The organism is Rossellomorea sp. ABR4_012 (assembly GCF_056159545.1).
Window position 1 is genome coordinate 230,687 of sequence record NZ_JBSWVK010000005.1, and the last position, 56,196, is coordinate 286,882.

The following is a 56,196-nucleotide window of genomic DNA, read 5'->3' on the forward strand; positions in this document are numbered from 1 at the left end:
GTGAAGGAGTCTCTCTAATGAAGATAAAGTTTGATCTGCATCAATGATAAAAGGAATCACATGCTTTTCCAGAGCATCGCATCCAAAATAACCGTCGCTGGCGTATAGAATATCTTCAATAAGCAATCCAGTCTGAGCATATGAATGTCCTGGCAAATCAAGTGCATGAATCTCAAACGGTCCTATCGTATTTTCCCCATTCTGTAGGTGGTAATCGATCTTGACTGAAGGTCCTTCGAGAAATTTATTTCTTAATTCCTCTATCGGATTTGCTCCATTAAAAAGATAAATAGGTTCCAGGATTGGGTTTGCCATAATGGATGATTCAAGGGCAGGTGCATACAGTTGAATATCCATGACACTCTTTAAATAGGCTGCACCGCCAAAATGATCTGCATGTGCATGAGTAATGATACAGTAATCCAAAGGCAGTGAATGTTGATTTACTATTTTTAGTACTTTTTTTATTGACGAATCATCCAGCCCTGTATCAATGAGCAGTCCCCTGCCATCTTTCTTACAATAGCCGATGTTTACTGCACCGGTAAACGCATAGCAATGCTCGGTAAACTGTTGAAGCTTCAAGTTCTTCATTCCTTTCAGGAAGGCTTGCCCCAAGTTAACCCGGCCTGATCCAATCGCCTTGCCTCTGCTTTTGTATACGAAGCTCTTATGGCCTGGATCTTTGAGGTATCGTTATACATATTCGTTAAAATAGGTGCCTTTTCCTGTTACTTTTGCTATTATTTCTGTTGGAATGGGACTTCTATGGAGTTTTCTTGTGTGGGTCTTCATTTCTTTTTCCTGGTTATTTTGCGGGTGGGCGTTCATTTCTTCGGGGTCGGTTTGTTTTGATTTATTTTTCAAGGCTTTAATAGGCTGTACCGGGATGAATCGAAAAGGATGTTTGTCGACTTTCATTCCCCTTTCCTGGTACTGTTTATATTGATGGTGAGGAATAGGAGCAATGTATCCCATTTAGATGACCTCCTTATGATGGTTTTACCCATTTTCTAAATTTTTTTAAACCTTATTGAAAAACAAAAGAGAATTAACATAAAATACGTGTCTTCACGCACTTTTATGTCCATTCTCTTTTAAAAAAATTATTTTTTCCCTTTATTAAGCATATTCGATATGGTTCCAAAATCCAGTTGCTTTCCATCGTTCACGATTGACTTTACAATTTTGTCTTCCATTTCTTTATTAACAGGCTTGTTGGCAATTTTAGAAACACGCTTAATTACATTTCTGACAGTTGCTTCATCTTTGAAATTAGCATTTTGTAACGAGTTGGCAAGCTCAAACACTTCGTTCATGTTGACGCCTGTCTTCTGCTCAAGATTCTTAAAAAAGTTGTTATTCATGAGTAAACCGCCTCCTTTTTAACTATAAGCATCATATGTAAAAAAACGGAGAGCGTGATTATTTCCATTTCTTTTAGTTAAAGCCAGTTTAAATCAGTGTCAGCGGCTTCTGTTCTTATTGTGCTGCAGCTACCTTCTTATCTCAATTAAAAAGTCCGTGAACTAAAAAAAGACAGGATCTCTCTATACGAGGATTCTGCCTTTTAATTTTGCTTCTTGATTAGCAGAAGCTAGCTCCAACAATAATTAACAAGATGAATAAGACGACGATTAACACAAAAGTAGATCCATAACCCCCGCCATATCCGCAGCCATAGCCATATCCATATCCGTAAGGCATTCAGCATCACCTCACTTTACCTTTAGTCATTTATAACATATGTAAGTGAGGGGTATTCCGTATGGGCTTTTTTTAATTTTGTTATGTGTTTGTCCAATTGTATAGGTCGAATGTCAAATTACCCTCACTGTCCAATTGTGCCAAAAAGATGGATTCTGTAGTCAGCTGCCTTCTAGAGAGTTCTCTTAATAACCACTGTCTAGTATATCCCACTTCCTTTAAGGCTTCTTCATCGATATTTCCGTCTTCAATTACGGCCTGAGGAGGAGTCGAACGCTGTAAATCAGCCTTCAGATCTTCACGTAACAGCGGCTGCTTCTCTTTTTTCAGCAGCACACTCAAATCTCCGTTTGTATCTAAAGTAGCGAATTCAACATCCGCGGCCCGGAATACATCTTTCTTTCTTAATTGCTCAAGAAGTTCATCAATTGAATACTGTTCTTTCCTCAGCGCATTTTCATCAATTTGTCCATCTTTTATAAAGACAGATGGCTTTCCTTCCGTAAATCTTCTGAATCTGCTGCTTTTCAAAGAAAGATAAGAAAACAACAGAGGAAATAAAAACCACAGAAAGATGCTCATAAGACCTTCACTCAACGGCAGGCCAAGGTCCATTGAAAGCGTACCTGCTATGCTGCCTACTGTGATTCCTGTAATATATTCAAAAAAGGATAACTTTGACAGCTGTTTTTTTCCAAGTAATTTTGTTATAAAAAACAAAGAAAGAAGAATGAATAAGCTTCTAATCGCTACTTGCAAGTATTCAGGCATATTTATTTCCTCCTATTACCCCTTTGGTTTAAAAAGGAGTGCCCCTATGAATCCAAAAACGATCGCTGCGGATATACCGGAACTTGTTACTTCGAACATACCTGTCAACACACCTACTAGTCCGTGCTCCTGGGATTCCTGCATCGCACCGTTTACAAGCGCATTCCCAAAGCTCGTAATCGGTATGGTCGCTCCCGCACCTGCAAAATCGATCAATGGTTCATATAATCCAAAGCCTGAAAGTATAGCGCCTGCCACCACTAATAGACTTAAGGTATGGGCCGGTGTCAATTTCGCTACATCAAACATCAATTGTCCAATGACACAGATGATTCCTCCTATGACAAATGACCAAAAGAACATCGCTACCATTTTACGTTTCCTCCTTTACTTACAAAAATTCAATGGACACAGCATGGGCAATACAAGGAATCGTTTCACCTTGTTGAAAGGTAAGGGGCGATAACAACGCACCGGTTGCCACCACTAATATCCGTTTGTAAGTCCCTTTTTTCATTTCATTCAATAAGTGTCCATAAAGTACCGTTGCCGAGCAGCCTGGACCGCTTGCCCCCGACTGAACAGGCTGATCTTTCCCATAAATAAGTAAACCGCAGTCCTGATATTGCCGGTCAGTCAGGGTATATCCTTTTTCTTTCAGCATTTCCATGGCTGTCTGTCTGCCGATTGCAGCAAGATCTCCCGTTACGATTAAATCGTAATAAGAGGGATCCCTGCCCAAATCCTGAAAATGCGAGGCAATCGTATCAACCGCTGCCGGTGCCATTGCGCCCCCCATATTAAATGGATCTGTTAAGCCCATATCGATCACTTTTCCGATCGTCGCAGATGTAACCCTCGGACAAGGAGTTGAAAGTCCGGCACCATTTCCCACTACTGCATAACCTGCTCCTGTAACGGTCCATTGAGCGGTAGGCGGCTTTTGCCCGCCATACTCAGTCGGGTAACGAAACTGTTTTTCCGTGGCGGCATTATGACTGGAAGCGCCTGTGATCACTTTTTCAGCACCTTGATAATTGACCAAAAACCCTGCAAGTGCAAGACCTTCCATAGATGTAGAACATGCACCGAACAATCCGAAATAAGGAATGGCATATGACCGTGCTGCAAAGCTTGAAGGAGTAATCTGATTAATAAGGTCACCAGTCAAAAAGAATTGAATATCATCCTTTTTAAGGGATTGCTTTTCAAGCGCTATCCCGACCGCGTCTTCAATGAGTACCCGATTTGCTTTTTCATACGTATCCTGGCCCATCCATAAATCGTCGTAAAACCGATCAAATTCAGCTGCCAGTTTTCCCTTTTTTTCAAAAGGTCCCCCGACTACTCCCGTAGAGATAATCGCAGGCTGAGCCGGGAAGACCCATGATCTCGAACCCTTAAGCATTAAATCACTCCCCATCGTATTAATAACGTTTTAATAAGCGCAACCACAAATGCCGAAAATACACCGAACACAATCACGGAACCGGCCAATTTAAAGATGTTGCCTCCTACACCAAGGACATAGCCTTCTGTTTTATGTTCGATTGCTGCAGATATAACTGCATTTCCGAAGCCCGTGACGGGAACTGCACTCCCCGCTCCTCCAAACTGTCCTAAATGGTCATAGATGCCGAAACCGGTGAGGATCATCGCAAAAAACACCATGGTGGCCACTGTTGGGTTCCCAGCTGTCTGCTCTGTGAAATTAAAAAAGTAAATATAGAAGTAACTTACTGCCTGGCCTATAAGACAAATCGCTCCTCCAACAAAAAACGCTTTAGTGATATTCTTTAAAAGTGGCCTTTTCGTTTCATATTGTTTTTCAAGTTTTTCATACTTCTGCTGTTCGGGTGTTTTAGGTGTTTTTCCCACAAGGTATTCCTCCTATGTCTTTTCCTTTTGAAGCTCGATAATATCCTTGAACTCCTTTTCAGCCTCTTTTTGGGTTATCGATTTGTGCTGGATTTTTTCTTTCAACCGAACGGTTTCAAGAAATATTTTGTAATCACTCGATAAGATAAAATCTTCGTCGGGATATTCATCCTCGAGGTATTTTTCCATGTTCTTTTCGATTTTCTTCATTTTGAAGCGTTGCAAATGCTTCACTTTATAAACCACCAATGTTTCGTCTTTACTTTGAATTACAGCAACATCATACAGTTCCCGTTTTTTTGCCAGCTTCTTTTTTATAGCATGTCCAAAGCTATCCGTTTCAGGATTATCGACCAGTTCAATCGGAGGCGGATCGGTTGTCTTTAATAGCGCAATTTTACTGTCATGTCCATCTTCCTTGTTGGAACAGCCGGCAACTAGCATAAAAGTTATAAACCCTGCAAATAAACATTTCTTCATACAATATCCCTCATTTTTTTATATACTCATCCCTTATTTTTTTCTTAAAGTCTAAATTTATGAAAAAAAAAAGATCGCTCTAAATGAGCAATCTATTTTTTCTTCGTTTTCGATCCACATCCGCAGTCATTTTTCTTTTTATAATCTGATGTCGTTTTTGTTGGTTTAATCACTTTATTCCCAGTGTATTTTATCAATTTCATGCCTCCTTCACATGTGGTTATTTCATTATATGTGAAAAGGAGTGTGCTTGTTTCCACTAATTACCTACTATTTCGGTCCATTCCAGTTCTGTACTGCCGCTTCGATGACAGCTGCTACACCTGCAACAGCGAGTAACGTAATAAAGGGACCAAAAATAAAAGGAATCCAAAAATAGCCACCGTACAAAAACATACTTACCCATATCCCTGTACACCAGTAACAGGATAATAACTGACCTGCGAATCCTTTGAAACCTTCTGTCTTTGGAATCAGGTAAACCTCTTCCACCCCGTTCTCTTCCTCCACTACTTCATTAAAGAAAGGCGACCTTAGAAATTCCGTTATCTTATCAAAAACAATCAAATGAGTCAGTCGAAAAATGGCAAAACCTAGAGTTACGAACTGTACGAAAGTGAACTCCATTTAGATCATCCTTTCTCCAATAATAAATATATACAAGCCCAAATTTTTAAAAGAGGGCAGATGTCCGTTACCTAATCGCCTACACCACAATATGTTAGTAATGTAAATGAAATTTATTTTAAGGAGGAACTTTATATGGGTTGCGGAAGAGATAGAGATTTTGGAAAAAGAGATCTCGGCTGTGTATGTCAAGCAGTTCGCGCTATTAAAGATATTCAAGACGCTGGTGACGAGTGCAACGAATGCCGTAATGACTGTTTCCTTGAGCCGCTGGGAACAATGGTTAGCCCCGCTAACCGTGTAAACACCCGTGTCTTCAAGTTATACCTGAAAAACGGTGATACGTTCAAAGCACATGTCAAAGGAAGCAAATGGAAATCACCATTTTTCCGTGTAAAAGAAGTATTTGACAACTGCTGTGCTACTTTACAAGTACTAAAGCCAGATAAGGTCGACGGCACGGAAGATACGATGGTTGAGTGGGAACTAACAGGCGATTGCGTGACGGTTGACCTGGATTGCTTCTGTGCGATTCAATGTATCAAAGATGTATTTGTTGACTTATGTGAAGATTAATAAGTCAGGTATAAATGACTCAAGCCTGTAAGAAAAAGCCAGCCGGGAAACCCCGCCTGGCTTCTTTTAGTGTAAGCCTATCATCTTAATTGATTTCAAAGAATCTTTTGGAATCAACACTTCATCTCCGCGGAATGTTTTAATTTTAATGCCTGAGTCGTCCATAGAGATAAGCACGCCTTTATAAGCATCGGTATCGGTTCTGAATTCACAAGGGAACGGAACTTTACCGTTGATACTGGCAGTAATATACTCCAGCTTTTCTTCCAGATTCAATTCTTTGAATGGTTTCAGCCTTCTGAATGATTGGATTGCAGACTTGGGTTCTTCTCCGGCAAGCTGGGGGTGAGGATGAATTTCCTCATTAATCTCGCTAACAGGCTTTTTGGACTTTGACGATTCCGCTTCCTCATGATGTTTCTCTATTTTGTTTTCAATTGGTTTGGTTGAAAGCTTTTCTTTTTTCTCCTTTGATTTTGTGGAACGATATGTTACCTGCATATTCCCTTTGACTTCCTGCAGCTTTGGCTGCTGAATATATAACAAGGGTTCCTTGCTTGATGCTTTATCTTTTTTCATGAAGCACACCTCCAATTCATCTCCACTTTTATATGTATGCAAATGGTGCACGTCAGTTTCATTTTTTCAGGAATTTTCATTCACATGTTCGGTTATTAACAGACATAAAAAATCCCGCCAGCCAATTTCGCCAGCGGGATTCCACTTATATTTTAGTTCATTTCATTAACCAAGAATATGATAGCCGGAATCAACATGCAGGTTTTCTCCAGTGATTCCTCTTGAGAGGTCGCTGAATAAGAACACGGCAGTGTCTCCAACTTCTTCTTGAGTTGTATTACGGCGCAGCGGCGCACGCTCTTCGATTTCTTTAAGGATGGAGTTAAAGTCCCCTACACCTTTAGCGGAAAGTGTTCGGATCGGACCTGCAGAAATGGCATTCACACGGATCCCGTGCTTTCCTAAGTCACTTGCAAGGTATTTAACACTAGCTTCAAGCGACGCCTTTGCCACACCCATTACATTATAATTCTGCATCACTCTTTCGCCGCCTAAATAGGTCATGGACACAATACTTCCACCTTCAGTCATTAAATCCTTGGCAGCCTTTGCAACTGCTGTCAACGAATAAGAACTAATATTGTGTGCAAGAAGGAATCCGTCTCTTGTCGTATTCATATAATCTCCGACAAGCTCTTCTTTATTTGCGAAAGCGATACAGTGCGCAAGCCCGTGAATCACTCCCACTTCCTCTTTAATTGTAGAGAAGCATTTCTCTATGTCTGCATCACTTGTTACGTCACACGGAAGTACCAGCGAGTCTTCTCCGCCTTCCAGTGTCTCTGCAAGATCTCTTACACCTTTTTCAAAACGTTCTCCTGCGTATGTAAAGATTAAACGTGCCCCTGATTGATGAAGGGAACGGGCAATCCCCCAAGCAATACTTCGTTTATTGGCAACACCCATGACGACAAATGTTTTGCCTTCTAATGAAAGAGTCATTATTATCCTCCTATTGTTACAAGTTATTAGTACCTGATACTAATTCTACATGAAACAACAAAAAAAGAAAAGGTTCAATTCTATGATAACTTCTTTTTCGTCTCTTCAATTTGATCAATATGTCTCTCTTCATGCCTGCCAAGGAGCTCGAGAACCTGCCAGACCGGCATGTTTCCAAATCGATGATGATCCATTGTTTTACGGGCCAGCTGGTGTTCAGAGTATTTTTCAATGAATTCCTCTGTCAGACTTCTTGACGTTTGCAAGACAATCATTAATTGTTCACTTGTGTGAAGTTCTTCAGGAGGGTCAATGGGTGCTTTAAGCTTCTTGCTTTTATCATCAAACACACTCAAGTCCACTGCTTCTCCCCATGAATCCGATTGCTCATTTGCAGCTTTTAATGCCAGCTTCAGAAAGCGGGTCTCTGCCCCAGCAAGATGCAGGACTATTTGAGCTATGCTCCACTCATCCGGTGAAGGTTTTTCATTTAATTTTTCAAAAGACATCCCTTCCAGACTTTTCTTCAGTCTTTCCCTAATGTCGATTACTTTTTTTTCCCACATTTTTCTCCATCTCCTCTCTCTTATATAACTAATTAGGTATCGGCCCGTAAAAATCCTCTATGGCGGCATAAGAAAACTCCCCGGGAGACCGGGGAGTTTCGTTAACAATATTCACAGAATTCAAGTTCTCGTTTCAGTTCATCAACATATTCTTTAGATCCGGTCACGATCAACCGGTCATTCATATGAAGTTCAGTGTCACCATGTGGCACGATGGAGTCTTTTCCCCTGAAAATACGGACAAAGATCACATCTCCTGTAAACGGGAATTTCCTCAAGGTCATCCCTTCGAACTGGCTGTTCATCATTTTAATTTCATACAGTGACATTTCCTGGTTCGTGAGGATATTCATCACTGACGGTGATTCAATCATGGCTCTTAACAATGCTTTGGTTGAAAGGAACACTGAATATACTTCAATCCCCTGCTCTCTTAGTGTTTCATGCATATCAGGGCTCTCAACTCTTGCGATGACCCTTTCTACGCCTCTATCTTTAGCAGCAATAGAAAGGGTTGCATTCGCCTCTTCATCCCCGGTCGAAATCACAAGGATATCTGCCTCAAACACGTTAAACTCTTCTAATGTATCAAGCGCATAATTCTCGATTTCATTGATTTTAAACAATGAGTTTGCAATGTTTTTGTCCGATTTATCTTGAATCGTGTGATAAAGGACAGATTCATACAGCGAGGATTGCAGTTCCCTGGATGCCGGCATGGTCATCTGGTTTGCCCCCAGGAACACTACTTTCAATTTCTTTTCATTTGCGCTTTCACGCGGAAACAGCTTTTTAAAGACGATCGGTGTAATGATACATGCGATGACTGCCACCAGAATCAAGGTTCCGCTCATCTGAGGAGTAATGATCTCCATTCTTTCAGCGATTTTTGCAGCAGCAATTACCAGGGAAAGAGTGGACGTAAGCAAGAAAGCGGAAGCTAATGTGGTTTTTGTATCATACCAGATCTTCAACAAGTAAACCGGCAGAATTTTTGAAATCAGGAATGCAAGCAGCAATAATGGAATCAAGAGGAGCATTTTCTTGTCGCTCAGCAAAGTCTGAAGATCAAGTTCCACTCCCACCATTACGAAGAAAATCGGAATCAGAAACCCGTATCCGAATGAATCGAGTTTCTGTACCATCTCCTGATTAGGTGCCAGTAAAGAAACCAATACCCCAGCCAAAAAAGCTCCAAGGATATTTTCGGCTCCGACCGTTTCAGATACAGCCACCAGTAAAATGATGAGTGTGAACACAGCGCGTGTCCCTATTTGTACAGTACCTGTCGATAAACTTTTTATGAAATTATTATTTTTCATGCGCTTGCCTAAAAGATAAAGGATGACACCCACTCCGAACAGAATGAGAAGCAGCCACATATTCCCGTGTCCTTCTCCGTAAAGGGAGACGAATACAGCAAGCAGAATCATGGTCACAAGATCTGCGATTACAGCAACAAGCAAAATAATCTGACCAATCGCGGTTTTTGAAATATGAGCCTCTTTCAATGTCGGGACGACTACCCCCAATGAAATGGTCGAAATAATCAGGGTCATCAAAAAGGCGTTTTCTATCAAACCAAAAAATACAAATAAGTAAGAAAGCCCGAGAGAAACAAAGAATATCCCAATAAAAATAACGGTTGCCACTTTCAGTCGGTTCGGCTCTTCCTTACCGCTCGGAAGAATTTCTTTTTTATTCTTGCTGTTAGAGAATGCTTTGAAATCGATTTCCAGACCACTCAGGAACATTAAGAAGATGAACCCGAAGGTCGATAAAGTTTCAAGCCACATATCTTGATGAACAAGGTTTAATCCGCTCTTACCGATTACAAGGCCCATGATGATCTCAGCGATGACCACAGGAATAAAATTCAACTTAAAACGATGCAGCAATATAGGCGTCAAAAAAGCGACAATGATGACGATCACCAGTGATGTTACAGAGGCATGCTGTTCCATGATGCTCTCCCCCTTTTCTTTCTATATAAGGTAATTCATGAACAATGTAGCTAATCCAAAATATATTAAGATACTTATAATATCATTAATTGTTGTAATGAAGGGTCCTGAAGCCACGGCAGGATCGACTTTCAATTTATGCATCAAAAGAGGGACAAGAGTGCCTGCCAATGTAGCTACAAATAATGAAATCATAACTGAAATTCCAACCAGGATCCCTAGAAAAAAAGTTCCCTTCCACACATACACAATCATGCTGACCACAACACCGCATGTCGTGCCGGTAATGAGTCCTGTTCCTGCCTCACGTATGATGAGAGCAAGTTTATTTTCCTTTTCCAAATCACCAGTCGCAATCCCTCTAACGGCCACAGCAAGTGCCTGAGTACCTGTATTTCCCGCCATTCCGGCAATAAGCGGGATGAAAACAGCAAGAATGGCTACTTTATCCAGGGTTGCTTCAAATCGCCCGATCAGACTTGCGGTGAACATTCCAAGGAATAATAACGCGATCAACCATGGCAGGCGTTTTTTTGCTGCATTGAAAGGGTTTCTGTCAATCGAGTCCAGATCAGCAATACCCGCAAGCTTGGAGTAGTCATCCGATGCCTCTTCCTCCATGACATCCATTATGTCATCAACCGTAATGATCCCAAGCAGATGTTGTTGAAAATCAACAACCGGCAAAGCAAGGAAATCGTAGTCCTTCATTTGTCTGGCAACGGCTTCCTGATCCTCACTCACTCCAACTGACATGACCCTTTCACTCATGATTTCAGATATCATGACGTCATCATGACTGATGATGAGATCCCTTAATGAAATAACTCCGACAAGCTTTTTATCATCGTCGACCACATAAATATAATAGATCGTTTCTGCATTAGGCGCTTCATTCTTAAGGATATACATGGCAGACCGGACTGTCTGATTTTGTGAGATGGCCACATACTCGGTTGTCATGATACTACCGGCGGTGTACTCTTCATAATGAAGGAGCTCTTTTATTTCTTTAGCTGAGTCGTCATCCATAATGGTTAAATAGCTGACTACTTGATCTTTATCAAGTTCATTCAGTACATCAACCGCATCATCTGCATACATATTCGAAAGCATTTCAGCTGCATATGTTGGGTTCATTTCTGCGAGTATTTCCTGATAGTCTTCTTCATCTTTATCAAGACTTTCAAACAATTCGGCCATTTCTTCCGGAGATAGGTAATGATAAAGGCGGATTCTCAGTTCATCCTCGATCCTGGAAAAGAATTTAGCCTGATCATAAGAGTGTAACTGGGTGAATTCCGACCTGAACAAATCCAAATCTTCCTGTAGAAGGGCTCTAATGAGAAGCTCTTCATCATACATTTCTTTGTCTTGTTTTTCATTATTGTGTTCTTTGACTGCTTCACTCATTATGGCACACCCTCCTTTTATGTTAATCCCATATAGTCGTAATAATACTAGCAAATCTTTTAGAAAATGTCGCCCGTTAACTTAGCACATCTGCCTTCCTTTTGTTTATGTAAAGATTTCGAATTAAAATGGTGAATAAATAATCCTTTTTTTTCAAACACTGAACCATTAATATGTCATAAAAAGAATAAAATGAAAAGAAAAAAGTTTCTCCTAAATAGGAAAGAAGGTGCAAAATGAAGATTGATGTAATTGGAGATATACACGGTTGTTTCCAAGAATTCAGAAAGCTTACTGAAAAACTCGGTTATAATTGGAGCTCTGGACTCCCCCGCCACCCTGAAGGAAGAAAACTTGCATTTGTCGGTGACCTTACTGACCGTGGCCCGCACTCATTAAAAACGATTGCAGTTGTCGCTTCCCTTCAGAAGGAAAGGGAAGCTTACTATGTCCCCGGGAATCATTGTAATAAGCTTTATCGTTATTTCTTAGGAAACAACGTGAAAATCCTTCATGGTCTTGAAACGACGACGGCAGAATTAAGTGCTCTTACAGAGAAAGAGAGAAACGAGTATAAGAACTTATTTATCAACTTATACGAAGATTCACCTCTTTATCAGATCCTGGATGAGGGGAAATTGATCATCGCACATGCAGGGATCAAGGAAGATTACATAGGAAAAAACAATAAGCGTGTTAAAACATTCGTTCTTTATGGTGACATAACCGGGGAAGTGAATGAAGACGGTACACCTGTCAGAAGAGATTGGGCGAAGGAATACAAAGGTGATGCCTGGATCATTTATGGGCATACTCCCGTAAAGGAACCCAGAATGATGAACAACTCGGTCAATATCGATACGGGCGCTGTATTCGGAGGGAAGTTGACCGCTTTTCGTTATCCTGAAATGGAATTAATAAGCGTGCCTTCAAGCATGCCGTTCACAGAAGAAAAATTCCGTAGCTTTCCATGAGAAAACCTGACTTTCTTATGCTTTGTAGAGAACCGTTGAGCAATTCTCAGCCATGAATGAAGCTGAACCATCCAAAAAGAGATTCCCCGCACAAATCAACACGAGGAATCTCTTTTTTCTTTCTGCCCTAAAAAGCTCAAAACGCTTTTCATATCACTTGCCAACGGACTCTCAAAAACCATCCATCCCTTTTTCATAGGATGATAAAAAGAAAGGGTTTTACAATGAAGTGCCTGCCGCTTAATAAGCTTGTTTTTACCTCCGTACAAATCATCGCCCATTAGAGGGTGACCGATCGATGCCATATGCACGCGTATTTGATGCGTTCTTCCTGTAAGGGGACGCAAGGATAAATGAACAGCTTCGTCAAATTGGCATAGGACATCGAACACGGTCTTTGCATATTGCCCATCACTCCGGACTTCTCTTTCGATAATACTTGTATCTTTGCGGCCGATCGGTCGTTCAATGACTCCTTGATTACTGTTCATGACGCCTTCAGCCAAAGCTTCATATGTCCTGGAAATTTCTCTTTCCTGCTGTTGAAGACTGAACAAATGATGCACGTGGCGATGCTTGGCCACCAATACTAATCCGGATGTGTCCCGGTCAAGCCTGGTGACGATATGAACAGCGGATGCCAATCTGCATTCTTTGTAATAACCCGCAATCCCATTCGCCAGAGTGCCTGTACAGTGTTCTTTTGACGGGATTGAATACATGCCCCATGGCTTCTCAACAACCAGGACATCACGGTCTTCATACATAATCTTCAAAGGCAGACTATCAGGCATTAATTTTTCACTGCCTGTCTCAGGAGGAAAAACCAGTTTGACAATATCGCCTTCCTTTAAGACATGACGAACGTTCACTTCTGTGTCATTGACGGAAATCGCCCCTCCATCGAACTTGACCGAGGTCAGCGTACGTTTAGAAATCTTCTGGTCAATTAGAAATTCCCGCAGCAGCCTTCCATTAAACTCAGAGGGGATGAACCATTGAAGCGAATAACCTTTATTCATCCGCCACGAATGAGTCATGTACCCTCTTCCAAAAAGGAAAGGGACGGAAGCGGGCAAAGCGGATTTTCTCATCTGCAACACGGTACTGAATGGACTTCACATCTTTATGAAGAAGGGAAAGATGGTCGATCGTCACCAGAAAATCCGGACCATTGACAGGCTTTAACATACATGTATGATGAGCCGGTAAAATTAGCGGGGAACCGATTGTACGAAAAACCCTATTATTGATGGATGCCATTTCAGCAAATTGAATAGCCGGCAAAGACGGATGTATGATTGCGCCACCCAGTGCTTTATTGTACGCCGTACTCCCTGAAGGAGTAGATAGACATAATCCATCTCCCCTGAAACGTTCGAAATGCTGTCCCCTGATTTCCACATCCATGACGAGGGTTCCTTCAACACTCTTCACTGTAGACTCATTTAGAGCTAAATAACGTGTTTCTTTTCCCCCGTGCTGATACCGGATGATCGTTTCCAATAACGGATATTCGATAATTTGATAAGGAGTTTTTGCAATCGCGATAACAAGCTTTTCGATTTCTTCCGGCACCCAGTCTGCATAAAAGCCGAGATGACCCGTATGTACTCCCACAAAGGCAGTCTTATCAAGCCTGGATCGATAGCGGTGAAAGGCATAAAGCAGCGTCCCATCTCCGCCTACCGATATGACGATGTCAGGCTGGTCTTCATCATATGTCAAATTGAAATCCTGTAAGTAGGTTCTCATTTTGTGCATCAGTGTATTGGACTTTGAATCACCCTTTGACGTAATAGCAAACTTCATTCGTATTGACCCCCTTCTTCTCACTGTTTGTGAATTCTTTTATCGGTCGTGCCGCTTCCCCTCTTATCCTTCTCCATCTTGTTTGTGAAAATAGCCTGTGCTTCCTGGATTTCTTCACGGATCAGGCTCATTTCTTCATCCAGACGAAAAGCTGCTTCTGCAGCACCTTGCAGCCTCATTCGAATTCTTTCAGGAAATTGGCCGCTGTACTTATAATTCAAAGAGTGCTCAATTGTTGCCCAAAAATTCATCGACAGCGTTCTTATTTGAATTTCTACAAGGATATTTTTCTCTCCCTGGATTGTCTGCACTGGATAATCAACAACGACATGATAGGATCTGTAGCCGCTCGGCTTTTTATGGGTGACATAGTCCCTTTCTTCAATCACGGTGAAATCCTTGCGGGCACGGAGATGCTCCACGACCACATGTATATCTTCCACGAATTGACACATCATCCTGAGACCTGCTATATCCTGCATCTCACTCTCAATATCTGAAAGCGCAATTCCTTTTTGATTCGCTTTATCGAGGATGCTGGCAATCGGTTTTACTCGACCGGTTACAAATTCAATCGGTGAATGAGTATGTTGAAATTCGTATTCCCCGCGCATTCCTTTCAGTTTCACTTTTAGCTCATCCACGGCTTGATTATAGGGAGCCAGAAATTGATCCCAATGATTCATTCCCTCACCTCATTTGAAACATCACTCTGTTTCTTTCTTACAGGTTATATATATAGCTGGTTATTTTGAAAGTTAATATATGAACTCCTGCCTGATTAAGAGAATTATTCAATAAAAGCGGATTCAACCTTCTTAACCATTTCGTCGCCGTAATTCCCGTTTCCTTCTATATTGCTGATAAGATAATTCAGCTCATCTTGAAATTGATCTAACTCCAATGATTCATCGGAACTTTTCACGATTACAGGAGCATTTTCTTCAAGTGCTTTTTTCAACTCTCCCCATATTCCTTCTTCTAAGTACAGGTATACATATTCCTCTTCGTTTTCTGCTAAATAAACGAAGGCGAATCGGTCGGAATCTGCAATCATTTGACAAGCGGGCTTGATCCCTTTTAACAAGTCTGTTTGTTCCGTATGTAAGTGTAAAACACCATTTTTAAATTTTGCTTCATTGAATTGAACGATTTTTCTCATGGCTATCTTCATCCTTCCTTAAAACAATCAGTCTTATTTTATCATAAGACACGATTTACATCTAAACATTGAAGTTCCTTTCCAGAAAAGAGATAATACAAGTATTAAGCAATGAAAGGATGCTTTTCTTTGTCACAAGAGATTGAAATTGAATTTAAGAACTTGTTAAAAGAAGAAGAATTCATGAGATTAACCAAGCATTTTATGATAAAAGATACAGATTTCATAAGCCAGGACAACCATTATTTCGATACCCCTGACTTTCAGCTGAAGGAGATGCAGTCTGCTTTAAGAATCCGACAAAAGAACACGTTCTTCACGCTTACGTTAAAAACACCTGTCGAAGAAGGGCTGCTGGAAACGAATCAACCCCTTTCTGAACAAGAAGCCTACGACCTTTTGAATCAAGGTGTTTTTCCGGATGGAGAAGTAGGAGAGTTTCTTCAAAGACTTGGAGTTTCAAACCCTCTCATTCAACATTTTGGGACTTTAACCACAAAGAGAGCTGAAGTCGATTTTGAAGGTGGTTTGCTCGTTTTTGATGAAAGTTCCTATTTAGATAAAGTAGACTTTGAACTGGAATATGAAGTGAAGGATTATAAGCAGGGAGAAAAAATCTTCTTTAATTTATTAAAGGAACACAGGATACCCAAAAGGGAAACGGAAAATAAAATAAAACGTTTTTATCGGGAAAAAGTAAGAAATCCGTAGTAAAACACATATCAGATCTTCCGATATATAAGATGAAACACCCATTTAACAGACAGGAGTCATTAGTATGAATGTCCAACAATTAAAAACGATGATGGAACTCCAGGCACTCAATAAACTGGGTTCCGTTTCCTCTATAAACGCTGACGGCCAAAGCAATGACTTATTCCAACAGCTATTTACTCAGGCTTTGAATAATGGCGGTGGCCTTTCAACAAATGCCGATACCCTTGGCGCCGTAAAGAACATTCTTGAAACACATCCTGCCTTTACAGTTTCCCAGCCACCCAGGTCTTTGTCAGCAATAAATAAAGCCGAGTTCGCGGCTCCAAAATCCGTAGATGATATTATTTCCAGAGCTGCAGACAAGTATCACCTTCCCAAAAAGCTGATACATGCTGTAATCCAGCATGAATCAGGATTCAAACCTGATGCTGTCAGTCCTGCCGGTGCATCAGGTTTGATGCAGCTGATGCCTTCCACTGCAAGGGGCCTTGGGGTGACCAATATATTTGACCCTGAAGAAAATGTCTTTGCTGGTACGAAATATTTAAAACAGATGCTTGATAAATATAACGGGGACATTGACCTGGCATTAGCTGCCTATAACGCTGGTCCTGGAAATGTCGATAAGTACAATGGGATTCCTCCTTTCAAGGAAACAAACGCATATGTAAAAAAAGTAACGGAAACGTTTTATGCTTGATTGTTCGTATTATATGAAAAAATATATCATGCTCTATGAAATAAGAGCCCTGCTAAAGTCAGCAGGGCTCTTGTCATGAATGCTATTCAATTAGAATTTTATTCATTCTCCTAACCTGTTTTTCGGGATAACCAAAACCAATCTGGCAACACTAACTTTACAGATTCGTGCAGTATCAAGGCTATTTGTTTGAGATATACATGAATGCTTGCTAGAATAAACTTACATTCTAAGTAAAAAGGAGTCCTTCTTATGGTCGAGAAACCGAAAATGCCTTATAACTTAATCGGCGAAAAGAAACTCTCCATGCTCGTTGATGCATTTTATAATAGAGTGTCTAAACATCCTTTGTTGGCACCTATTTTTCCGGATGATTTAACAGAGACGGCCCGTAAACAAAAACAATTCCTTACCCAATATTTAGGCGGCCCCCCTCTATATACCGAAGAACACGGTCACCCTATGCTGCGCGCCAGGCACCTTCCTTTCCCAATCACTGAAGAAAGAGCGAAAGCATGGCTGAGCTGTATGCATGAGGCGATGGATGATGTGGAACTTGAAGGCCAAGTGAGAGAAGACTTTTATCACAGACTTGTCTTAACTGCACATCATATGGTAAATACGGAGACACCGGAGAGAGCCAACATTGACTAGTTTAAATAACTCAAATCCGCTCAAATCTTGTGGAGCTGAAAAGAAACCACTGGAAATATATATGTTTGTAGATCCTTTATGTCCGGAATGCTGGGCATTAGAGCCAATATTAAAAAAACTCAGGATTGAATATGGTCAGTATTTTCGCATCCGTTATATTCTAAGCGGCCAGCTTTCTTCATTGAATATCGCAACAAAGCGAAAACAGGAAGACCTGGCACAGCAATGGGAAAAAACAGCCAGCCGTTCGGGAATGTCCTGTGATGGAAGTTTATGGATCGACAATCCGATAGATTCACCCTATATCGCCTCTTTTGCCATTAAGGCCGCAGAGCTTCAAGGAAAGCATTCGGGTATACGGTTTTTACGATGCTTACAGGAGCGGTTGTTCCTACAGAAACAAGATATATCAAATTTTGAAGTTCTCAAGGATTGCGCCAAGGAAGCAAAACTCGATCTTAATGAGTTTATGAATGATATTCACTCATATTCTGCATCAAAAGCGTTTCAATGTGATATAAAAATCACAACGGAAATGGAAGTCGATAAGATCCCGACCCTGGTCTTTTTTAATGAAAATATAGAAGATGAAGGGCTGAAGGTTACAGGTTTGTATTCCTACGAGGTATATGTCCATATCATTGAAGAGATGCTGACAATCAAGCCTGAAAAAAAACCATTGCCTTCACTTGAAGACTTCATGAAATATTACCGCCTGGTCGCATCAAAAGAAATTGCCGTGGTATATGACTTGTCTATTGAGGAAGTAGAAAGACAAATGAAGAAATGGACCCTGCAGCAGAAAGTGAAAAAGTTACCTGCAAAGCATGGAACGTTTTGGAGATATATTGCTGATTAACTATTGCGAAATAATAAATACCCATTTAAACAAGAAAAGCCGATGTTGTTTCCAACATCGGTTTTTCAATACGAACAAAGGGGATGGGAGAAATTTTTCACGGTCAAACAAAGGGGTATATGTTTGCTTGTGATCAACTTCACACTGATAATATATCATGATTGAACTTGTATTGGCAAGTTGTTTGTATGGTATTTCACAATATTGTCAAAATCCATGAATGAACCTCTTCAGCTTGTCATATAGTGTATAAACCGTCCGCGGAGGGATCGATTATGAGAGTAAGCATAAAATTATTGGTTCTGGTTTTGTTGATCATCATCAGCTTTCTCATTCATATTCTGGGGTTAATGAATCTTATCCCGCTGTTTATCACAGCCCCGATCTTATTTCTTTCACTATTGATTTTTATTTATTCATTCGGAAACAGGAACCGGTTTAAGGGGTTTAAGCCATAAAGAAAGGGAGGGCTGCTGCAGCTCCTCCCTTTCTTTGTGTTTTATTGAAGCTTCTTCAATAATTCTTCCATTTCGTTTAGTTTTGCTTCAAACACTTTGCATGCTTCTTCCACCGGTTTAGAGGTAGTCATATCGACGCCTGCTTTCTTCAGTACTTCTATCGGGTAATCCGAGCTTCCTGCTTTTAAGAATTCGATATACCGTTCAACGGCAGGTTCTCCTTCTTCAAGGATTTGCTTGCTTAACGCAGTGGCTGCTGAGAAGCCGGTCGCATATTGATAAACATAGTAATTGTAATAGAAGTGAGGGATTCGTGCCCACTCAAGACCAATTTCTTTATCGATAGAGATGTCTTCACCAAAGTATTTTTTATTGAGAGCATAATATTCCTTCGTAAGAAAATCAGAAGTCAATGCTTCTCCTTCTTGAGCTTTTTTATGAATTAAATGTTCAAATTCTGCAAACATCGTTTGTCGGAATACCGTGCCCCTGAAACCTTCCAAATAATGATTTAATAGATAAAGCCGTTTCTTTTCATCATCAATCGTATTCAATAGGTAATCATTCAGTAATGCTTCATTGCACGTAGAAGCGACTTCAGCCACAAAAATAGAATAATGGCCGTACGTATAGGGCTGTGCGGACCTTGTATAATAACTATGCACGCTATGACCGAACTCGTGTGCCAGGGTGAATAAATTATTTACATTGTCCTGCCAGTTCATGAGAATATATGGATTCGTTCCATAGGCACCTGATGAATAAGCCCCGCTTCTTTTTCCTTTGTTCTCAACAACATCCACCCAGCGGTTATCAAACCCATCCTGAAGAACGTCTGCGTAATCTTGCCCAAGTGGTTCAAGGCCTTTTAGAATCATACCTTTTGCCTCTTCATAGCCGATCTCCATTTTTACTTCTTTTACAAGAGGGGTATATAAGTCATACATATGGACTTCATCAAGCCCCAGTACCTTCTTACGGAGCTTTACATAGCGCTGGAGCAGATGAAGGTTCTTATTCACCGTTTCCACCAGGTTGTCATAAACCTGCTCAGGAATATTGTTATTCGATAAGGCTGCATGACGGGCTGAATCATAGTTTCTGACATTTGCAACAAAATTATCTTTCTTCACAGCTCCGCTAAGAGTCGAAGCGAACGTATTTTCAAATTTTCCATACGTTTCATATACTTTTTTAAAGGCTTCTTCGCGCACACGTCTGTCACTGCTCTCAAGAAAGCGAATGAAACGACCGTGGGTAATATCCACTTCTTCCCCATTCTCATCTTTGATACTTGGAAATTCGAGGTCTGCATTATTCAGCATCCCAAATGTATTGCTCGCTGCGCTGAATACTTCTGAAGCCTGTGCCATCAGGGCCTCTTCTTCAGCAGATAATACATGAGGACGCTGCAGGTTGATTTCTTCTAATGCATGCTTATATTTCTTCAGTTCTTCCTTTTCTTCCAGGAACCTTTGAAGTTTTCCTTCATCGATTGAAAGAATTTCAGGTACCAGGTAAGCAAATTTGCTTCCCAGCTGAGTATACAAGTTTTTTGCACGGTCATCCAGACCCTGGTAGTGTGAATTCGTTGTATCCTGGTCATAGCGCATATGAGAGTATGTATAAACCCTTCCCATTCTTTCCATGATCTCATCCTGAAAACTTAACGCTTTATATAATTGATCAGCACTTTGACTTAACGTTCCTTTGAATTCCACTGCTTTTTCTGTCAATCCTTTGATTTCTTTATATTCTTTTTCCCAAGCTCCATCGCTTTCAAAAATATCTTCAAGCCGCCATGTTAAGGCTTCTTCCACCTCATCTCTGACAGGCAGACTTTTGGTTACTGTGTCGTTTGACATATACATCCTCCATTCTGAATCTACAGACTATTCCTTATAGTTACATTCTCTCTTATCCTGGATATTCCTGCAAGAAAACAAGCTTTATTAGTCCTTTTTTAATATATGCTTCCACTTAGGAAAAAAATCACGTTCGTGTTGTTGAAATTCATTAAAGCTTTTTGTACAATTCCATTCGTTTACTAAACTATACCCTATTCCCTTCCCCTTTCTAATGACATTTATTCCTTCCAATAATTCAAGATAGTCTTCTATTAATTTATTGATGCCGGGTCCGGATGAAAGCGGGAAATCCCTCATTTCAATATCTCCTTTTGAAATGCGCCGGATAAATGCTTGCTTCATCATCTCTAAAGTAAAATAACGGTTTTTTTTGAACACATCTTTCCAAAGGTAATATTGCCATTCCACTGGATGGGTTTTGCAGACATTCATATGGGGGATGACAGGTAAGCCAATATACAGGGGTAAATATAGAAACGTATCTCCTTCTTTATATACCTCAGCCAGGAATCTGTCACGACGTGATGAAGTGAAATTTATTTTGTTCTGCATCCATTTTTGTCTGTAATGAAGCCAGCTTTTCAAATGATGGGAAACAGTATCTTCCGGAGGGGGTGTTAAAATCGGCAAAGTGAATCTTTGCAGCGGAATGGTGATCGGTTTTGAATAGAAAAATGAATTTTTCGATACCGGAGTAAGGTGGGGGAAAATCGTAAAGCACTTCTTTTCTGGATTGAAATGCAGAAGAAAATAGTGAAGTTCCTTCGAAAAGCGAATGAAACCCTGTTGAAAACTTGTTAATCTGAGGGGGCTCCCGGAAGTTACTGGCTGGGCCAAGATCCAAAGGGGACGAATCATCTCACTTCTGTATCCTTCTGTCCTCCCCTTCACTTCTGACAGCGGGATGGTAGAGCATTGGATTTCAATGGCAACCAGCCCTTCTTTCACGGTGATGAGCAGGTCAGGAACTTGATGCAGCTCTTTTACATAATACTCAAGCTTCACATCTTCAAAAAGCTGAGATAGTCTTTGATACAATAACGCTTTACCCAGAACATGATCTGGAGTTTCACTCTTTGATTCATATATGCATGGGAGCTTTGATGTATGGGCGAAATGCGGAATCTTGATTTTTCCTATTCGAAGGACTAAGGGGGATGAGCAATGAGGACAGAGGAACTGTGGTGATTTTTTTCTTATTTTCAATAACTCTTCTTTTGTATGATGGATTGTTGTAAAAGGCAGCCGATCAATCATAGCTGTTAACATGGAACACCTCCTCCAATATGTTATTCGACAAGAACTCGTAAAATCCTGCAAAAGAAATGCCCGAAGGAAAAGTTATCCTTCGGGCATTATCGGCTTATTTTAAACAGATCCTGATCATCATAACAACGGGGACATTAAGCGGGAGGTCGATTCCAGGATTCGATAACCCATGTGACGCTTTTGAAACTCTTCATGTGCCAGTTCAACTGATTGCTCTAAATCATTCAAATATTCTTCCACAAGCGATTTTGTGCTGTTTGTTTTATAAAGGAAAGCATTCACTTCAAAGTTTAAATGAAAGCTTCTCATATCCATATTGGAAGTCCCTATAGACGCCAATTCGTTATCCACGATGACAATCTTGCTATGCATGAAGCCTTTTTGATATTCGAATATCCTCACTCCCGCTTCCAATAGTTCTGGAAAGTAAGAACGGGAGGCATGAAAGACAATCCGCTTATCAGGTTTATGTGGAACAAGCAGCCGGACATCAATTCCACTTAACGCTGCGATCTTCAATGCAGAGAAGATATCTTCGTCAGGGATAAAATAAGGTGATGCCACCCAAACGCTTTCCTGAGCGGACGTAATCATGGAGAAGAATAGGTTTTTCAACACACTAAGTTCATTATCAGGTCCGCCGGCAATCATCTGAACCCCGCCGTCATTGATTTCACTTACAGGGTCCGGGCTTAAATAACCTGGCGTCAGAAAATCATCATTGGTCATATAATACCAATCCTGGAGAAATATAAGTTGAAGTGTGCGGACCGCATCACCTTTGACAAACAAATGTGTATCCCTCCAGAATCCAAACGTTGGATTTTTCCCCAAGTATTCATCTCCTATATTCAAACCGCCGACAAAGCCGATGTTTCCATCAATCACAATGATTTTTCTGTGATTTCGGAAATTGAATTTATTATTGAGAAAAGGAATCTTTACAGGACCAAACGGGACGACTTCAATGCCTGCTCCTTTTAGATCTTTAATGTACTGATTTGATAATTGCCAAGCACCGACAGCATCATATAGAAAACGGACCTTGACCCCCTCTTTCGCTCGTTCGATTAAAACATCTTTTATCTGATTTCCTATGTCATCATGACGCACGATATAATACTCCATATGGATATGATGCTTCGCCGTTTTCAACCAGCGGAGTATCTCTCCGAACGTTTCCTGTCCATTCGTCAACACTTTCGTTTCACTTGAAAATGAAATGGCGCTGTTGCCTATCCGCTGCGCAAGCTGGACGTGTTTTTCCTGATAGAACCCGAACATCTCAGGATTCATTTCTATAGGTCCAGGTTCGTACTTATTGTAGGTTTCCTTATCTAAAATGTACTTTTTCTTGTACATCTTTTCTTTTCGATAATTTCTTCCAAATAACAAGTAAAAGATAAAACCAAGAAAAGGAAAAGCCCCAAGGACAACCAGCCAGGTAAGAGTTTGAGTAGGATGACGATTTTCAATGAATATTAGAAAACCTATGATAATGACCGAAAACGTAAATACCAAACTTACGTATTTCAACATTCCTTCTAAATATTGATCTAAAAAATAAAAATAACTGACTGCAATTACAGCGACAAATAAGAGCACTTTCACCGTATTCTTCATCATTACACCATCCCATGAACTCAAGGTTATACAATTTTTATATTGTTAATTTGTAATAAGGGGTGTTAACTTTTAATTATGGTCTTTCATTATTCATTGATGACATCTGTTATTAATTATTATATAAGATTAGATAAGTAATAATAAAAAAATACCGATTTCAGGATGAAACCGGTATTCGAACTTATGAAAAGTATGCACTTAATGTTTCAAATACGTTTTGATCGACAACGATTTTCCCATATTCTTCTAGACGGTGAACGGTCATTCTTGACTCATCAGCGTATTCAAGCAGGATGCTTAACATATTGTCAATCTCTTCTTCTGAGAAGTGCTCTTCTGAAAACTTAATGTAAAGAAAATATTTATTTTCGAAAGCAAGTAACTTTGTAGTCAAATGTTCAACCGGCATATCCCTGAGTCGCTGAGATAATGAAATCGCATCTTCAAAGTCGCTGAACTTTAACGTAAAATCCAATGCAACTTCTGTATCTTCTTCTTGATCCTGTTTGATTTGAAAATGTTGATCCAGCAGTTCTTCAATACGTTCATCCACAGGAAGCTCTTTTAATTTATCTTCAGGAATCGGCAATTCAAATCGTTGACCATCCTTTGAAACCTGTGCTCTTGTAACAAGTACTTCGAGTCCTTTGTCCAATGCTTGAACTTGTATCCATAGCGGACCTTCTATACCGAAATCTTCTTCCTGATGAACCTCATCCATCATTTCCCAGAAGAGTTCTTCACTTCGCTCACGATTATACCAGATTTCTTCGCGGTCAAAGCCTCTATCCTCTATATCCCCATAAGAAATATAGAATTTCACTGTATTTTCGTTAATACGTTCGATTTCCATTTAACACCTCTCCCTTCTTGCATAAAATTAGTGAAGGGACTACACCCTCTGAGCTGCATAAGCCCGACTGTCTGAGCAGGTGTGTCAGACTTGTTGGTGAAGATTAAGATACATTTTAATTAGTTTGTACCTTGTACTTCTATTTTATGTTATCAGCACTTAAAATGGAATATAAATAACACCCATTTTTCACTTAAGCAGATCGGACTATTATATGTGTTTGTGACATTTTAGCTAATATTTGCAGAAAATTCAAGTGATAATACTTTGTATAAAGTTTTATCAGCATCGTTGATTTCCGTACGATATCAATGAATGAAATAACGATTATTTCAATGCAGATTAAAAAATAAAGAGACTAACCCGCAAGGAAACGAAACGTCCTTTAAGGGTTAGCCCCTTTTAATTGTATATTCCCAGCAAAGTGATAAAATGCAGAGAAGGCGAATGATTTATTAGTTAACCATTCTTTGAGCTTCAAGAAGTTGGAATGTGCGAACTTTTCTAGGAAGGAAACGTCTGATTTCATCTTCATTGTATCCAACCTGCAAACGTTTTTCATCCAGGATGATCGGACGTCTAAGTAATCCAGGATTTTTTTGGATAAGCTCAAATAATTCTTGCAGCGGTAATGTTTCTAAGTCTACATTAAGCTTCTGAAAAGTCTTTGAACGGGTAGAAATGATTTCATCCGTTCCATCCTCTGTCATGCGGAGGATTTCTTTGATTTCATCAATGCTTAAAGGTTCAGAAAAAACGTTGCGCTCTGTATATGGAATCTCATGCTCTTCTAACCAAGCTTTTGCCTTACGACAAGATGTACAACTAGGTGAAGTGAATAATGTAACCACGTCATTCACACTCCCTTAAATAATTTTATAGTGGTGAATAGGTTATAGAGTATTTTATATTTAAACAAAGTGCGTTATTTAAAATAAGTTTAAATAAGAAATCTCTATTATGTATTATACATGAATTGCGAGAAGTTGAACATAGTTTTAATGAATTTGTCAAACTTCTTACACATTAGTTTAACATAAGCTATATATTCTATTTATATTTCTTTATCTACCCGTTCTTCCACAAGTGTAAACATCTTTTTATCGAAACTATATTTTCATTTAGAAAACCTTATTGCGAATCGCAATAAGGTTTTCTGTGTTTTTATGATACTATTTTGCATCCTTGATCACCGCTGTTGATTTCCATGGAGGACTTCGCTATCCCGCGGGCGGCAGGTGAGCCTCCTCGTCGCATGCGCTCCTGTGGGTTAGAAAAGCGGAGGAGCTTTACTTAGAGGCATGTGGGATGAGGCGAATCGGCCACGAAGGCGACCTTTGCCTTATGGGTCGGTTTGACTTATGACATAGGCCTCTAAGCCCGTAGCTGGACAGGTCTCACCTGTTCCGCTTTTCCCGCAGGAGCCTTCTTCCTCCACTCCAATCAACAGCCAGAACATTTTGAACCATTTGGTTTTATATATCTTTTAAAACATCTTCTTCCCGTTCTTCATCCAGTTTCAGGACTTCTTCTACAGGTTGATAAGATGCACCGTAAAACTTCTCATCTTTGTACGTATGGATCAATTCATACGTTTTCTTCATGGAATCAAATATTAGATCTTCCGACTCCTCATTCGGTGCCCAATACAAAATCTCCATCTCGTTGATTTCATTGGTCGCTAATGAACGTCTGGCATAACCGATGCTTACTGCATGTTCAAATCCTTCACGCTTGTAAAATTTCAAACGCTTTTCTGTATCGGTATCATCGTAGTCGACAGGCTCTACTTCTAATATGATCGGTTTATTTTTTTTCTTCAGCTTTTCAAGAAGCTTGTGACCAAGTCCCTGTCCGCGTGCGTCCTTTGAAACAAAAAGATAATCAATAAATATAAAGTCATCCAGTTCCGCATACATCAATACGTGATGCTGTCCTTCATCTTTATGATAAATATCACTACGTTCTTTAAGTAAAGTTTCAAGATGTTCTTTCGATTTCATTTCCTCTACAGGGAAATATTGATTCAGCTTTTCATACCAGTGCATGGACCTACTCCTTTAAACAAATTTTTTGCTGACTAACTTGGATAAAACTATTTTTCTCATAAATGATTGGTTTATGTTAGTTGTTAGTCTTTTCAGTGGAATTAATTTAAATACGGTTTACAGGAAATGATTCCTGTTAAGGGGGAATTGTGGTTTCAAGCGGTTAATGTTACCAATTTAATCATAACAATATAAGGGGATTTGTCAAATGATATCACTGCCTCCACGGTACTTATAAAATGCTCTGAAGTGGTCAAACCACATTAAATAAAAAACCACCACATAAAGACGAACAATTTATGTGTAGCCTCTTAATACCGCTAATGATTTCCGTGCAAGACTTCGCTTTCCGCGGGTAGCCCGTGAGCCTCCTCGGCAAGCCTGCGGGTAGAAAAGCGGAGGGGCTTCGCTTAGAGGCAGGTGGGATGAGGCGAATCGGCCACGAAGGCGACCTTTGCCTTATGGGTCGGTTTGACTTATGACATATGCCTCTAAGCCGTAGCTGGACAGGTCTCACATAAACTACTCTTCCCGCAGGAGTCTTCGTCTTGCACTCCAATCAACCGCTGGATAGCACTAAATCAAAATGTCTATTTGATCAAATTAAAAACCCGAACTAATTTGTCTCATATTACGCAAATTAGTTCGGGTTTTACTGAAACTAAATCACTTTTGTCCCAGCCTCTTTTACTATTAAGGTGTATAATCTACACCTTCTGTATAAGAGTTTCCTGCATCCCACAACAGGAACTCTTTGATTCCTTGATCATTCAACGCCTTGATTTGTGCTTCGATTTCGGCTTTGCCATAAACTTTATAATTTCCGCTGCCTAACCAGGAAGCAGTGAAGTCTTGAAGCCATGGCCTTGAAATTGGAGGATTCTTTAACTCAGCTAGTTTTTTATTTTCCAATTTAGCATACTCAGTCACTAATTTATATGGCTCGGTATCCGGTTTTGCAATTCCGAAGTATGGGGTCCAGTGACTTGGATAGATCATGGAAGAGATAACATCGACATGCTCAGAAATCTTTGTGAAGTTCTGGCCGATTCCAGGTGCCTCCGGCAAAGTTGCAGTATAGCCGAAAATATCGACAGACACTTTAACACCATACGGCTCTAACTTTTCATGAGCATATTCAACAAAGTCCGTCACAGCCTGCACACGTTTCTGAACATTGTCTTTTTCTTGATCTGTATAGTCGCCGGTACTGTACTCAAGTTCTTTATCTCTCTTTTCAAAGCCTTCCGGGAAACGAACATAATCAAATTGGATTTCCTGGAATCCCATTTTTGCCGCTTCAATTGCAATTCCTACATTATAATCCCATACCTCTTTAAGGAATGGATTTACGAACGATTCTCCTCGTCCGTTCTTCCATACCTTACCTCCATCTTTATAGGAAAGCTCTGGTTTTTTATTTGCAAGGACAGTATCTTTAAATACAACGATCCGGGCGATCGGGTAAATTTGTTTTTCTTCCATCGTTTTAAGCAGCGATTCAGGATCCTTAATATAAGGCTGCCCTACCTCTGCATACGGTGAAGACGCATCGGGTTCATATGTAACATATCCATGATCATCCTTGATATCGATTACCATCGCATTTAAGTCCGTTGAATCGATTAAGTCAGTCAATTTATTGAAGCGCTCCCCACCAGCTGAATGTCCGGTTACGTATACTCCCCTGATGGCATCCGGATATTTAAATGAATAGCCTGAATCATACACAAACCGCGGTGCAGAAGCAGGAATTTCCTTTTTGCTCAATGAAAGAGTTCTCTTCTCATGATTACTTTCTACTGGATTCCGTTCAGATTCTGCACTCACTGATTGGAAGGGCAATACGCACAATGTGATTAAACAGAAAGATGTCGCCAGCTTACTCCATTTCAAAATAAACCTCTCCTCTTTTATAATAACTATCTACTAAAAATTGTAACACTTGTTACTATTTTAACAAGGAAATAACTTCAAAGAAAAGGGAATATACACCTAAAATGTCGGAATTTCCGAGGAAATCAATGTAAAGGTAACTGTAAATACTAATGGTGAATGGGTTCATTATGTCTTATTAATAACATATGTACTATGTATAAAAAAAGAAGATGTTTATAACCGGTCCTGAGTGGAAGATATAAAAAGAAAAGCCCCTAAAATAAGGGGCTTAAGCAAAGCATTAACCTTTATATTGCGCCTTGTATTGTGCAAATTCTTTTTCAGAGCAATATACAAAGTGTCCAGGTGCAACTTCGCGCATTTCAAGTTGATCTTCTTCCGTATAATTATGAACGGCAGGATCATATTCTTTTCTTCTGCGTGTACGCTCATACTCAGGATCTGGAAGAGGTATGGCAGAAAGCAATGATTGAGTATAAGGGTGAAGCGGGTTCTTATACAGCGCATCACTTGGTGCCAGCTCTACTAATTTACCAAAATACATTACGCCGATACGGTCACTGATGTATTTAACCATGGACAGATCATGGGCGATGAAAAGGTAAGTCAGTCCTTTTTCTTTTTGCAGCTGCTGCATCAGGTTGACCACCTGAGCCTGGATTGAAACGTCCAATGCAGAGATCGGCTCATCCGCAATGATGAAATCAGGGTCCACGGCAAGAGCACGCGCGATTCCGATACGTTGTCTTTGACCTCCAGAGAATTCATGTGGATAGCGTCCTGCGTGTTCTTTATTTAAACCAACAGTTTCAAGAAGTTCATGGACTTTTCTCAAGCGTTCTTCTTTCGAAGAAGCCAGGCCATGGATGTCGATGCCTTCTGCAATAATGTCAGCTACCTTCATACGAGGGTTCAGTGACGCATAAGGATCCTGGAAGATCATCTGCATTTTACGGTTGAATTTCTTTAATTGGGAACGGCTTTTCTTACCATGTACATCATCCCCGTTAAATAAAACCTGGCCGTCCGTTGCGTCGTACAGACGAATGATTGTACGTCCTGTAGTGGATTTACCACAGCCTGATTCTCCAACCAGTCCAAGCGTTTCACCTTTGTATATATCAAAAGAAATATCATCTACCGCTTTGACCATATTAGGCTTGCCAGGGTTGAAATATTGTTTAAGGTTTTTGATTTCGAGTAATTTTTCTGCCATTATGAACGAACCTCCTCAACTAGTACCGGCTCAGCGTAGTTAGACGGCATTTTTCTATGTCTTAGTTTTACTGCTTCAGGAGGTTCTACCTGTGGAGCACTTGGATGCATCAACCATGATTTGACGATATGTGTGTCAGACACCTTATAATACGGTGGTTCTTCTTCAAAGTCGATCTTCATTGCATACTCACTTCTCAATGCGAATGCATCTCCTTTTGGAGGATTCAATAAATCAGGAGGTGTTCCTGGTATGGCAACCAACTCCTGCTCACCTTCAGTGTCCGTTGTTGGCATTGAACCGATCAGTCCCCATGTGTATGGATGACGTGGGTCATAGAAGATTTCATCCACTGTCCCGGATTCAACGATTTGTCCTCCGTACATGACCGCTACACGATCAGCGACGTTCGCAACAACACCAAGGTCATGGGTGATGAAGATGATAGAAGTTTCAATCTTCGTTTGTAAATCTTTCATCAACTCAAGGATTTGTGCTTGAATGGTAACATCAAGTGCCGTTGTCGGTTCATCCGCAATCAGGATTTTAGGATTGCATGCTAATGCAATGGCGATGACGACACGCTGGCGTTGACCACCTGAAAATTGGTGTGGATATTGTTTGAAGCGTGTCTCAGGGCTAGGAAGTCCAACCAGCTTCAATAGTTCGATGGCACGTTTTTTTGCATCATTCTTGCTCATGTTCTGATGCTTGACAAGCGGCTCCATGATTTGCTTCCCGATCGTCATCGTCGGGTTCAATGAAGTCATTGGATCCTGGAAAATCATCGAGATATCTTTACCGCGAATTTTTTCCATGTGTTTCTCAGGTAGCGTTGCAAGATCTTTACCTTCAAACATGATCTTACCGTCTTTGATAAAACCAGGAGGATTCGGAATCAATCTCATAAGCGCTTTAGTCGTAACTGATTTCCCCGAACCTGACTCCCCAACTATGGCAAGGGTTTCACCTTTATCTAAATGAAAATCTACACCGCGTACAGCTTTGACTTCCCCTCCATGCGTATTGAAGGAGACGTGTAAATTATTCACTTCTAAAATTCTTTTTGACATATTCTTTATCTCCCTTCCATTACTTACGCATTTTCGGATCCAATGCATCGCGAAGTCCGTCAGCCATCAGGTTAAAACTTAAAATGACTAATGATATTACCGCTGAAGGCACTAACATCATATGAGGGTAAGACTGAATCGATCTGTACCCATCATTAACCAAGGAACCTAATGAAGCTTTAGGAGGTGCAATTCCCAATCCGATAAAGCTTAAGAATGCTTCTGTATATATAGCTGCAGGCACTGTAAACATCGTGGTGATGATTACTGGCCCCATTACGTTAGGTAACAAGTGTTTGAAGATAAGACGGTTGCTGCTCGCACCCAAGGTACGTGAAGCAAGCACGAACTCCTGATTCTTCAATTGAAGGACCTGACCACGGACAATCCGGGCCATCCCGGTCCATCCTGTTATGACCATCGCCATGGTGATCGAGAATATCCCTGGCTCAAAGATCAAGATGAAGAGAATGACAACAATCAAGTTTGGTATACCCACAAGGATTTCGATGATCCGTTGCATGACATCATCGATTTTTCCGCCATAGTAAGCAGAAATACCACCGTATGAAATCCCGATGATGAAATCGATGATCGCTGCCAAAATACCAATATAAAGCGATACTCTTGTTCCTGTCCACGTTCTTGTCCACAAATCGCGTCCAAGATCATCTGTACCGAACCAGTAGTTTACTTCTACATTTCTGGCTTCGTATACGTCAAATCCATCTGAATCCTTTCCATCAAATGGAAGCCAGCTTATACCTGAAAGCGCTTCAATTTTAGGAGGAAGCTTTGCATGGCGAATTTCTTGCTGTTTAAAGCTGAAATCATTCATTCCTGGGCCAAATATCGCAAAGAAGAAGATTATTGCGGTAATAATCATTCCGACAATGGCGCCTTTACTTTTTCTTAATCTAATCCAGGCATCTTGCCAAAAATTCAAACTCGGTCTTTCGATTCTTTCAGCTTCGCTTTCATTAATCTTTTGCTGCTGGAAGAGATCTGGACTAAGTTGATCTAGTTTTCTTTTGTTTGATTCCATTATTTCTTCCCTCCAGCCAAACGAATACGTGGGTCAATAATTCCGTACATAATATCAACAAGGAAAATGACTCCTATGAATAATACACTAAAGAACAAAGTAATACCCATAATAACTGTATAATCGTTCGTGTTGATAGACAATACGAACTGTTCACCTAATCCTGGAACAGCAAATATACGCTCAATAACTAGCGAACCAGTCATAACAGCGACTGTCATTGGTCCTAAAATTGTTATGATTGGGATCATCGCATTACGTACAGCATGTTTTACCACGGTTCCAACTTTTGATATCCCTTTTGCTTTTGCTAATAATATATAATCAGAGTTTAAGATTTCAAGCATTTCAGTACGCATGAAACGCGCAATCGTTGCCACAACACCTACCGTAAGTGCTAGTGTTGGAAGTATTGTGTGTTTATACTCTCCCCAAAGGGCAACAGGAAGCCACTCAAGCTTGACACCTATATAATATTGCAATAAAGCAGCAAAAACGAATGAAGGGATGGATATCCCTAAAACAGCAAGTATAGTAGATCCATAATCCCAAACCGTATTATGTTTGATTGCTGCAATGATCCCTACCAATAATCCTAAAAACGTTCCTAATACCATAGCTTGGAATCCTAGAAGTGCGGAAGGTCCAATACGATCTCCAATGATTTGTGTAACCGGGCGGTTATCGTATTGAAATGATAAACCTAAATCACCCTGAGCAAGTCCCGTCATGTAGTTCACATACTGAACCGGCAGCGGGTCATTCAGACCATATTTATCCAAAATGATTTGTTGTTGTTCCGGAGACAGCCTTTCTTGATTTTGTAGTGGAGATCCAGGCAGGAGCTTCATCAGAAAGAAAGTAGCGGTAGCAATGATAAGCAAAGTGATGATCATATAAACGAGTCGTTGAATTGTATATCTGACCATTCTTTAGCCCCCCTTTTTTGTCTATTTTTTCATTACATAGATAATTATATAGATATTCGACAAATTTTCAATCTATTTTTACTTTTTTGACTTTTTTCGACAATCAGTGGAAAAGGAGAGCGTATGCCCATGCATACACTCTCCCTTTTAAGGTTTGTCATTGAGCTATTAATTACTCAACAGAAGCCCACTTGTAAGAATTATCTGCACCAAATGAATGGCGAAGGATACCTTTAACATATGGACGCTCTAGGTAAGAACTACCTCTTTGGTACATTGGGCTGATTGCTTGATCTTCGAAAAGAATCTTCTCTGCGTCGATCATTGCTTGCCAACGAGCTTCTAAATCATCAGCTAGTTCACCTTTAGCTTGCTCAATTAACTTGTCATACTCTGGATTAGAGTAAGCCATTTGGTTATGAGCTCCATCAGTAACGAACATGTCAACGAACGTCATCGGATCTGGATAGTCAGGACCCCATCCAGCGAATGATAAGTCATAATCACCTTTAGATTCTAAATCAAGTTTTTGCTTGAATGGTTGTGCTTTGATTGAAACAGTAAGACCTTCAAGGTTTGTTTCTAATTGTTCTTTGATGAATTCTCCGACTTTCTTAGAGCTTTCAGAGTCATAGTTTAATAGTTCGATTTCGAACGTATCTTTACCTAACTCTTCTTTCGCTTTTGCCCAGTGTTCTTTAGCTTTTTCAGTATCATATGCACCGAAATCGCCAACAGTTTCACGGTATTCAGCTCCATCTGGACCTGATACGAAATCTTTTGGTACTAGATAGTACGCAGGCATTGAACCATTGTTCATAAGAACGTCAACCATACCTTGCTTGTCATAAGCAGCATCGATTGCTTTACGAGCATTTACGTTAGCCATTAATTCGTTCTTTTGGTTTAAACGCAGGAAGAATACAGCAGTATCCGCTAGAGTTTTGAAGTTTGGATCATCTTTGTACTTGTCAACGAATTCAGCTGAAAGACCAGTAATATCAGCCTTTTCAGTTTCATAAAGGTTAACTGCGGTTGCAGTATCCTTAACGATGTTGAAGTTAACTTCTTTCAACTTGACAGTTTCTGCATCCCAGTAACCATCGTTTTTAGTTAATTTGAAGCTTTGTTCGTGCTTCCACTCAGATAGTGTGAAAGGACCATTGTAAAGTGCTTTATCAGCTTCAAGACCAAATTGATCGCCTTGAGCTTCTACGAATTTTTGGTTTTGAGGATAGAAAGTTGCGAAAGAAAGTAATGCTTTGAAGTATGGTACTTGACCTTCAAGCTGTACTTCTAACGTTTTGTCATCAATTGCTTTAACACCTAATTCTTCAACTGGAACTTCACCAGCGTTAACTTTTGCAGCATTTTTGATATCGTACATGATGTACGCGTATTCTGCACCAGTATCAGGGTTTAAAGCTTTTTGCCAAGCGTAAACGAAGTCGTTAGCAGTAACGGGATCTCCGTTTGACCAATTAGCATCACGAAGCTTGAACGTGTAAGTAAGACCATCTTCACTGACTTGTGGCTCTTCAGCAGCCATACCTAGTACTGCTTCGTCGTTCTCACCTAAACGGTAAAGACCTTCGAATACGTTGTTCATTACGTTGAATGAAACAGAGTCAGTAGCTAGTGTTGAGTCCATTGATGGGATCTCTGAACTCTCGATCAAGTTAAGTACTTGTTCTTTTTGCTCAGCAGGCTTGTCGCCGCCGTTGTCGCCTGTTCCCTCGTCTCCAGACTTTTCATTGCCGCCACAAGCAGCTAGGAAAGTACTTAGAGCCAGAAGAAGAACCAGCAAGAATGAAAACTTTTTCTTCATCTTGAAATTGACCTCCTCGTAAATCTCATATTTATTTATCTTCTAATTTTCAGAAGATTTGTTACTTATTATACATGATAGAGATATTTTTGCAATATTAATTTAACAGTTTTTTTGCAAAATTATCAGATTAATAGGTCATATGATGGTAAAACCTTGATTTATAGGGGTTTTCAGAATTACATTTAGGGTGTTTGTCCTATTACAATTGTTACAATAAACCGCTTTCATTTATTTTACTTAATCAGCAAAAATTGTCGATATTAACTAGATTGAAAGTTTTTTCTATTATAATTATAAATTGTTATGATTCTTTATTACACACGTTGTGCCTACTTCTCTTTTTAAGAGAAGCTAGGAATCCTAATAAACCCCTTAGTGTGTGCGGACTATAGATGATTGTATTTTTGGAAGGAACAGTTATCAGAGTATTGTATATATATGAAATCCAATTGAAATCCATCGTCCGCTTCATGTATACTTTTATAATAAAAGGTATAAAGGAGTATTATGAAACGTATATTTACTATTTATATTATTGCGGTTTTGTTCTTGATCATCTCAGTGGCCTTTTCACTTGTTCAGGGTGATCCACTCGTTCTTTCTATTCTTAACAGCTTATTTATTACAGGAATGATTTATTTAATCATGGGTGCTTTCCTGTATATATTTCAGAAGGGTTTCTTTAACGGAATTGTATATGCTTTAAAGAGATTTCGAAGAAGTACTGTGCAGGGTAAGTTCCTTTCTGAGTTTGATGATATCGATTCAACGAAGCAAGCTCACGAAGAGTTTACAGTTGTGAGGTCTTATAAAATCACCAACTCTTTTCTTATTATAGGAAGTTCCCTGCTCGTCATTTCCTTGGCACTGTCCTATCTCCTATACACTTGAATTAACCTTGTTAATTCAATATAATAGGAATACTAATATCATGGCTGAGATGAAGAATAGTACCTTTAAATTGATTTCAAGAGAGCTTGTGGCCGGTGTGAACAAGTAATCATTTTTTAGCGAATGGACTTCTGAGCCTTATTTGTGAAATATCAGTAGCGAATAACGGATTTACCTCACGTTAAAGAGGTTTCATGCAAGCTGCATGGACTAAGCTGATCCATATTCATGGGTACTTAGGGTGGCACCGCGGATATAATCCCATTCGTCCCTATATTATAAGGACGCGTGGGTTTTTATTTTGTACAAAATTAGGAGGAAACGTAATGAAGACCATATTTAGCGGAATACAGCCGAGCGGTACGATCACGCTCGGTAATTACATCGGGGCAATGAAGCAGTTTACAGAATTGCAAAATGAATACAACTGTTACTTCTGTGTCGTAGATCAGCATGCGATTACAGTACAGCAGGATAAAATGGAGCTGCGTAAAAATATTAAAAGTCTTGCTGCACTCTATATCGCCTGTGGGATCGATCCTGAAAAGTCTACTTTATTCATTCAATCAGAAGTACCTGCACATGCACAGGCGGGATGGATACTGCAATGTGTGACGTATATCGGAGAGCTTGAGAGAATGACGCAATTCAAGGATAAATCCCATGGTAAGGAAGCTGTATCCGCCGGACTCTTGACTTACCCGCCATTAATGGCAGCCGATATCCTGCTGTATGGTACTGATTTAGTACCTGTCGGCGAAGATCAAAAACAGCATTTGGAATTAACCCGTAATCTGGCTGAGCGCTTTAACAATAAATACAATGACATCTTCACCGTTCCTGAAGTACGGATCCCTAAAGTCGGCGCACGGGTCATGTCACTGCAGGACCCATTAAAGAAAATGAGTAAATCAGATGCCAATCAAAAAGCGTTCATCACATTGCTGGATGATCCAAAACAAATCGAGAAGAAAATCAAGAGCGCTGTCACTGATTCAGATGGCGTCGTGAAATACGACAAGGAAAATAAACCTGGTGTTTCGAATTTATTATCGATATACTCTATCCTCGAGCGCACTTCAATAGAAGAGCTTGAACAAAAATATGATGGAATAGGGTACGGAGAGTTCAAAGCTGACCTGGCTCAAGTAGTAGTCAATGCCATCAAACCGATTCAGGATCGCTATAATGAATTGATCGACTCCGATGAATTGGATGACATTCTCGATCGCGGAGCTGAAAAAGCCAATCGTGCCGCGGGCAAGATGCTTAAAAAAATGGAAAAGGCCATGGGACTGGGCCGTAAAGAGAGAAAAAGATAATGATGGATGAAGTGCTGGAGCCAATTAAGGCTTCAGCATTTTTTCCGAATAAAAAAACCCCAAGTCTATAGTAGACTTAAGGTTTCGAAGCTCAATTCACTTTAGGACGGTTTTCAACTTCCCACAGTTTTTCAAAAAATGGCTGCCCCTTAATCAGGTTCTCACATAGGATGAGATGTTTATTTGACCATCCATATTTCGTTTCTTCATACAGCATATTCCAAACATCTTCAAAATCCATATCCTGAATGACCCGGTACTGCTCAGGTGCCCATTCTGTATACCAGTAACGGATTTCTGCCGTGTTTCTCGAACCGTGAAGCTGATCAAGTGCCATGAAGAGCAACTGTTTAAGCTGCCTTTCCTTCCTTGTCAAGCCATTCATCATATGTGGACTCGGTGAAAGAATATGATAAGCGTTCTCCGATTTGGGATCTTGTTCCACGGAGTAAGGAATCACATCGTGACCTTCCACCATTTCATATACAAGCTGTTCCTGTCTTGGAATGAGCCTGCTTTTTCGAATAGGAACAGTATAACCGATTGTATCGACTGCCAATATGCCTGTCCCATCTGTGACAATAAAGCAATAATCCAATTGGATGCGTTCATGATTTTTTCTTAAATATGCTTTTTGATATACATCATTCAGCAGTTGTTGAGGTAATTCTGATAAATCATTCTCGATGTAATGAAAAAGGGCATTATCCACTTTTATTAAAGGAACTTGATCTAACAACTCAATGACATCTTCTTTTCTCCATTCGTGAAAATGACACACATTGTAGCCATTTTCTTCGCCTTCGAACCAATTTACCCATACATCATGAAGATATAACATGATTGACCCCTCGCTTTGCTACAATCTTATTTGTCAATCAGTATAGGCAGAATAGAGTAAAAATATTCCTGAATCCGCACCTTTTATAGATAGTTGTTATTTTTTCTTCGAGGCAAATAGATCGTTAAGGTAATGATGAGAATGCCGACAAGGAAGAGATAACATTCTACTCTAGTACTTACAAATAGTAAATATTCTATAATGGTCATTCCTGTTGTAAGAAGGTTTAAATAAATGATCAGACTTACCCCTCCGGAAACAGCCAGTCCAAAACCAATAAATAATACAAACATACGAAACACCATACCTTCCGCCTCTACCCTCTTTTTGCTTGTCCTTTTATACTATAGTTTATGTCAAGCAGAGGGATATATGACGAAAACGGGTGTTTACCTATTGCAATTCAATGGAGGCTGGGACCTTTTTATCTGGTAAGAAGAAGGAAGATGGTTTCCCCATGTACAGATTAGTCACTGCTTTCTTATTTTTCCTGGCATTTTCCACCAGATAATAACCTGCAGCATAACCAAGCATTTTAGGGTAGCTTTTTTGACCAAGAAGCAAATGATCATGGAGCGGATTTACTCGCGTAATGTTAAGATTGGGCTTAATCAACTTTTCATAATAATGAGAGAGTTCTTTGTCTCCGTAAGCCTTCGTCCATGCCGCCACATACTCTTGACCGCAGTACTCACGAACAGCATGTTCGGCAAGCCCTTCAAATATGATTGAATCTAATAAAGTGTAGTCTTCATCTTTCTTTTTCAATCTGTCCATCCTCACACAATGGTGATACTCATGAACAAATAACGCCTCATATTCTTTAATATCTTCCTGTTCTTTCAAAAATAAATAAATTTCATCTTTGAAGCACACGCCTGACTTTTTCATGGAAGATTGAAAAAGTCCTCTTGTCTCCTGCACCGGCAGCAGATAAACAGGCACATTCGGGCCATCCCATCTTTTTCTATATAGCTTTTCAAGCTTCATATATAAATCCCATAGTTTGTTTTCCTTCATGGACTCATAAATTTTTTTTGCAGCCATTGCAGGACGGTACATTCCATGCTTCATGAGGTAATGATACAGGGACTCCACGTCGTCAGATCTACCCTGTTTAGTTTTCTGTAAGATCGCCAATGGATTATCCAGGGATTCGGCCAGCCATTCATCTGTCGGAGCGATTGTCACATTCATCCCTCTTTCTCTTTTTTAAATATATATGTAGAAAAAGAGATTTTAGTAACTGATGATTCGAGACTAAAAATGAAAAGAAGCGCACGAATATTGATTCGTGCGCTTCAAAAATCCATTATTTTGTGTATTTCTTGAACACCAGCGTGGCATTGTGGCCGCCGAACCCAAGTGAGTTGCTCATCGCTACATTCACTTCACGTTTTCTGGCTTCATTTGCTACATAGTCAAGATCGCAATCCGGGTCTGGAGTATCAAGGTTGATTGTTGGCGGAAGAATACTATCTTTCATAGCCAATACAGTGAAGATGGCCTCCACTCCTCCAGCAGCTCCCAATAGGTGTCCGGTCATTGATTTAGTGGAACTCATGGCAAGTTTGTAAGCATGCTCCCCGAATACTTCTTTGACTGCCATTGTCTCGTATTTATCATTATATGGAGTACTTGTACCGTGGGCGTTGATATAATCAAGTTCCTCAGGTGCCACTCCTCCATCATCAAGAGCCATTTTCATTGCTCTTGCGCCGCCTTCCCCGGCTGGTGCAGGTGCTGTAATATGATGGGCATCTCCCGTACTTCCGTATCCTACCACTTCAGCATAGATTGTTGCTCCGCGTTTTAAAGCATGTTCCAGCTCCTCTAATACGACAACACCAGCTCCTTCTCCCATTACAAATCCATCGCGATTTGCATCGAATGGACGTGAAGCTTTCTCTGGATCAGTATTGGTTGAAAGCGCTGTGTTGGCACAGAATCCTGCAACGGACATTTTTGTGATCGGTGCTTCCGCTCCGCCTGAAATCATGACATCGGCATCTCCGCGCTGAATGACCTTAAACGCATCACCGATTGAATTGGTTCCCGTTGCACAAGCTGTCACGGTACAGGAGTTAACTCCTTTTGCTCCAAGCATGATCGAAACTTGTCCAGTTGCCATATCAGGGATGATCATCGGTACGAAGAACGGACTTACTCGGCGGTAACCGCGTTTTTGGAAGGTTTCATACTGGTTTTCAAATGTCTCCATTCCACCAATACCTGATCCTATCCACACCCCTACCCGATGGGCGTTTTCATCGTTGATCTCTAATTTAGAATCCTTTACGGCCATCATTGAAGCTGCTACCGCATAGTGAGTGAAGCGGTCCATCTTTCTTGCTTCTTTACGCTCAACATATTCTTCTATATCAAAATCTTTTAACTCTGCCGCCACTTTTGCAGGGTAATCATCTGCATTCAGCCTGGTCAATGGGCCGATACCGGTTTTCCCTTCCAAAATGCCGTTCCAGGTTGATTCTACATTATTCCCTAATGGTGTTACTGCTCCTAAGCCAGTTATAACAACACGTTTATTGTTCATTCGATCCATCTCCTTTTAAACAAATTATAGAAGAGTTAACTTTTATTTACCCCAGCGCATCACAATCGCGCCCCACGTCAGGCCGCCGCCGAATCCCACCATGACTACGACGTCATCTTCTTTTACTCTTCCCTCCTGCAGATCTTCTACCAGTGACACTGGAATGGAGGCTGCTGATGTATTGCCGTATTTATTAACCGTTTTAGACATCTTTTCAATCGGAAGCTCTAATCGTTGTCTAGCAGCTTCCATGATACGGATATTTGCCTGATGAGGAATCAGGAAGTCTACGTCCTCTTTTTTTAATCCGGCTTTTTCAATTACATTGACGCTTGATTCACCCATTTGGCGAACAGCAAATTTAAATACTTCCCTGCCGTTCATCACGATGTTTTCTTCTTGATACAAGTGTTTTGCTCCAGAACCATCCGCTCCAAGTTCGAAGGCGAGTATTCCTTTTCCGTCAGATACAGGCCCGAGAACTGCAGCACCTGCAGCGTCTCCGAATAGTACAGCTGTATTTCGATCGTCCCAATCTGTAATCTTCGATAGCTTTTCTACTCCTACAATGAGAACGTTTTTATAAACACCATTATCAATGAATTGTTTTGCAGTAATTATACCATACATGAAACCTGCACATGCCGCACTGATATCCATCGCAGCAGCCCTTTTTGCCCCAAGTCTATCCTGCAATAAGCAGGCAACCGAAGGAAAAGGCTGATCGGGTGTAACAGTTGCAACGAGAATCAAATCAAGATCTTCAGGTGTGATCTCCGCGTCAGCGATTGCTTTCTTAGCCGCCTCATAAGCCATATCGGAAGTATCTATTCCCTCTCCGGCTACACGTCTTTCTTCAATTCCTGTCCGTGTTCGAATCCATTCATCAGAAGTATCGACCATTTTTTCTAAATCTGCATTTGTTAAAATCTTTTCAGGAAGGTAACGCCCAATTCCGATTATCCCTGTATTCATACTGGCATCCCCTGCTTTCTTTAATTTTCGTTCTCCCTATACAATAAGTTTATTATCAATTATTATGACTTGGTACTAATTTTAACGAAAATCGTTTATTTGTGCAATGTTTTTATGATTTCCTTAAATCTAAACATACGTCCATACTCGTACAATCCCTCATTACATAAATTATTACCAAGAGAAGGAGGTGTTATGATGGGAGAGTCAAATGAGATGCACCCACTGGATAAATTAATGTACGGCGAACGTAAGGCAGACAAGGCGAATCGAACTCCGGCAAGGGAAAGTAAAACCTCTCCAGATCCATTTTCACATCTTGATTCCATTATGCTGACCATTGATAAACTCAAACCTCTTTACCGGGAGATGAATAGATGGCTGCGCTTTTAATTGCAAAGATCTTGCAAAGATCTAAAAACAACCAAACTTCCTCTTCCACATAGAATTTGCCACTAACGCTAATGAAAAAAGAATCAGAATTTACAAATAGAACAAAAAAAGACTGCCCGGCTAATGAGCAGTCTTTTTTCTATTAATCGTTATGTACGGCATCTCTTTTGCCTAATTCATATGCTTCTCCCATTACCTGGGTGAAAAGAGTCATGAAAGGCTGGAGCATTTCAGGCGATAATTCAATGCCCGCTTCATCCAGCGTCTGCTTTGCTTGTGGTAAGTACTTCATTGCGATCTGCATAAATTCCATCGATTTGTCGTGATTCATTACTTTGCTTCCTTTCCGTTTGGTAATTTTCCTGTTTCGATATAGTTTCTGACATGCTGATTGATAGTAGTTTGGAATTCCTCCGGGACCAAGGGGCTGAATTTCCCCATAGTAATAACACCATCTTTAAAATCAAACTCGAGAACCCCTGATGATAGCTCCCCTTTTGTGTACTTATCCGACACCACTTCATATAGCTTATCAGCATGTTGGACGGTGCTTGTCAGGACCGTGGACTCACCCAGATCAGACTGATCAGATACATACCCGATCGCAAACAACCCCCGCTCTTTCAGTTCTTCTAGAACAGCTACATTATAGCCATCTCCAGCAGGATAGACAACATCCGTACCCCTGCTCACTAATGAATTCAACCGTTCCAAAGCTCTCGGTTTGTCATCCCAATCCCTCGTGTATTCAACGTTTACCTCAATATCCTTATTCTGATAATTCGCTCCATCAATAAACCCTTGTACTTCAGGCTGCCAATCAAAGGCAGCAATCACACCAACATTATCCGTTTTAGTATGATGGGCTGCTGTCATGCCGCCGAAAAATCCCATCGAATACCCTTTAAACTTTAAACTGGTTGTGTTCTTCTCGGAAGCATCACCATTAAAACTTACAAAATGGATATCCGGGTATTCACTAGATAGTTGATTAAATATATCTGAATATTCACTTCCATGACCAAAAACCAAGTTAACATCGTCATTTTCATAATCCTTAATTGCCTGTTCTATTGATGTATCATTGTTCATGCTCTCTTTATAAAATACGTCTACATCGTGTTTTGATTGTATTTTTAATAATCCTTTGTATCCTTTTGTCCCCCAGACCCCATCATTTACTGTTTCTGGAACAAGTAAACCCACGTTTTCTAATTCACCGGAGGCTTTTCCGTTCATACATCCGTTTATTCCAAGTGCAAAAACCGCCAGAATGAGGAAGTTTAGTTTCTTTTTCATGTGCAGCAACTCCTTTAAAGCTCATGCAGCGCCGATAAAAAGAATCAATAGAAAAATATTACACCAATATGTCCATTTTACCTTTAACGGTATTCATATAAAAGAGAAATTTTTCTTATTCCTGTTTTCACAGAGAGTTCATTCTCTGTTTCTGATCCATCAAAATGGTTTCATGTGATTTAGTGGGATGTACAATGATGGTATCACCTTCAAAGCTTCGTTCTTGGACAGAAGGAATAATGGGCTCATCAGTTATATAAGAAAGGGCTTCTTTCCAGCTATTTTCGGAAAGGGATTTCAACGAGTATGTCCCATTGGCCCCTGAATGTTTAATAATGCAGTTTGCAGCATCTTTCACATAAATGGCACCACTGGGGTCATCTGCATAATGAGGTTTTTCATCCTTCATTCCCCGCAGCACCTGAGAAAATAGGAAGTGTGAAGGTTGATGTGCGCCATAAAGTGTCGGGAGAAAAAAGGTGGTCGAATTATCTTTACTGGATTCCACGCTTCTTTTTCTCTCAGTTTGGTTGGAAAAGATTTGAACGATTTCGGGGAGGTCTTCACTTTGAGCATACATTTGTTCTATCAAGGAGAGGCATTCGAAACTGCTCCCATTGAATTGGTCATAATAAGGGAGAAACAATCTGCATTCAACTGGCAGTTCCCGATCCCAAGTGTGTGTAGGAACGTAATGAATGTTAGCGTTTCTCCCTATTTCCAACCATTTATCTTTTGTTTCTTCAGCGTCATCAACAGCTGTCACCGTCCATCCTCTTTCCAGCAGAGCATTACAGAGTTCAAACCCCAAATATTGCTGGGCGGCAAGCACAATTGCATGGTTCAAATCACTCACTCCTAATCAAGACTATAATTCTTTTTCGTGCAAAGAGAAGTAAGAGGTGAATTTCAATCCAAGTGAATCTCTTTTTTCAGGCAGCACATAAAAGAGATTTGTTGAACATCCTCTGACTAAACGATGGTTATATATATCTTTTATGAGAGGGAATTGATTTTTATAACGATTAACATTATAGGATTGAACAATATAAAGCGGAATAGGGATGTCCTTAAACACTTCATAATCATGTTCGGATTGCATCAGAACCTGTTCATAGTCTTCTTTCTTTACTCCCCTGGATTCAGCCAATTCTTTTACCAGCCTTTTATAAAAGAATTTTTGTTCCTTTTCCTGCTGGACCAGTTCGTAAAGGGAGAGGCACGGCGTGAGCATCACCACACTCCGTATATCGTCTTTCATTTTAGAATAAAGTTCTTTGAATACGAGTGCCCCCATCCCCTCCGTCAAGATATGAATCTTGCCATTGATGATTTCTGTCCTTTTTACATATTGATATAGCCTGACCGCTAACTGCACTGCCTGACCGCTACCCCAATTGGCTCCATATAGATTGCTGTAGTAAACGATGTATCCTTTGGCCATTAGATCTTTAATCCATTTTTTCCTGGCTTCATGCTGCTCCCAAAAGCTGGTTTTATCATCTACATAATGGTGATGGTCACCAAGGATCATAACAGCAAATCCATTGGGTCTTTCAGGATAATGAATCATGCACCACTCTTGATCTAATTGAAACAATCGCTGATTCATTGGAATTCTCCTTTTACATAGTGAGTCATTACAGTTTATGTACAGAAAGAAGTTTTGAAAGGAAGTTTGCCTATAAAAGGAAAAAATATGAACGAGTCATTTGCTGCTGCAGAGCGGATGTTAAGGGTTACATTTTCACATATTCGCCATTTATTATTTAAAATAGGTATGGTATGATTAAAAAGATTGGAAATGGTGAGATTCCATCTACATATGGATTAAATAGAGGAATGAGGTGACTGGCGTGAGATTTTTCTGGACATTTTTCTGGGCTTTTGTTTTGACACAAATGTTAACTTACGTTGTAAGTTCAATGAACGGATTAAAGTTTCATTTTGAAACAGGATTGATCCTTTCAATTGGAGTGACGATTTTACTATTTGTTATTACATTGGTAATTCCAAACGACCCTGTTGAAGATCATCATTAAAAAGCAGCCTGTTGCAGGCTGCTTTTTAATTTACATTTAATTTGCTAACGAACCAAAAGAGTCAGCCCTTCATCCCCCGCATCAATCATGACTTCTTTATTTTTTCCGATATTTCCTGCAATCAGTTCCCTTGCAAGTTTTGTTTCAATTTCCTTTTGGAGATATCTCTTTAATGGGCGTGCTCCGTAGACAGGATCGTATGCGGCTTCCGCGATGAATTCTTTTGCTTTTTCTGTCATGTTCATTGATATTTGCTGTTCTTCCACACGTGACTGCAATTCTGTAAGAAGCTTTCCAATGATTCCTTTGACATTTTCGATACTGAGCGGCTTAAATAGGATGATGTCATCCACGCGGTTCAGAAATTCAGGTCTGAACGAGCCTCTCAGCTGCTTCATCACCATATCTTTTGTTTCATCATCAATTTCTTCTTCCCCTTTATTTCTTTCCAATAAATAGGATGAGCCAATGTTGGATGTCATGATGATGACCGTGTTTTTGCAATCAACCGTTCTGCCTTGTGAATCAGTAATTCGTCCGTCGTCAAGCATCTGCAGTAAAATATTGAAGACTTCAGGATGTGCCTTTTCGATTTCATCGAGCAGGATCACGGAATAAGGCTTCCTTCTGATGGCTTCTGTGAGCTGGCCGCCCTCTTCATAGCCGACATAACCAGGAGGTGCCCCAACCAGTCTCGATACCGCATGCTTCTCCATATATTCAGACATATCAATTCTTATCATCTGTTCTTCGCTATCAAATAAAGTGTGTGCCAGTGTCTTGGCGAGCTCTGTCTTACCCACTCCGGTAGGACCAAGGAATATGAAAGAACCAATCGGACGATTGGGATCTTTGATTCCCGCTCTTGCACGGATCACTGCATCGCTGACAAGTTCTACTGCTTCATCTTGCCCGATGACACGTTCATGCAATATCTGATCAAGCTTCAAGAGCTTCTCTCTTTCACCCTCGACCAGCTTTGTTACAGGGATTCCGGTCCATCTGGCTACGATGTTTGCAACTTCTTCTTCCGTCACTTCTTCTCTTACAAGCCTTCCCTCTTGTTCCCTCATCATTTCTTGTTCAACTGCCTGAAGTTCCTTTTCCATTGCTGGAATCCTGCCGTGTCTAAGTTCTGCAGCCTTATTTAAGTCATAATCGCTTTCCGCTTCTTCAAGCTGGCGCCTCAGCTTCTCCAGCTCTTCCCTTTTTTCCTGGACAACCCCTATGCTTTCTTTCTCCTTTAACCATTTAAGCTTCATCGTGTCGGCTTTTTCTTTCAGATTACTTAAATCTTCCTTGATCCGGCTTAAACGTTCCTTACTTTGTTCATCTTTTTCTTTCATGAGTGCCGCTTCTTCAATTTCAAGCTGCATCACTTTACGGGTCACTTCATCCAACTCGGAAGGCATTGAATCAATTTCCGTACGGATCATTGCACATGCCTCATCAATCAGATCAATCGCCTTATCCGGCAGGAAACGATCTGAAATGTATCGGTCAGACAATCTTGCAGCTGCTACAATTGCGCGGTCATGGATATTGACACCATGGTGAATTTCAAACCGTTCCTTCAATCCTCTCAAAATTGATACTGTATCTTCCACGTTCGGCTCCTGTACCATCACCTGTTGAAAACGCCGCTCCAATGCCGGGTCCTTTTCGATATATTTGCGGTATTCATTCAGCGTAGTGGCCCCGATACAGTGAAGTTCACCCCTGGCAAGCATCGGTTTCAGAATGTTGCCGGCATCCATTGCACCTTCTGTCTTGCCTGCTCCGACAATCGTGTGCAATTCATCAATGAACAGCAGGATCTTGCCTTCGCTTTTTTTCACTTCCGTTAGCACGGCTTTCAATCTTTCTTCGAATTCTCCGCGAAATTTTGCACCTGCCACAAGAGAACTCATATCGAGTTCAAATATGGTTTTATCTTTCAGCCCTTCCGGAACATCCTTCCTGACAATCCGCTGGGCAAGTCCCTCGACGATTGCTGTCTTCCCAACTCCCGGTTCACCGATCAGAACAGGGTTATTCTTCGTTTTTCTAGATAGGATCCGGATGACATGGCGGATCTCACCGTCCCTGCCGATGACGGGATCTATTTTGCCTGATTTGACTTCTGCTACGAGATCCCTTCCATACTTTTTAAGTGCTTCATATGTAACTTCAGGATTTTGCGTATTCACCTTTTTTCCCCCTCTTATGGAAGTAATTATCGTTTTCAGCTGTTCTTGAGTGATTCCCTTTTCCTTCATATATCTAATGACGGGATGATCAGTTTGCTCAAATAAGGAAAGGGCTAAATGTTCAATCGATAGAAAATCATCCCCCCATTTTCTTTGGAGTTTTTCTCCTTCTATGAACAGTCGGTTTACATCATTGGATACATATTGCCCATATTGAACTCCAGAACCTTCCACCGCTGGAATTCCCTTCAGCTTTTCCTGAAGAAAATCGTATAGTTCGCCCGTATTTATACCTGCTTTTTTATAAATGGATGTAAGAAGTCCATCCGGGTTTTGAATGAAAATGCTCCACAGGTGAAGTATTTGAATATCGGTATGCTTATGATCTTTCGCAAGTTGGCCTGATGCGGCAAGTCCTTCTTGAATGCTGTGTGTCATGGATTCAATATTCATGTGCTTCAACACCTCTTCTTGACCTTTATTGACCTTTATTTTTATTATATCTCCTTCTCACGAAAAATAAAAAGAAAAAGAACAAGAATGACCGTATGACCAAGGAACTTTTTAACCAATTCCCGGTATTCTCTACGGTAATCCTTGTTCTTGAAAACTCTCTTAATTAAGGTTTTCTCATGTATGTCCAGTGGCGGTTGTGATTTGAATTCTCAGGAAACCGGTCTCCCGCTTTCATTTTCAGCTTTTGAGGATTGTTTACGTTGCTTCCGGTTTCACCAATTTCGATATAAATTCCATTATTCGGCGCTTTTTCTCCGCCCCTGAAATGTCTTGGTTGTCCCATTATGATACCTCCTCTGTTTGAAGCATGGCTTCCTTTTTATTTTCTTCTTCGTGATGATGTTCATGCATGCCAGATGAAGGTATCTTCTTGAATCATTAGATTACGGTTTGATTAACATTCAGAAAAAGTCTTTACAGTCTGTCACTATTTGGTGTTAAATAAAAAAATGTGGAGAAATTACGCTTGGAGGATATGTAATGGATTTTTATCTGATAGTGAAATACTTATTTTTAGGAATATTCCAGGGCTTTACTGAACCTATTCCTATTTCATCGAGCGGTCATCTCGTTCTCGCACAGTACTTTCTGGGAATTGAAGAACCGGGATTGACCTTCGAAATTTTAGTGAATACAGCTTCCTTATTTGCAGTTTTATTAGTGTATCGTGAAGACATTTGGCGTCTGATTGTCAATGGCTTAGGTTATTTTAAAGATAAATCACCAGAGAACAAACGCGATTTCCATTTTATTGTGTACCTAATCATAGGTACGATACCCGCTGGTGTCATTGGAGTGTTGTTTGGCGATGTAATTGAGGCGCACCTTTCTTCAGTTGTGACAATCGGGATCACTCTTATCATTACCGGAACAGCTTTATGGCTTATCCGTAACCTGCGCGGGAGAAAAAATGATGGGGATTTGAACGTGAAAGATGCCCTTATCATCGGTCTCGCTCAAGCAGTCGCACTGATTCCGGGTATCAGCCGCTCAGGTGCCACAATTGTTGCAGCCATGGCCCGCGGCATGAAAGCAGAAACAGCACTGCGCTATTCATTTCTTTTATATATCCCGGTCAGTTTCGGGGTCATGCTTCTCGGGATCAAAGACCTGATTGAAACGCCGCCCGCAGCATCCATGACAATGCCTTATCTACTGGCATTCTTCGGTTCATTGATTGCATCTTACTTCTCTTTAAAATGGTTCATGAACATCATGGCTAAAGGGAATCTCAAATATTTTGCTTTTTATTGCTTGATTGTCGGAATACTGGTTGTAATATTTATTTAATCATTTAAAAAAGCCCCTTTTCATTTGAAAAGGGGCTTTTTTATGATCATGTGATGCCTAATGCAATCTTTGCGTAGCGTGACATCTTATCCTTGCTCCATGGCGGATTCCATACGATATCCACTTCTGTTTCTTTTACTTCAGGAATGTCACTTAATGCTGCCTTTACTTGATCGACGATTGTCCCAGCCAGCGGGCAGCCCATGGATGTAAGCGTCATGGTGACTGTCGCTTTTCCTTCTTCATCCAGATCTACATCATACACCAATCCTAAATTGACGATATCTATTCCTAATTCAGGGTCCACAACCTGTTCAAGTGCTCCCATCAAATTATCTTTAAGGTCCTGATCCATCGTTACACTCTCCTTTACTGTACTTCATCTTATCATTATCTTATCAAAGAAAGCCAATGAAGACAAAAGGTTAAGCCGAAAGATGCTTTTCGAACCATTCCACAAGCTTCATGACGCCTTCTCTAGAAACCTTATGGTCAGCTTTATCATCAGCGACAAATAAGATGTTGTCTTCATTCCCTTCATATGCAGGTAAAATACTCTTATAAAATTCTTCTGTCAGATGAAATGGAACGACCTTATCTTTTTTTCCATGCCAGAACATAAGCGGGCGTCCCTTCAGTTTTTCCGGCTGCAGACTTAAGTCATAGTGGGACAATTCATTCAGGATTGCCTGCACCTCCTCCTCACTGAACGGCAGCTGGTAACCTGCAGATTTCAAATGTGCAAGCTGTGCTTTTGCAAACTTCACATAAGATGGATTCCCCATAAGTGAGACGGCAGAAGAAATCCAGTCATACTGTGTCAATGCTCCAAGGGTGACAATCCCTCCCATCGAGGTGCCTGCTACTCCTATTCCATTCTCCAACAGTAAACCTTTTTTCTCAAAATGCCCTTTCAAAAGTGAAAGTTCATGAATGCTGTTCAATACGATCTTCCAGAAAACGCTGCCCAGCTCCTCTTCCGTTTTCCCAGTCGCTCTTTCACCATGCTCTAGACAATCCGGAAGTACGACACGGAAGCCTTTTTCAGCCAAGTAGTAGGCATAATGGAGATTATGCTCTTTCGCACTAGTGAATCCATGTATAAAAAAGCACAGCGGCAACGGATTGTTTTTTTCTTCTTCTTTTACAAGTTGAAGATAAGGAATGTCCTCTATGTTTGATTTCTCAACTACGATCATGGTTACTTGCTCCCTCCTGTACGCTGATAACAGTAATATGATATCCTAGATTTTACAGTATGTATAATATTTAAAACCCGCTTTTGTAAAAAAATCATTAATTTCGATTTCATGATATGGACAGCCTTCACTGTCTGCTTATACACTATGCTTACAGCGATGGTTTGCTGTATCATACATATTAACACACTCTAACCGTTTCACTACACTATAAAGAATTGGAGAAATACAATATGAATTCACAAGAAAAACACTTAATAGTATTGGATTTGGACGGAACACTATTGACAGACGAAAAAAAGATTTCATCAAAAACTCTTCATACATTGGCACAAGCAAGAAGGCAAGGCCACGAAGTGATGATTGCTACCGGCCGTCCTTACCGTGCCAGCGAAATTTATTATAAGCAGTTAAATTTAGGGACGCCGATTGTCAACTTTAATGGTGCGTTTGTGCATCATCCCACAGACGAGACCTGGGGGACATTTCATACCCCTATGGATTTGCATGTGTCTAAGCAGATCATTGAAGCATGCCATGACTTTCCGTTTCGTAACATCATCGCTGAAGTAAAGGATGATGTATACCTTCATTATCATGATGAAAAACTGATCGATGTCTTCATGATGGGTAATCCATCCATTTCAACCGGGGATATCCGTGAATTCCTCTCAGAGAACCCTACCTCCATGCTGATTCATGCGGAAGAGGAAGATGTGAAAGACATCCGTGCACACCTTGATGAAGTTCATGCAGAAGTGATCGATCACCGCAGATGGGCTGCACCTTGGCACGTCATTGAAATTGTCAAAACAGGATTAAATAAAGCTGTCGGCATTGAAAAAGTCGCTACTTCCCTGGACATCCCCCAGGAGCGCATCATTGCGTTCGGAGACGAAGACAACGACTTTGAAATGCTGCAATATGCAGGCACAGGAGTTGCAATGGGGAATGCCATCGATAAAGTAAAGGAAATCGCGAACGAGATTACCTTGACAAATGAAGAAGATGGTATAGGAAGATATCTGCAAAACCGCTTTAATCTTTAATGGCAAGAGTGGGAATTTTTTTTACTGTAAACACTTCCGATACAAGCCATACTACAAGAGAACACAATTTTGTGTTCCAGCTTGTAAAAGGGGTGGTTGCAGTGGGTAGAAATAAATCCAAACGATTTGTACAACAAGGTAAAGTTGCTGTGGATAAACATGATGAACGTATTCCTTACCATCTGACATATGCGGAAGCAGAGGCAAACAAACTGTCATCTAAAGCGGAAGACTCCTCTTTAGGAGGAATTTAACATGAGCAATCCATTATTCCGGCAGGCACGCCAAGCTGTTAACTCCGCGAAACAGGCGGCAGCTGAAGGCGGGAATACTGAAGCATCTGTAAGTAAAGCAAAAAATGCCTTATCTTCTGCATACGCTAATAGCAATGTAGAAGAACAACGCCAATTACGCGCCCTTCAAGATGAATTGAATACACTTCAGTAACGAGCAAAAAGGTTGACCTTCTACCACAAGGTCAACCTTTTTCTCTTCAAGCTGTAAGATATTCACTTCACCATTAATCTCTTCTAAAGAAACCGAAGATCCCTGTCGTTTGAACAATGTTGGTAAATGCATTGGGATCCACTTCTTTAATTGTATGCTCCAGCTCATACAACTCATAGCGTGAAATGACGATGATCATCATTTCTTTCTCTTCTCCTGAAAAAGCCCCTTTTGCCGGAACCGTTGTGATACCTCTCATAAGCTTTGCATGGATGGCTTCACGAAGTTCTTGTGACTTTTTCGTAATAATCATCGCCGTCAACTTCTCGTGACGGGTATGGATCGCATCGATGACGCGTGTGGAAGCATAAAGTGTAACAAGCGTATACAATGCTTTTTCCCAGCCATATAAAAACCCTGCTGAAATGATGATGACCGCATTCATCACAAAGAAATACGAGCCTACAGGCCTGTCTTTCATCCGGGAAAGGATCATCGCGATAATATCCATTCCCCCGGTAGAGGCACCCCACTTCAAGGTCAAGCCCACACCAACCGCTGCAATGACACCGCCAAAGACCGCATTCAATAATATATCGGGTGATAAATGAATGACGGGAATGACTTCTAAGAAGAAAGATGTCAGGAATACGGATATAAAGCTGTAAACGGTAAAGGACTTTCCAACCTTAAACCATCCGATAATGGTTACCGGTATGTTTAAAATGAATAATAAAATACCTGTTGATACGTTAAACTGAGTAAATTCTTTGATAATACTCGATAATAACTGTGCCATCCCGGTAAATCCACTTGCGTAGACATTTGCCGGTATTAAGAAAAAGTTCATGGCAATCGCACCCAGAATCGCCCCGATGAGAACGACCACAAACTTTTTTGCTTCCAAATGAACATGATCCCTGTTCATGCACAAACCTCCCTGTTGTTATATTTATGTACTACTAAATATGTTCCACAAAATATCATACCTAAACTCTTGCAGCAGTTCATCTGATTGAATGAATTTTTATAAAAAAATAATCTTATGGTAATACAAAAATCTGCAGAATCGTCATAGACCCAATAATTTAACACAGGAATAGATTGTCATTTTACTGAAAAATAGCTAGACTAAAGCTATAAGTAAAGATAAAGGGATGAGAATAATGACAGTAAAATTATTTGCTGATAGTGCAAGTGATCTGCCAAAAGAATTTTTCAATCAGGACAACATAGAATTTTTCCCTCTAAAAGTACATATCGAAGGACAGGATTACGAAGACCTCATCAGTATCGAACCGAAAGCCGTATTTGACAAAATTCGTGATGGGCAAATGCCGAAAACATCTCAAGTATCACCGGAAACTTTCCTGAAGAAGTTTACCGAGCTCGCTGAAAAGGATGAGAAGGGTATTTATGTCGCCTTCTCTTCTCAACTTTCAGGTACTTATCAAACAGCGGTGATGATTCGTGATCAAGTTAAAGAAGATTATCCCGGGCTAGACCTTACCATCATTGATTCCAAGTGTGCCTCACTTGGTTATGGGCTTGTCGTGCAGAGTGCATTAAAGACCCTCCAAGAAAACGGGACCCACCAAGAAATCATTGATACCATCACCTATCATGCAGAACATATGGAACACCTCTTTACCGTGGAAGATCTCGATTATCTTGCCAAAGGCGGACGTGTATCAAAAGCCTCTGCATTCGTGGGAGGACTGCTAAACATCAAACCTCTTCTTCATGTCGAGGATGGAAAGCTTGTCCCGATCGAAAAGCTCCGCGGCAAAAAGAAGCTTTTGAAGAGGATCCTTGAACTGATGGAAGAACGCGGTTCAAATCTGTCACAGCAGACGATCGCCATAAGTCATGGTGATGATGAAGAGCTGGCTCAGGAAATGAAAAAGATGATCCAAGAGAAGTTCTCTCCAAAAGATGTATACATCAATATTATTGGATGCGCTGTCGGTTCTCATACAGGAACTGGCACATTGGCAGTATTTTTCCTTCGTTAACACTCATAAACCTCCCTTCATTTCGTCATACTAATTGAGAAGTTATATATATTGAAGGGAGTTCATAAAATGCCGCACACATCTGATAACGATAAAAAAGCAAAAGACAACCAGGCACTGCATGAAGAGAAAAACAAAATGAAAGAACTGAACCGTCAAGACGGAAAAAATCAATACTCCAAAAAGACGGATCATATCTGATATGTTCTTCACGTTGGAATTTGACTCTCAATTTACCACCTGTTGATGCAGGTGGTTTTTCTTTGTGGAGTCGCTGGCATAAATATGATTTATGTTATTTTTTGCACAACAGCTAGAGATTTTTGTTATTGATTACATTATTTTAAAAGGCTTCAGCTGTTGATTGGAGTGCAAGACGTAGACTCCTATCGGAAAGCGGAGGGGCTTTGCCCAGAAGGGTGTGGCATAAGACGACTCGTCCATGAAGGCGTTTTTTGCCTTCTTGGTCGGTTTGGCTTATGGCATGTGCTTCTAAGCCTGCAGCTGGACAGTTCACCACTTGACGAAGAGGCTCACCGACCGCCCGCGGAAAGCGAAGTCTTGCACGGAATCGGGCAACGTTATTTAACACACATCCTTAGAGTTGTGCATCTGAATAACACTTGTCTATAATAATAGAAGAATCTAGTAATTGGAGGGAATCCCACATGGCAAAAGAAAGTTCATTCGATATTGTTTCAAAAGTGGAAATGTCTGAAGTAAGCAATGCCATTCAAATCGCACTCAAAGAAATTCAAAACCGGTATGATTTCAAAGGGAGTAAGAGTGATATCAAACTGGATGGAGAAGAAATCGTGTTGATATCAGATGACGAATTCAAGATGAATCAACTAAAAGATGTGTTATTAAGTAAATTGATCAAGCGCAATGTACCGGTCAAAAACCTTGATTACAGCAAGCTGGAAGGCGCTTCAGGCGGAACGGTCCGCCAGCGGGCAAAACTGGTCCAGGGGATCGACAAAGAAAATGCGAAAAAGATCAATACAATCATCAAAAACTCTGGTGTGAAGGTGAAGAGCCAGGTACAGGACGACCAAGTCCGTGTTACAGGGAAAAGCAAGGATGACCTTCAAAAGATTATTTCCGCTGTAAGGGAAGCTGATCTTTCCATCGATTTTCAATTTGTAAACTTCCGCTGATTTGTTATCTTACATTGTCTAATGGGTACAATATACTCATTAGGCTTTTTTTATACTATCTACCCTTGAAATACCAATAAAAGATTCGTACATGGAGGAGAAAAATGAGAAATAAAATTATAGTGATCGGTGCTGTTGGCGGCGGTGCAACAACGGCATCCCAGCTCAGAAAATTAGATGACAAATCAGAAATCATCTTACTAGAAAGAACTTCTTATCTTTCTTACGGTGCATGCGGCATGCCTTATTATCTCGGGGATGTGATCGAAGACCGGGAAGATTTATTTGCTTACACCCCGGAAAAACTGCAGGCTAAAAAAAATATTGATGTCAGGATGCAGCATGAAGCCTTAGAGATCGACCGGCAGCAAAAATCCCTTACGATTAAAGACGGTAAAACCAATGAAGAATATCATGAGACCTATGATCATTTGATCTTAGCGACAGGTGCTTCCCCATTCATTCCTGATATCGAGGGACTTGAACAAATCCCTTCATTCACTCTTCGAACCGTTGAAGATATGGATAAATTAAAACACTACCTGGAAACGGAAAAACCTTCTGCCGGTGCGATCATCGGAGGTGGATTTATCGGTGTAGAAATGGCGGAAAATCTGACACACCTGGGAATCCAATCATGTATCGTCGAGCGCTCAACTCACGTTCTCAGTGTCATAGACGAAGAAACAGCATTAAAGGTACAACAACACTTAACCGATAAAGATGTAAAATTGTATTTGGAAAACGGACTGCACAAGATTATTTCAGGAACTGAAATCCAGCTGGATAACGGAGAAACCATTGAAGTTGACTTCATTCTTTTATCAGTAGGCATTAAACCAAATAATAAACTGGCTCATAAGGCTGGTTTGACTGTGGGTGATTCCGGCGGTGTCAAGGTAAATGAATTCATGCAGACCGATGACCCTTCGATTTACGCTGTGGGTGATGTAGTCGAATCTTTCGACTTGATTGACGGCAGTCCGAAACAAGTTCCACTGGCCTGGCCGGCCCATCGCCAGTCATATATCATTGCAAAGCACCTTACAGGCAGCCCTGTGCCTTTCAAAGGCATGCTTGGAAGTGCGATCGCAAAAGTGTTTGATTTGACCATTGCCTCGACAGGATTAGGGGAAAAAGAACTTACAGAACGCAAAATACAGTACACGACAGCCACTCATAAAGGCAAATCACATGCAGGATATTATCCGGACAGCAAGGATGTATATGTCAGGGTCCATTTTTGTCCTGATACCGGGAAAATCTTTGGAGGGAATGTCGTGGGAGGAGAAGGTGTCGATAAACAACTGGATGTACTCTCCACCGCCATTACCGGCGGTCTGACTGTCATACAGCTGCAGGAAATTGAAACATGTTATGCCCCTCCCTTCTCATCCCCGAAAGGCTTGTTGAATATGATTGGCTATAAAGCAGAGAAGTTGATGAATTCATGACCATACGAGCAGATCCGATTGGGTCTGTTTTTCTTTTTAGAAAATTCAACATCACACCATAAAA

General features: G+C 40.5%; 64 protein-coding genes and 1 other annotated feature (1 of these 65 running past the window's edge). Of the genes, 19 read left to right on the forward strand and 45 right to left on the reverse strand.

Going from position 1 to position 56,196, the window contains the following annotated elements:
* The 10 genes from ACXAFV_RS19280 to ACXAFV_RS19325 form a co-directional block, all read right to left on the reverse strand.
* Nucleotides 1-585: the 5' portion of an MBL fold metallo-hydrolase gene (locus ACXAFV_RS19280; protein ID WP_475128847.1), read on the reverse strand. 315 nt of this gene lie to the left of the window's left edge; only the first 585 of its 900 coding nucleotides appear in the window; its start codon is at nt 583-585; the stop codon falls past the left edge of the window.
* 111 nt (nt 586-696) lie between these two features.
* A complete protein-coding gene (locus ACXAFV_RS19285) occupies nt 697-978 on the reverse strand; it encodes a hypothetical protein (protein WP_475128849.1) in 282 nt (93 codons plus the stop codon).
* 128 nt (nt 979-1,106) lie between these two features.
* Nucleotides 1,107-1,367: a sporulation-specific transcription regulator SpoVIF gene (gene spoVIF / locus ACXAFV_RS19290; RefSeq protein ID WP_446246068.1), complete on the reverse strand. Its 261-nt coding sequence runs from the start codon at nt 1,365-1,367 to the stop codon at nt 1,107-1,109.
* Between the two features lie 220 nt (nt 1,368-1,587).
* Entirely contained in the window at nt 1,588-1,707 is a 120-nt protein-coding gene (locus tag ACXAFV_RS19295) for a YjcZ family sporulation protein (RefSeq protein ID WP_175988484.1), read from the reverse strand.
* An 81-nt stretch (nt 1,708-1,788) separates the two neighbouring features.
* Nucleotides 1,789-2,478: a DUF421 domain-containing protein gene (locus tag ACXAFV_RS19300; protein ID WP_475128850.1), complete on the reverse strand. Its 690-nt coding sequence runs from the start codon at nt 2,476-2,478 to the stop codon at nt 1,789-1,791.
* Between the two features lie 15 nt (nt 2,479-2,493).
* Nucleotides 2,494-2,850 carry a stage V sporulation protein AE gene (spoVAE, locus tag ACXAFV_RS19305; RefSeq protein ID WP_475128852.1) on the reverse strand — a complete coding sequence of 119 codons (357 nt, stop codon included), beginning with the start codon at nt 2,848-2,850 and terminating at the stop codon, nt 2,494-2,496.
* A gap of 19 nt (nt 2,851-2,869) precedes the next feature.
* A complete protein-coding gene (spoVAD, locus tag ACXAFV_RS19310; protein ID WP_475128854.1) occupies nt 2,870-3,886 on the reverse strand; it encodes a stage V sporulation protein AD in 1,017 nt (338 codons plus the stop codon).
* Entirely contained in the window at nt 3,886-4,356 is a 471-nt protein-coding gene (gene spoVAC, locus ACXAFV_RS19315) for a stage V sporulation protein AC (protein ID WP_475128855.1), read from the reverse strand. Before spoVAC ends, spoVAD begins: the two co-directional genes overlap by 1 nt.
* 12 nt (nt 4,357-4,368) lie before the next feature.
* Nucleotides 4,369-4,836, reverse strand: a complete 468-nt coding sequence (locus ACXAFV_RS19320) for a sporulation protein (protein WP_475128856.1) — start codon at nt 4,834-4,836, stop codon at nt 4,369-4,371.
* A 270-nt stretch (nt 4,837-5,106) separates the two neighbouring features.
* Nucleotides 5,107-5,463, reverse strand: coding sequence for a DUF1360 domain-containing protein (locus tag ACXAFV_RS19325; RefSeq protein WP_475128858.1), 357 nt, complete (start codon nt 5,461-5,463; stop codon nt 5,107-5,109).
* 135 nt (nt 5,464-5,598) lie between these two features.
* Here ACXAFV_RS19325 and ACXAFV_RS19330 point away from each other — a divergent pair, with 135 nt between their 5' ends.
* Nucleotides 5,599-6,039, forward strand: a complete 441-nt coding sequence (locus tag ACXAFV_RS19330) for a CotY/CotZ family spore coat protein (RefSeq protein WP_475128859.1) — start codon at nt 5,599-5,601, stop codon at nt 6,037-6,039.
* A gap of 66 nt (nt 6,040-6,105) precedes the next feature.
* Here the strand turns inward: ACXAFV_RS19330 and ACXAFV_RS19335 are convergent, their stop codons facing one another.
* The 5 genes from ACXAFV_RS19335 to mgtE all read right to left on the reverse strand — a co-directional run bounded on the left by ACXAFV_RS19335 (nt 6,106) and on the right by mgtE (nt 11,503).
* Nucleotides 6,106-6,618, reverse strand: coding sequence for a CotO family spore coat protein (locus ACXAFV_RS19335; protein WP_475128861.1), 513 nt, complete (start codon nt 6,616-6,618; stop codon nt 6,106-6,108).
* A gap of 165 nt (nt 6,619-6,783) precedes the next feature.
* Entirely contained in the window at nt 6,784-7,560 is a 777-nt protein-coding gene (gene fabI, locus ACXAFV_RS19340) for an enoyl-ACP reductase FabI (protein WP_475128862.1), read from the reverse strand.
* A gap of 80 nt (nt 7,561-7,640) precedes the next feature.
* Nucleotides 7,641-8,126: a DinB family protein gene (locus tag ACXAFV_RS19345; RefSeq protein WP_475128864.1), complete on the reverse strand. Its 486-nt coding sequence runs from the start codon at nt 8,124-8,126 to the stop codon at nt 7,641-7,643.
* Between the two features lie 101 nt (nt 8,127-8,227).
* Entirely contained in the window at nt 8,228-10,090 is a 1,863-nt protein-coding gene (locus ACXAFV_RS19350) for a monovalent cation:proton antiporter family protein (protein ID WP_475128866.1), read from the reverse strand.
* 21 nt (nt 10,091-10,111) lie between these two features.
* A complete protein-coding gene (gene mgtE / locus ACXAFV_RS19355; RefSeq protein WP_475128867.1) occupies nt 10,112-11,503 on the reverse strand; it encodes a magnesium transporter in 1,392 nt (463 codons plus the stop codon).
* 236 nt (nt 11,504-11,739) lie between these two features.
* On the opposite strand from mgtE, the gene prpE reads away from it, so the two are divergent.
* On the forward strand, nt 11,740-12,477 hold the full coding sequence (prpE, locus tag ACXAFV_RS19360; RefSeq protein ID WP_475128869.1) for a bis(5'-nucleosyl)-tetraphosphatase PrpE: 738 nt from the start codon (nt 11,740-11,742) through the stop codon (nt 12,475-12,477).
* Between the two features lie 95 nt (nt 12,478-12,572).
* Here the strand turns inward: prpE and ACXAFV_RS19365 are convergent, their stop codons facing one another.
* From ACXAFV_RS19365 to ACXAFV_RS19380, 4 genes are all read right to left on the reverse strand, one after another.
* Complete coding sequence (locus tag ACXAFV_RS19365; RefSeq protein ID WP_475128870.1) at nt 12,573-13,517, reverse strand: RluA family pseudouridine synthase; 945 nt, start codon at nt 13,515-13,517, stop codon at nt 12,573-12,575.
* Nucleotides 13,492-14,289, reverse strand: coding sequence for an NAD kinase (locus tag ACXAFV_RS19370; protein ID WP_098352856.1), 798 nt, complete (start codon nt 14,287-14,289; stop codon nt 13,492-13,494). The genes ACXAFV_RS19365 and ACXAFV_RS19370 overlap by 26 nt, the downstream gene beginning before the upstream one ends.
* 20 nt (nt 14,290-14,309) lie before the next feature.
* Nucleotides 14,310-14,975: a GTP diphosphokinase gene (gene yjbM, locus ACXAFV_RS19375; protein ID WP_475128872.1), complete on the reverse strand. Its 666-nt coding sequence runs from the start codon at nt 14,973-14,975 to the stop codon at nt 14,310-14,312.
* Between the two features lie 104 nt (nt 14,976-15,079).
* A complete protein-coding gene (locus tag ACXAFV_RS19380) occupies nt 15,080-15,451 on the reverse strand; it encodes a UPF0738 family protein (protein WP_475128873.1) in 372 nt (123 codons plus the stop codon).
* A 129-nt stretch (nt 15,452-15,580) separates the two neighbouring features.
* On the opposite strand from ACXAFV_RS19380, the gene ACXAFV_RS19385 reads away from it, so the two are divergent.
* From ACXAFV_RS19385 to ACXAFV_RS19405, 5 genes are all read left to right on the forward strand, one after another.
* A complete protein-coding gene (locus tag ACXAFV_RS19385; RefSeq protein ID WP_475128874.1) occupies nt 15,581-16,162 on the forward strand; it encodes a CYTH domain-containing protein in 582 nt (193 codons plus the stop codon).
* A 67-nt stretch (nt 16,163-16,229) separates the two neighbouring features.
* Entirely contained in the window at nt 16,230-16,868 is a 639-nt protein-coding gene (locus tag ACXAFV_RS19390) for a lytic transglycosylase domain-containing protein (protein WP_475128876.1), read from the forward strand.
* A gap of 252 nt (nt 16,869-17,120) precedes the next feature.
* The gene (locus ACXAFV_RS19395; protein WP_475128877.1) at nt 17,121-17,522 is read left to right on the forward strand and encodes a globin domain-containing protein; all 402 of its coding nucleotides are present in this window, start codon (nt 17,121-17,123) and stop codon (nt 17,520-17,522) included.
* The gene (locus tag ACXAFV_RS19400) at nt 17,515-18,381 is read left to right on the forward strand and encodes a ClpXP adapter SpxH family protein (RefSeq protein WP_475128878.1); all 867 of its coding nucleotides are present in this window, start codon (nt 17,515-17,517) and stop codon (nt 18,379-18,381) included. Before ACXAFV_RS19395 ends, ACXAFV_RS19400 begins: the two co-directional genes overlap by 8 nt.
* Nucleotides 18,382-18,656: 275 nt before the next feature.
* Nucleotides 18,657-18,839 (forward strand): hypothetical protein, encoded by a 183-nt coding sequence (locus ACXAFV_RS19405; protein ID WP_475128880.1) that lies wholly within the window; start codon nt 18,657-18,659, stop codon nt 18,837-18,839.
* Between the two features lie 41 nt (nt 18,840-18,880).
* On the opposite strand, the gene pepF is transcribed toward ACXAFV_RS19405, so the two are convergent.
* The 12 genes from pepF to ACXAFV_RS19465 form a co-directional block, all read right to left on the reverse strand.
* Nucleotides 18,881-20,704 (reverse strand): oligoendopeptidase F, encoded by a 1,824-nt coding sequence (gene pepF / locus ACXAFV_RS19410; protein ID WP_475128881.1) that lies wholly within the window; start codon nt 20,702-20,704, stop codon nt 18,881-18,883.
* Nucleotides 20,705-20,791: 87 nt separating this feature from the next.
* Nucleotides 20,792-21,976: a competence protein CoiA gene (locus ACXAFV_RS19415; protein WP_475128882.1), complete on the reverse strand. Its 1,185-nt coding sequence runs from the start codon at nt 21,974-21,976 to the stop codon at nt 20,792-20,794.
* Nucleotides 21,977-22,093: 117 nt separating this feature from the next.
* Nucleotides 22,094-23,599: a cardiolipin synthase gene (gene cls, locus ACXAFV_RS19420; RefSeq protein WP_475128994.1), complete on the reverse strand. Its 1,506-nt coding sequence runs from the start codon at nt 23,597-23,599 to the stop codon at nt 22,094-22,096.
* A gap of 184 nt (nt 23,600-23,783) precedes the next feature.
* Nucleotides 23,784-24,455 (reverse strand): adaptor protein MecA, encoded by a 672-nt coding sequence (mecA, locus tag ACXAFV_RS19425; protein ID WP_475128884.1) that lies wholly within the window; start codon nt 24,453-24,455, stop codon nt 23,784-23,786.
* A gap of 455 nt (nt 24,456-24,910) precedes the next feature.
* Nucleotides 24,911-25,306, reverse strand: a complete 396-nt coding sequence (gene spxA / locus ACXAFV_RS19430) for a transcriptional regulator SpxA (RefSeq protein WP_032089161.1) — start codon at nt 25,304-25,306, stop codon at nt 24,911-24,913.
* Nucleotides 25,307-25,930: 624 nt separating this feature from the next.
* Complete coding sequence (locus ACXAFV_RS19435; RefSeq protein ID WP_475128886.1) at nt 25,931-26,503, reverse strand: GNAT family N-acetyltransferase; 573 nt, start codon at nt 26,501-26,503, stop codon at nt 25,931-25,933.
* Between the two features lie 693 nt (nt 26,504-27,196).
* On the reverse strand, nt 27,197-28,399 hold the full coding sequence (locus ACXAFV_RS19440; RefSeq protein ID WP_475128887.1) for a putative glycoside hydrolase: 1,203 nt from the start codon (nt 28,397-28,399) through the stop codon (nt 27,197-27,199).
* A gap of 283 nt (nt 28,400-28,682) precedes the next feature.
* Nucleotides 28,683-29,618, reverse strand: a complete 936-nt coding sequence (locus tag ACXAFV_RS19445) for an ABC transporter ATP-binding protein (RefSeq protein WP_475128889.1) — start codon at nt 29,616-29,618, stop codon at nt 28,683-28,685.
* Nucleotides 29,618-30,691, reverse strand: coding sequence for an ABC transporter ATP-binding protein (locus ACXAFV_RS19450; protein ID WP_475128891.1), 1,074 nt, complete (start codon nt 30,689-30,691; stop codon nt 29,618-29,620). The genes ACXAFV_RS19445 and ACXAFV_RS19450 overlap by 1 nt, the downstream gene beginning before the upstream one ends.
* 19 nt (nt 30,692-30,710) lie before the next feature.
* Entirely contained in the window at nt 30,711-31,736 is a 1,026-nt protein-coding gene (gene opp3C, locus ACXAFV_RS19455; protein ID WP_475128892.1) for an oligopeptide ABC transporter permease, read from the reverse strand.
* Nucleotides 31,736-32,665 (reverse strand): oligopeptide ABC transporter permease, encoded by a 930-nt coding sequence (opp3b, locus tag ACXAFV_RS19460; RefSeq protein WP_475128893.1) that lies wholly within the window; start codon nt 32,663-32,665, stop codon nt 31,736-31,738. The genes opp3C and opp3b overlap by 1 nt, the downstream gene beginning before the upstream one ends.
* Before the next feature lie 172 nt (nt 32,666-32,837).
* Nucleotides 32,838-34,493, reverse strand: a complete 1,656-nt coding sequence (locus ACXAFV_RS19465; RefSeq protein WP_475128894.1) for a peptide ABC transporter substrate-binding protein — start codon at nt 34,491-34,493, stop codon at nt 32,838-32,840.
* A 510-nt stretch (nt 34,494-35,003) separates the two neighbouring features.
* On the opposite strand from ACXAFV_RS19465, the gene ACXAFV_RS19470 reads away from it, so the two are divergent.
* Entirely contained in the window at nt 35,004-35,387 is a 384-nt protein-coding gene (locus ACXAFV_RS19470) for a DUF3899 domain-containing protein (RefSeq protein WP_475128895.1), read from the forward strand.
* A 37-nt stretch (nt 35,388-35,424) separates the two neighbouring features.
* Nucleotides 35,425-35,663 (forward strand) — a binding site (T-box leader).
* 50 nt (nt 35,664-35,713) lie between these two features.
* Nucleotides 35,714-36,709 (forward strand): tryptophan--tRNA ligase, encoded by a 996-nt coding sequence (trpS, locus tag ACXAFV_RS19475; protein WP_475128896.1) that lies wholly within the window; start codon nt 35,714-35,716, stop codon nt 36,707-36,709.
* Between the two features lie 91 nt (nt 36,710-36,800).
* Here trpS and ACXAFV_RS19480 read toward each other — a convergent pair whose 3' ends face one another.
* From ACXAFV_RS19480 to ACXAFV_RS19500, 5 genes are all read right to left on the reverse strand, one after another.
* On the reverse strand, nt 36,801-37,550 hold the full coding sequence (locus ACXAFV_RS19480; RefSeq protein WP_475128897.1) for a DUF3603 family protein: 750 nt from the start codon (nt 37,548-37,550) through the stop codon (nt 36,801-36,803).
* An 83-nt stretch (nt 37,551-37,633) separates the two neighbouring features.
* Nucleotides 37,634-37,855, reverse strand: coding sequence for a YuzI family membrane protein (locus ACXAFV_RS19485; protein WP_475128899.1), 222 nt, complete (start codon nt 37,853-37,855; stop codon nt 37,634-37,636).
* Nucleotides 37,856-37,943: 88 nt separating this feature from the next.
* Nucleotides 37,944-38,747 (reverse strand): DUF2268 domain-containing putative Zn-dependent protease, encoded by an 804-nt coding sequence (locus ACXAFV_RS19490; protein WP_475128900.1) that lies wholly within the window; start codon nt 38,745-38,747, stop codon nt 37,944-37,946.
* Between the two features lie 115 nt (nt 38,748-38,862).
* Complete coding sequence (gene fabF, locus ACXAFV_RS19495) at nt 38,863-40,104, reverse strand: beta-ketoacyl-ACP synthase II (protein ID WP_475128902.1); 1,242 nt, start codon at nt 40,102-40,104, stop codon at nt 38,863-38,865.
* A gap of 42 nt (nt 40,105-40,146) precedes the next feature.
* Nucleotides 40,147-41,079 carry a beta-ketoacyl-ACP synthase III gene (locus tag ACXAFV_RS19500; protein ID WP_475128903.1) on the reverse strand — a complete coding sequence of 311 codons (933 nt, stop codon included), beginning with the start codon at nt 41,077-41,079 and terminating at the stop codon, nt 40,147-40,149.
* 198 nt (nt 41,080-41,277) lie between these two features.
* On the opposite strand from ACXAFV_RS19500, the gene ACXAFV_RS19505 reads away from it, so the two are divergent.
* Complete coding sequence (locus ACXAFV_RS19505) at nt 41,278-41,472, forward strand: hypothetical protein (RefSeq protein ID WP_475128905.1); 195 nt, start codon at nt 41,278-41,280, stop codon at nt 41,470-41,472.
* A gap of 142 nt (nt 41,473-41,614) precedes the next feature.
* On the opposite strand, the gene ACXAFV_RS19510 is transcribed toward ACXAFV_RS19505, so the two are convergent.
* The 4 genes from ACXAFV_RS19510 to ACXAFV_RS19525 form a co-directional block, all read right to left on the reverse strand.
* Nucleotides 41,615-41,803: a ComZ family protein gene (locus ACXAFV_RS19510; protein WP_475128906.1), complete on the reverse strand. Its 189-nt coding sequence runs from the start codon at nt 41,801-41,803 to the stop codon at nt 41,615-41,617.
* Complete coding sequence (locus tag ACXAFV_RS19515) at nt 41,803-42,771, reverse strand: BMP family ABC transporter substrate-binding protein (protein WP_475128908.1); 969 nt, start codon at nt 42,769-42,771, stop codon at nt 41,803-41,805. Before ACXAFV_RS19515 ends, ACXAFV_RS19510 begins: the two co-directional genes overlap by 1 nt.
* A gap of 127 nt (nt 42,772-42,898) precedes the next feature.
* A complete protein-coding gene (locus tag ACXAFV_RS19520; RefSeq protein ID WP_475128909.1) occupies nt 42,899-43,618 on the reverse strand; it encodes a hypothetical protein in 720 nt (239 codons plus the stop codon).
* 21 nt (nt 43,619-43,639) lie between these two features.
* Nucleotides 43,640-44,383 (reverse strand): hydrolase, encoded by a 744-nt coding sequence (locus ACXAFV_RS19525; RefSeq protein ID WP_475128910.1) that lies wholly within the window; start codon nt 44,381-44,383, stop codon nt 43,640-43,642.
* 244 nt (nt 44,384-44,627) lie between these two features.
* On the opposite strand from ACXAFV_RS19525, the gene ACXAFV_RS19530 reads away from it, so the two are divergent.
* On the forward strand, nt 44,628-44,813 hold the full coding sequence (locus ACXAFV_RS19530; protein WP_475128912.1) for a YjzD family protein: 186 nt from the start codon (nt 44,628-44,630) through the stop codon (nt 44,811-44,813).
* Nucleotides 44,814-44,857: 44 nt separating this feature from the next.
* Here the strand turns inward: ACXAFV_RS19530 and clpB are convergent, their stop codons facing one another.
* Both clpB and ACXAFV_RS19540 read right to left on the reverse strand, forming a co-directional pair.
* Entirely contained in the window at nt 44,858-47,455 is a 2,598-nt protein-coding gene (gene clpB, locus ACXAFV_RS19535; RefSeq protein ID WP_475128914.1) for an ATP-dependent chaperone ClpB, read from the reverse strand.
* A 166-nt stretch (nt 47,456-47,621) separates the two neighbouring features.
* On the reverse strand, nt 47,622-47,801 hold the full coding sequence (locus ACXAFV_RS19540) for a YjzC family protein (RefSeq protein WP_032089181.1): 180 nt from the start codon (nt 47,799-47,801) through the stop codon (nt 47,622-47,624).
* A gap of 197 nt (nt 47,802-47,998) precedes the next feature.
* Here ACXAFV_RS19540 and ACXAFV_RS19545 point away from each other — a divergent pair, with 197 nt between their 5' ends.
* The gene (locus ACXAFV_RS19545; protein WP_475128915.1) at nt 47,999-48,808 is read left to right on the forward strand and encodes an undecaprenyl-diphosphate phosphatase; all 810 of its coding nucleotides are present in this window, start codon (nt 47,999-48,001) and stop codon (nt 48,806-48,808) included.
* 46 nt (nt 48,809-48,854) lie between these two features.
* On the opposite strand, the gene ACXAFV_RS19550 is transcribed toward ACXAFV_RS19545, so the two are convergent.
* Together ACXAFV_RS19550 and ACXAFV_RS19555 are read right to left on the reverse strand one after the other, a co-directional pair.
* Nucleotides 48,855-49,163, reverse strand: coding sequence for a metal-sulfur cluster assembly factor (locus tag ACXAFV_RS19550; protein ID WP_175988393.1), 309 nt, complete (start codon nt 49,161-49,163; stop codon nt 48,855-48,857).
* 70 nt (nt 49,164-49,233) lie between these two features.
* Nucleotides 49,234-50,007, reverse strand: a complete 774-nt coding sequence (locus ACXAFV_RS19555; protein ID WP_475128916.1) for a prolyl oligopeptidase family serine peptidase — start codon at nt 50,005-50,007, stop codon at nt 49,234-49,236.
* A 233-nt stretch (nt 50,008-50,240) separates the two neighbouring features.
* Between ACXAFV_RS19555 and ACXAFV_RS19560 the strand changes: the two genes are divergently transcribed.
* The 3 genes from ACXAFV_RS19560 to ACXAFV_RS19570 all read left to right on the forward strand — a co-directional run bounded on the left by ACXAFV_RS19560 (nt 50,241) and on the right by ACXAFV_RS19570 (nt 51,503).
* Nucleotides 50,241-51,056: a Cof-type HAD-IIB family hydrolase gene (locus ACXAFV_RS19560; RefSeq protein ID WP_475128917.1), complete on the forward strand. Its 816-nt coding sequence runs from the start codon at nt 50,241-50,243 to the stop codon at nt 51,054-51,056.
* 101 nt (nt 51,057-51,157) lie between these two features.
* The gene (locus tag ACXAFV_RS19565; protein WP_475128918.1) at nt 51,158-51,310 is read left to right on the forward strand and encodes a hypothetical protein; all 153 of its coding nucleotides are present in this window, start codon (nt 51,158-51,160) and stop codon (nt 51,308-51,310) included.
* 1 nt (nt 51,311) lies between these two features.
* Nucleotides 51,312-51,503 (forward strand): DUF3813 domain-containing protein, encoded by a 192-nt coding sequence (locus ACXAFV_RS19570; RefSeq protein WP_475128919.1) that lies wholly within the window; start codon nt 51,312-51,314, stop codon nt 51,501-51,503.
* Between the two features lie 73 nt (nt 51,504-51,576).
* On the opposite strand, the gene ACXAFV_RS19575 is transcribed toward ACXAFV_RS19570, so the two are convergent.
* Nucleotides 51,577-52,431: a YitT family protein gene (locus ACXAFV_RS19575; protein ID WP_475128921.1), complete on the reverse strand. Its 855-nt coding sequence runs from the start codon at nt 52,429-52,431 to the stop codon at nt 51,577-51,579.
* Nucleotides 52,432-52,669: 238 nt separating this feature from the next.
* Here ACXAFV_RS19575 and ACXAFV_RS19580 point away from each other — a divergent pair, with 238 nt between their 5' ends.
* From ACXAFV_RS19580 to ACXAFV_RS19595, 4 genes are all read left to right on the forward strand, one after another.
* Complete coding sequence (locus tag ACXAFV_RS19580) at nt 52,670-53,518, forward strand: DegV family protein (protein ID WP_475128922.1); 849 nt, start codon at nt 52,670-52,672, stop codon at nt 53,516-53,518.
* 69 nt (nt 53,519-53,587) lie between these two features.
* A complete protein-coding gene (locus ACXAFV_RS19585) occupies nt 53,588-53,719 on the forward strand; it encodes a DUF3941 domain-containing protein (RefSeq protein ID WP_475128923.1) in 132 nt (43 codons plus the stop codon).
* A 467-nt stretch (nt 53,720-54,186) separates the two neighbouring features.
* Entirely contained in the window at nt 54,187-54,678 is a 492-nt protein-coding gene (locus tag ACXAFV_RS19590; protein WP_475128925.1) for a YajQ family cyclic di-GMP-binding protein, read from the forward strand.
* 104 nt (nt 54,679-54,782) lie between these two features.
* Nucleotides 54,783-56,132: a CoA-disulfide reductase gene (locus ACXAFV_RS19595; RefSeq protein WP_475128926.1), complete on the forward strand. Its 1,350-nt coding sequence runs from the start codon at nt 54,783-54,785 to the stop codon at nt 56,130-56,132.
* Nucleotides 56,133-56,196: the final 64 nt, after the last annotated feature.

What these genes read in the sequence shown, in the direction of transcription:
- clpB (WP_475128914.1), bottom strand. Translation starts at nt 47,455, where the DNA reads ATGAATATTGAATCCATGACACACAGCATTCAAGAAGGACTTGCCGCA.
- ACXAFV_RS19415 (WP_475128882.1), bottom strand. Translation starts at nt 21,976, where the DNA reads ATGTTAACAGCTATGATTGATCGGCTGCCTTTTACAACAATCCATCAT.
- ACXAFV_RS19350 (WP_475128866.1), bottom strand. Translation starts at nt 10,090, where the DNA reads ATGGAACAGCATGCCTCTGTAACATCACTGGTGATCGTCATCATTGTC.
- ACXAFV_RS19505 (WP_475128905.1), top strand. Translation starts at nt 41,278, where the DNA reads ATGGGAGAGTCAAATGAGATGCACCCACTGGATAAATTAATGTACGGC.
- ACXAFV_RS19445 (WP_475128889.1), bottom strand. Translation starts at nt 29,618, where the DNA reads ATGGCAGAAAAATTACTCGAAATCAAAAACCTTAAACAATATTTCAAC.
- ACXAFV_RS19470 (WP_475128895.1), top strand. Translation starts at nt 35,004, where the DNA reads ATGAAACGTATATTTACTATTTATATTATTGCGGTTTTGTTCTTGATC.
- ACXAFV_RS19510 (WP_475128906.1), bottom strand. Translation starts at nt 41,803, where the DNA reads ATGAATCACGACAAATCGATGGAATTTATGCAGATCGCAATGAAGTAC.
- fabF (WP_475128902.1), bottom strand. Translation starts at nt 40,104, where the DNA reads ATGAACAATAAACGTGTTGTTATAACTGGCTTAGGAGCAGTAACACCA.
- ACXAFV_RS19575 (WP_475128921.1), bottom strand. Translation starts at nt 52,431, where the DNA reads ATGAACAGGGATCATGTTCATTTGGAAGCAAAAAAGTTTGTGGTCGTT.
- ACXAFV_RS19490 (WP_475128900.1), bottom strand. Translation starts at nt 38,747, where the DNA reads ATGAATGTGACAATCGCTCCGACAGATGAATGGCTGGCCGAATCCCTG.
- prpE (WP_475128869.1), top strand. Translation starts at nt 11,740, where the DNA reads ATGAAGATTGATGTAATTGGAGATATACACGGTTGTTTCCAAGAATTC.
- ACXAFV_RS19465 (WP_475128894.1), bottom strand. Translation starts at nt 34,493, where the DNA reads ATGAAGAAAAAGTTTTCATTCTTGCTGGTTCTTCTTCTGGCTCTAAGT.
- ACXAFV_RS19390 (WP_475128876.1), top strand. Translation starts at nt 16,230, where the DNA reads ATGAATGTCCAACAATTAAAAACGATGATGGAACTCCAGGCACTCAAT.
- mgtE (WP_475128867.1), bottom strand. Translation starts at nt 11,503, where the DNA reads ATGAGTGAAGCAGTCAAAGAACACAATAATGAAAAACAAGACAAAGAA.
- ACXAFV_RS19335 (WP_475128861.1), bottom strand. Translation starts at nt 6,618, where the DNA reads ATGAAAAAAGATAAAGCATCAAGCAAGGAACCCTTGTTATATATTCAG.
- ACXAFV_RS19585 (WP_475128923.1), top strand. Translation starts at nt 53,588, where the DNA reads ATGCCGCACACATCTGATAACGATAAAAAAGCAAAAGACAACCAGGCA.
- ACXAFV_RS19365 (WP_475128870.1), bottom strand. Translation starts at nt 13,517, where the DNA reads ATGACTCATTCGTGGCGGATGAATAAAGGTTATTCGCTTCAATGGTTC.
- spoVAE (WP_475128852.1), bottom strand. Translation starts at nt 2,850, where the DNA reads ATGGTAGCGATGTTCTTTTGGTCATTTGTCATAGGAGGAATCATCTGT.
- spoVIF (WP_446246068.1), bottom strand. Translation starts at nt 1,367, where the DNA reads ATGAATAACAACTTTTTTAAGAATCTTGAGCAGAAGACAGGCGTCAAC.
- ACXAFV_RS19325 (WP_475128858.1), bottom strand. Translation starts at nt 5,463, where the DNA reads ATGGAGTTCACTTTCGTACAGTTCGTAACTCTAGGTTTTGCCATTTTT.
- ACXAFV_RS19525 (WP_475128910.1), bottom strand. Translation starts at nt 44,383, where the DNA reads ATGAATCAGCGATTGTTTCAATTAGATCAAGAGTGGTGCATGATTCAT.
- ACXAFV_RS19485 (WP_475128899.1), bottom strand. Translation starts at nt 37,855, where the DNA reads ATGGTGTTTCGTATGTTTGTATTATTTATTGGTTTTGGACTGGCTGTT.
- spoVAD (WP_475128854.1), bottom strand. Translation starts at nt 3,886, where the DNA reads ATGCTTAAGGGTTCGAGATCATGGGTCTTCCCGGCTCAGCCTGCGATT.
- ACXAFV_RS19580 (WP_475128922.1), top strand. Translation starts at nt 52,670, where the DNA reads ATGACAGTAAAATTATTTGCTGATAGTGCAAGTGATCTGCCAAAAGAA.
- ACXAFV_RS19550 (WP_175988393.1), bottom strand. Translation starts at nt 49,163, where the DNA reads ATGGATCAGGACCTTAAAGATAATTTGATGGGAGCACTTGAACAGGTT.
- ACXAFV_RS19590 (WP_475128925.1), top strand. Translation starts at nt 54,187, where the DNA reads ATGGCAAAAGAAAGTTCATTCGATATTGTTTCAAAAGTGGAAATGTCT.
- ACXAFV_RS19285 (WP_475128849.1), bottom strand. Translation starts at nt 978, where the DNA reads ATGGGATACATTGCTCCTATTCCTCACCATCAATATAAACAGTACCAG.
- ACXAFV_RS19555 (WP_475128916.1), bottom strand. Translation starts at nt 50,007, where the DNA reads ATGATCGTAGTTGAGAAATCAAACATAGAGGACATTCCTTATCTTCAA.
- ACXAFV_RS19405 (WP_475128880.1), top strand. Translation starts at nt 18,657, where the DNA reads ATGAGAGTAAGCATAAAATTATTGGTTCTGGTTTTGTTGATCATCATC.
- fabI (WP_475128862.1), bottom strand. Translation starts at nt 7,560, where the DNA reads ATGACTCTTTCATTAGAAGGCAAAACATTTGTCGTCATGGGTGTTGCC.
- ACXAFV_RS19545 (WP_475128915.1), top strand. Translation starts at nt 47,999, where the DNA reads ATGGATTTTTATCTGATAGTGAAATACTTATTTTTAGGAATATTCCAG.
- ACXAFV_RS19560 (WP_475128917.1), top strand. Translation starts at nt 50,241, where the DNA reads ATGAATTCACAAGAAAAACACTTAATAGTATTGGATTTGGACGGAACA.
- ACXAFV_RS19345 (WP_475128864.1), bottom strand. Translation starts at nt 8,126, where the DNA reads ATGTGGGAAAAAAAAGTAATCGACATTAGGGAAAGACTGAAGAAAAGT.
- ACXAFV_RS19480 (WP_475128897.1), bottom strand. Translation starts at nt 37,550, where the DNA reads ATGTTATATCTTCATGATGTATGGGTAAATTGGTTCGAAGGCGAAGAA.
- mecA (WP_475128884.1), bottom strand. Translation starts at nt 24,455, where the DNA reads ATGGAAATCGAACGTATTAACGAAAATACAGTGAAATTCTATATTTCT.
- ACXAFV_RS19570 (WP_475128919.1), top strand. Translation starts at nt 51,312, where the DNA reads ATGAGCAATCCATTATTCCGGCAGGCACGCCAAGCTGTTAACTCCGCG.
- ACXAFV_RS19540 (WP_032089181.1), bottom strand. Translation starts at nt 47,801, where the DNA reads ATGGGACAACCAAGACATTTCAGGGGCGGAGAAAAAGCGCCGAATAAT.
- ACXAFV_RS19295 (WP_175988484.1), bottom strand. Translation starts at nt 1,707, where the DNA reads ATGCCTTACGGATATGGATATGGCTATGGCTGCGGATATGGCGGGGGT.
- ACXAFV_RS19500 (WP_475128903.1), bottom strand. Translation starts at nt 41,079, where the DNA reads ATGAATACAGGGATAATCGGAATTGGGCGTTACCTTCCTGAAAAGATT.
- pepF (WP_475128881.1), bottom strand. Translation starts at nt 20,704, where the DNA reads ATGTCAAACGACACAGTAACCAAAAGTCTGCCTGTCAGAGATGAGGTG.
- opp3C (WP_475128892.1), bottom strand. Translation starts at nt 31,736, where the DNA reads ATGGAATCAAACAAAAGAAAACTAGATCAACTTAGTCCAGATCTCTTC.
- ACXAFV_RS19450 (WP_475128891.1), bottom strand. Translation starts at nt 30,691, where the DNA reads ATGTCAAAAAGAATTTTAGAAGTGAATAATTTACACGTCTCCTTCAAT.
- trpS (WP_475128896.1), top strand. Translation starts at nt 35,714, where the DNA reads ATGAAGACCATATTTAGCGGAATACAGCCGAGCGGTACGATCACGCTC.
- ACXAFV_RS19595 (WP_475128926.1), top strand. Translation starts at nt 54,783, where the DNA reads ATGAGAAATAAAATTATAGTGATCGGTGCTGTTGGCGGCGGTGCAACA.
- ACXAFV_RS19370 (WP_098352856.1), bottom strand. Translation starts at nt 14,289, where the DNA reads ATGAAGTTTGCTATTACGTCAAAGGGTGATTCAAAGTCCAATACACTG.
- ACXAFV_RS19300 (WP_475128850.1), bottom strand. Translation starts at nt 2,478, where the DNA reads ATGCCTGAATACTTGCAAGTAGCGATTAGAAGCTTATTCATTCTTCTT.
- cls (WP_475128994.1), bottom strand. Translation starts at nt 23,599, where the DNA reads ATGAAGAATACGGTGAAAGTGCTCTTATTTGTCGCTGTAATTGCAGTC.
- ACXAFV_RS19395 (WP_475128877.1), top strand. Translation starts at nt 17,121, where the DNA reads ATGGTCGAGAAACCGAAAATGCCTTATAACTTAATCGGCGAAAAGAAA.
- ACXAFV_RS19515 (WP_475128908.1), bottom strand. Translation starts at nt 42,771, where the DNA reads ATGAAAAAGAAACTAAACTTCCTCATTCTGGCGGTTTTTGCACTTGGA.
- ACXAFV_RS19435 (WP_475128886.1), bottom strand. Translation starts at nt 26,503, where the DNA reads ATGCACTGGTATGAAAAGCTGAATCAATATTTCCCTGTAGAGGAAATG.
- ACXAFV_RS19380 (WP_475128873.1), bottom strand. Translation starts at nt 15,451, where the DNA reads ATGAGAAAAATCGTTCAATTCAATGAAGCAAAATTTAAAAATGGTGTT.
- yjbM (WP_475128872.1), bottom strand. Translation starts at nt 14,975, where the DNA reads ATGAATCATTGGGATCAATTTCTGGCTCCCTATAATCAAGCCGTGGAT.
- opp3b (WP_475128893.1), bottom strand. Translation starts at nt 32,665, where the DNA reads ATGGTCAGATATACAATTCAACGACTCGTTTATATGATCATCACTTTG.
- ACXAFV_RS19320 (WP_475128856.1), bottom strand. Translation starts at nt 4,836, where the DNA reads ATGAAGAAATGTTTATTTGCAGGGTTTATAACTTTTATGCTAGTTGCC.
- ACXAFV_RS19330 (WP_475128859.1), top strand. Translation starts at nt 5,599, where the DNA reads ATGGGTTGCGGAAGAGATAGAGATTTTGGAAAAAGAGATCTCGGCTGT.